Genomic DNA, 54,453 nt, shown 5'->3' with positions numbered 1-54,453 from the left:
TTCCAGCGGTATCGAGCGGCTTCAGTTCGGCATTCTCGGGCAGCACGTTCAATGAGGTGAAACCGTCTTCCGAACCGTAGAGGCCAGGCGGATTGTCGAAATCCGCCGTCGGTTCGGCTCCGGCCCTGGGGATCAGAGGTCGCGCCGAGCCAGTCTCGGAGACGAGCACACCCTTGGCCGTCAGCATGCGGTAGGGCGGAAGGGTCTCGGAGACATGCGCGCTGCTGCGCGCCTCAGACGTCACACCGCCTGAGCGCGATATCTGCAGGAGGTGACGCAGCATATCGACGAAAGTGCCCGAGATCGGCAGATCGGACCAGGTCGCTTCCGCGGTGACGTGGAAGAGGACGATCTGGCCGGATGCCAGCTGCTTCATCGTCACCAGCGGCGTGCCGTCGGCGAGGCTTGCCCAGGTACGTTCGGCAAGGTCGGGTGTCGGCTCGGCAAGCACCTGCCGTCTGACGACCACATCGGCGGGACGCGGTATGCCCGCGAAAGGCCCGATGCTCGGAAATTCGGCCAGTGACTGCGGTTCGCTCCAGGACAAGGTGCCGCCCAGCGCCCGTTCTCCCTGGCGCAGGATGACGGGAATGAGCGGATCGTCGGCAGGTGCCGCCGCCATGCGCGGGCCGGCGAAACGCAGGAGCATGCCACCGTTCGATATCCAGCGTGTCAGAGGTTCGTAGGTCTCCTCCGGCAGGCGGCCGATATCTGCCATGATGATGATCGAAGGATTGCTGGCGAGAAGCTTCGGTATGGCCACGGCCAGATCGGAGTCGGTGGGCTGGATGATATCCGCATAGGGCTGCAGCGCCCGCTGGATGTAGTAGAGCGGCGAGAGCAGCGGCTGGAATTCATCGGCTCCGGTACCGGACAGCAGGACGACCCGGCGGCGCTTGAACGCATCGTCGAGAAGGTGGACCGCGCCTGCCGTCGCGCCGTCGTCGACGTTGATGCGGGCGAAATCGTTGCGCATCTCGAAGGGAGCGGTGATCGAACTCGTGGCGACGCTCTGGCCGGGACGGAAATCCACACTGCCGTTGGCAATCGAGCGGCCCTGGGCATCGACGGCGTTCAGCGCCACGGATGCGGGGCGCGAACTGTCGAGCCGCGTGACTTTGACGGTCATGGCATCGGCCGCATTGCTGGCCGCGGTGACGGCAACCGTCTTCGTGGCATCGCCCTCGATCAGGCGCAGATCAGCGGGCTGGAGCTCGGCGAGCCTGCGCACCGTCGGATCATCGGCTTTGGCGGCGGCACCGTCGGTGAGGAAGGCGAGGGTGCCGGGCTTGACGCCGTTGAGCGCCGCGCGCAGCGCCTGGAAGGCGCGCTCGCGATCGGGGACCAGCGGCCGCGGCTCGGCAGCCCGCAGCTTGTCGCGGGCACTCGCTGCCGTGCCGGGCACCGCATCATTGGTCGGATCGGCGGTGAAGGCGATCGCTACCGGCGTGCCGGCGGATTCGGCATCGTCCACCAGCGCGTTAGCGGTCTGGACGCGCCGCTCCCAATCGGGCGATGCCGCCCAGCTGTTGTCGACGAAGAGGACGAGCGGGCCGCCCGATGCCAGAGAATTGGTGCGCGGGTTGAAGACCGGATCAGCAATCGCAAGGATAATGATGGCGGCGAGCAGCATGCGCAGCAGCGTCAGCCACCAGGGGCTTTGCGCCGGCGTTTCCTCGCGTTTCAGCACCGACGCAAGGATTTTCAGCGGTGGAAAGACTTCCGTTTTCGGACGTGGTGGTGTCAGCCGCAACAGCCACCAGATGACCGGCAGGGCGATCAGGGCGCCGAGAATGGCGGGATAGGCGAAAGCGAAGGGAAGGGCGTTCATAGCAGCCCTCCAAGCGTTGCCTTGGCCGGCATGCCGGACAGGTACATGTGGACCGCAACCAGCGCCTCCGAGGCAAGATGATCGGTGCGGTGGGTCGTAAAGGTCCAGCCGAGATGCCGCAGCGACTGACCGAGGCTCTCCCTGCGGGCGAGGTAGGCGTTGCGATAGGTCTCACGGATGTGTTCGGCGCGGCCGGAGATGAGCTTGGCGCCGGTCTCCGGGTCGATGAATTCGGTGCGGCCGCTATAGGGAAAGATCTCTTCAGCGGGATCTGCTATCTCGACCACATGGCCGTGCAGGCCGCGGCGGGCAAGCGGGCCGAGCCGCTCCATGATATCAGGAGCGTCGTCGAGGAAATCGCCGATGAGCACGAGGTCGCTCCAACCGCGGATCATTCCGGTTTCCGGCAGTCCGCCGGTCAGCGGCGCGTGCATGAGCGCGGCTGCGAGGCGTTCGGCGGCATTGCGGGTGGAGGCGGGTTCCATGATACCGGGGCAGCCGATGCGTTCGCCGGAGCGGGCGAGGATTTCGGCAAGCGCCAGCATGACAACAAGCGCTCGGCTTTCCTTGGAGACGCTGCCGTAGCTCGACTTGTACATCATCGAGGGCGACATGTCGCACCAGAGCCAGATGGTGTGCGCTGCCTCCCATTCGCGCTCGCGCACATAGGTATGATCGTCGCGGGCGGAGCGGCGCCAATCGATGCGCGACAGGCTTTCACCTTCGGCATAGGGACGAAACTGCCAGAAATTCTCGCCGATGCCGCGCTTGCGGCGGCCGTGCCAGCCGGCAATCACCGTATTGGCGATGCGCTTGGCTTCCACCAGGCAGTCCGGCATCAGGGCGGCCCGCTGCCTGGCGCGGGAAAGGGCATCGCTGCCTGACGTCGGGTTAACGGTCTGTCCGATAGATGCCACGCGTCCGGCTTCCTTATCCCTTTGCCTGCCTGACCAGTCCGGCGATGACGTCGCGCACCGACATGCCTTCGGCGCGGGCGGCAAAGGTCAGCGCCATGCGGTGCTGGAGAATGGGTTCGGCAAGCGCGAAGATATCATCGAGGGACGGGGCGAGGCGGCCCTCGTAGAGCGCGCGGGCGCGCGCGCAGAGCATCATCGCCTGGCCGGCGCGCGGGCCCGGACCCCAGGCGACGTTCTTGTCGGTCGAGGCATTCCCCTGGCCGGGGCGGGCGGATCGCACCAGCGAAAGGATGGCGTCGACGACCGTCTCGCTCACCGGCATCTGACGCACCAGGGTCTGGATTTCGATCAGCCGCTGCGCATCGATGATGGCTTCCGGCCGGGTTTCGCCGAGGCCTGTGGTCTCGAGCAGGATCTGTCGCTCGGCGGCGAGCTCGGGATAGTTGACGTCGACCTGCAGCAGGAAGCGGTCGAGCTGGGCCTCGGGCAGGGGATAGGTGCCTTCCTGCTCCAGCGGATTCTGGGTGGCGAGCACGTGGAAGGGAGCCGGCAGATCATAGCGCTGGCCGGCGATGGTGATGTGATATTCCTGCATCGCCTGCAGAAGCGCCGACTGGGTGCGCGGCGAGGCGCGGTTGATTTCGTCGGCCATCAGGAGCTGGGCGAAGACCGGGCCTTTGATGAAACGGAAGGAACGGCGGCCGCTGTCGTCCTGATCCATCACCTCGGAGCCGAGAATATCCGAAGGCATCAGGTCGGGCGTGAACTGGATGCGGTTGGCGGCAAGGCCCAGCACCTCGCCGAGCGTGGTCACCAGCCTGGTCTTGGCAAGGCCGGGAACGCCGACGAGCAGGGCATGGCCGCCTGACAGCACAGCGAGGACGGTGTTCTCGACGACGCTCTCTTGACCGAAGATCACTTTCGAGACTTCCCCGCGGATGGCGGCGATATCGGAGAGCGCCCTTTCAGCGGCGGCGACGATCGCCTTTTCATCGAGGCTGGCTTCGGTCTTCATCATACCCACGTGCATCTCCAACGGCTGAAATCATTCGGCAGCGAATCGGCGGACTTATACATCTGCCTCATACTCGATAGAGTTATGGAGATGCGACGGGCTGACAAGTTCGTTACGAATGACTATCTCGTGACTTCACTTCGTTAAGGATAAACCGGGACGGAAGAATGGCAGCCGAAGAAATCAGCGGACAGGCGGATGCGGCGGGGCTTGCCGCGCTGATCTCGCGCGCCTCTGCTGAAAACAGCGGTAAAAAACGCGGGTTACCACCGGTCGAGCGGTGGAATCCGCCTTTCTGCGGTGATATCGACATGGAGATCAGGGCCGACGGCACCTGGTTCTACATGGGTACGCCGATCGGCCGGCCGGCGCTGGTGCGGCTGTTTTCGACGGTCCTGCGCAAAGAGGAGGACGAAAAGACTTACCTCGTAACTCCTGTGGAAAAGGTCGGGATCAGGGTCATCGACGCGCCGTTCATCGCTGTGGAGATGAGCGTGACTGTGCGCGAGGGCCGCCAGGTGCTCACATTCCGCACCAATGTCGGTGATGTGATCGAGGCGGGAGGAGAGCATCGGCTGCGCTTTTCCATTGCGGGCGAGAATGCCGAACTGAAACCCTACCTGCATGTGCGCGGGCGGCTGGAGGCGCTGGTGTCACGCGCGGTGATGTATGAACTGGTCGCGCTCGGCGAGACGGTCGAAGTGGAAGGGCAGACGATGTTTGCAATCTGCTCCGCCGGCGAGGTCTTCCCCGTCATGCCGGCCGATGAATTGGATGCGCTTTGCCGATGAACGATGCGATCACCCAACGTTATCCGCTGTTTTCAGCAGCCGAATTCCGCCGCCGTGCGTTCAATCAGAATGGCGGGCCGGTGGACCATGCCTGGCGCGATCATGGCGACCATGTTCTCAATCCGGATATCGTGGAGGAGGTGGCGACCTTCAAGCTGCGCGACGCCGCCGTGCTCGTGCCTGTTATCGACGACGGCGAGGAAGCGCGTGTGATCTTCACCAAGCGCACGGCGACGCTGCGCAAACATTCCGGCCAGATCGCCTTTCCCGGCGGCTCGATCGATCCGGCCGATATCTCGCCCGAAATGGCGGCGATCCGCGAGACGGAGGAGGAGATCGGCTTGGCCGGTTCTTTCGTCGAAACGGTCGGTAGGTTGCCGAACTATCTCGCCTCGACCGGTTTCCGCATTACTCCCGTGCTCGGCGTCGTCGAGCGGGGTTTCGCGCTGAGGCTCAACCCGGCCGAGGTGGACGACGTGTTCGAGGTTCCGCTTTCCTTCCTGATGAACCCGGCCAATCACCGCCGCGATAGGCGCGTGATCGACGGCATCGACCGGCATTTCTACCGCATGCCCTATGAAACCCGGATGATTTGGGGCATCACCGCCGGCATCGTCCGTACACTCTATGAAAGGCTTTATGCATGACCGGCGTTGCCGACCAGGCATGGTTCCGCGATCCGGCTCTCGCCCGGGTCCTTGCGCTTCTCAATGCCGATAAGGGGGAAGGTCGAGTGGTCGGCGGTGCGGTGCGCAACAGCCTGATGGGCCTGCCGGTCAGCGATATCGACATCGCCACGACGCTGAGGCCTGAAATCGTCATGGAGCGGGCGGCGGCGGCTGGCGTCAAGGCGGTGCCGACAGGACTGCAGCACGGCACGGTGACGCTCGTCATCGATGGCAAGCCTTTCGAGGTGACGACCCTGCGCACCGACGTCGAGACCGACGGGCGCCACGCCAAGGTTGCCTTCAGCACCGACTGGAAGGCCGATGCCGAACGCCGGGACCTGACAATCAACGCGCTCTACGCAGATGCCGAGGGCGAAGTGGTCGATCTCGTCGGCGGACTGGCCGATATCGAAACGCGCAACATCCGCTTTATCGGCGATGCGGCAAGGCGTATTGCCGAGGACCATCTGCGCATTCTGCGCTTCTTCCGTTTTTTTGCCTATTACGGCTCCGGGCGGCCCGATGCGGAGGGTCTGAAGGCCTGTGCGGCGGCGCGTTCGAAACTGAAGACGCTATCGGCTGAACGCGTCTGGTCGGAGCTCAGAAAACTGCTCGGTGCTGCCGATCCCGGCCGGGCACTTCTCTGGATGCGGCAGGTGGCGGTGTTGACGGAAATTCTGCCGGAATCGGAACGCTGGGGGATCGATGCCATCCCTTCGCTTGTCGCCACCGAGAGGGCGCTCGGCTGGGCGCCTGATCCGCTGCTGCGCCTGATGGCGATCGTACCGCCCGATGCGGCGCGGCTGGAGGCGCTTGCGGCCCGGCTGAAACTCTCCAATGCGGAAGCGGCCACTCTCAAGGCCTGGGCGATGGCGGCGCCGGTCAACGATGAAATTTCGCCGGCTGCTCTCGAAAGGCTGCTTTACCGAAACGGCCTCGACGGCATCGTGACCCGGTTGAAGCTTGCTCTTGCTGTTGCGCGTGGCAAGGCTGAGGGCGATCTAGCCGAGATGGCGCGTTCAGCGCGGCTCGGCAAGCTCATGGACCAGGCCGCGAACTGGATGAAGCCGCAGTTTCCTCTGAATGGCGGCGACGTGCTCGCGGCGGGCGTCGCCTCCGGCCCTCGCGTCGGCGAACTGCTTGCGGTGCTGGAAAACCAGTGGGTGGAAGAAAATTTTACGTCCGACCGAACGGCCCTGCTCGCCCGGCTGAAGGAAAATGCGCAATAGCCGACATCGCGCCGCATCGGATGGATGCGGCGCAGCTTCAATGATTGTTGCCAGGGCTCGCTCACCGGCCGTCAGGCGGCGGTGGCTTCGTCACGGATGCGTGCCTTGATGTTATCAACCATGTTTTCGCGTATGATCGTTTCGCCGTGAGCAGTCTTCAAGTGCTCAACGGCGCGGCGAACCACTTCTGCGTCATTATCCGCCCGGGTGTGCCAGGCGCAGCCGGGAACGAGCGTGCCGCATTCGAACAGTCGCATGGTTTTCTCCTCTGTCTGGAGCGCAACGGCCATCGCGCTTTCACGCGATTGATGAAATGTACGTGCGAAGAGAAGGTTCCGGCCGGCAGGAGGTGGCGACCGGACAAGGTGGTTCAGTCGGGCATCGCCCAGGCTTTGTAGGTCTCCGAGAGATGGCCGGGCGTGTTGCTGTTGGCTGCGTCCTTCTGCAGATCCTCCGGCGACTTTCCGCCGGCCAGTTGCAACTTGACCTGCTCGATGAAGCAGCACAGTGGCAGATCGGAGCCACTCTTGGCCCGCAGTTTCTCGGCAATGCGGACAAGGAACTCGGGTGTGTCGATGGCACGGAATGTTTCCTGGGCATCCGTGGACGCAGGCGAGCCGCTTTCTGTCGTCATGACAATCCTCCTCCGATTGTTACGCACGTACATATAAAGTTAGGACTCACTGAATTTTTATGAAGGTCCCTCAGCTCGAATAATCGATGAGATTTTACAGTCTCACGGCCATCGCACGACAGGCGGCAGCGACGAGAGAATGGATTCGACGTTGCCGCCGGTCTTCAGGCCGAAGATGGTGCCGCGATCATACAGCAGATTGAATTCGACGTAACGGCCTCGGCGGATCAACTGTTCGTCACGATCGGCTTCCGTCCATAGCTTGTTGAAGTTGGAGCGAACGATTTTCGGATAGACCATGGCGAAAGCCCTGCCGACATCCCGCGTGAAGGCGAAATCGGCGTCCCAGCCGCCGGCTTCCTCGCTCGAATGCAGCCAGTCATAGAAGATGCCGCCGATGCCGCGGGGCTCATTGCGGTGCTTGAGGAAGAAGTAGTCGTCGCACCAAGCCTTGTAGGCGCCGTAATCGGCGACGGCGTGGTTGCGGCAGGCGATCTTCATGGCCTTATGGAAGAGCTGGCTGTCCTCGTCCTCCTGGGTGCGGCGGCGCGACAGCACCGGCGTCAGGTCGGCCCCTCCGCCGAACCATCGGCTTGTCGTGACCACCATGCGGGTGTTCATATGGACAGCCGGAACGTTGGGGTTGACGGGATGGGCGATCAGAGAGATGCCCGAGGCCCAGAAACGCGGATCGTCCTTGGCGCCTGGAATCTGGGCCCGGAACTCCGGAGAGAATTCGCCATGGACCGTAGATGTATGGACACCGACCTTTTCAAAGACGCGGCCTTCCATCATCGACATGCGACCACCGCCGCCGGCGCCGTTTTCACGCGACCAGTCTTTGGCGACGAAACGGCCTGGTTCCTGATCGGATAGGGGGCCTTGCAATTCGTCTTCGAGAGCTTCGAAGGAGGCGCAGATCGTATCGCGCAGCGCTTCAAACCACCTGCGCGCGGTCTCCTTCTTTTCCACTATATCGTCAGGCAAGCCGATCGGCAGTTCGGGTCTTTCCATGTCGCGCCTCCGCGGTCGGCATCCTGTGTGGGCACGACTCGCTCGATTCCTCGTTGCCCTCCCATCTAGCAGGCGGCGGCGCCCGCCGCCAAGTCGAGGCGGGTTCTGGCGCCGCATTCAAGATTCGACTCGCAAATCAACTATTTCGATACTACCTTTTCCAAAGAGGTAGGTTTGATGGCAAAAATTCCAGGACCTCCGTCATTCGACGGCCTGAAGCGCAGAATGGCGAGACACCGGGCGGAAAATCCCCCCCGTAAGAAAGATCATTTCGTGCGGGAGACATATTGCCTCGGCCTGATTGATGCCCGCGCCAAGGCGCGTGAATGGTTCGACGAATATCCGAAAGCCGCCTATTGGACGGAAGTGGAAAGCTGGCGCCAGCTGGACGGTGACCGGATCGAATTCACCATGCGCCGCCTGCCTTCGGCGGACTGACCGTTACTCCGCGACGGCGCGCACTCGGCTTTCGATCAGAAGGCCGCTTTCATCCAGGATCGGATGCGCCACCGAGACGATGTGGGCGTTGATCCTCTTCAGGTCGCGCAGCATATCGAGATGCAGCGAGCTTGTCTGCAGACTGTCGGCGCGTCCGTCGCGCAGGCGTTCCAGATGGTGTTCGGCCGACTGTTTCTCCATGCGCCGGACCTCCACCTTTGTCTCCATCATCTGACGCGCAAGATTGAAATCGCGAGTGACGAAGATCGTCTGGGCAACACGAAGATTGTCGATCGTCAGGTCGAACAGCTTGCGTAGTTCCTGATGACCATCGTCGGAAAATCTGAGCCCGAGGGAGATCTTCTTCCTCACCTGTTCCAGCAGGCCCTTTTCGATGATGTCGCCCATGTGTTCGAGGTTGATGGCATAGTCAATGACGACGATCGAGCGGCGGGCATTTTCGTCGCTGAGCCCCTCGCGGCCGAGCTTCGACAGATAGACCTTCACCGCCTGCTGCAGCTTGTCAACGCGCTCTTCGAGGGTCGCGATTTCGGAAAGCTTGGAAGAGTCATTGCCTTCGAAGGCCTCGGAGACCCGGATCAGCATGCGCTCGATGAGGTCGCCGATGCCGAGCACTTCGCGGGTGGCGCTGGTTAGAGCAATGACGGGCGTCGAAAGCTCATGCGCGTCCAGATATTTCGGCGCGGTGTCCGGCTCGGCCTGGTCCGGGACCAGCCGGGTCATCAGGGTGGCAAGCGGTCGGGAGAAGGGCCAGGCGAGTGCGGCGAGCAGAAGGTTGAAGAGCAGATGCGCGTCGACGGGCAGCTTGGACGGGCCGAAGGGCAACATCTGAATGAGCTCCGCACCGTAGCCGGCAAGCGGCAGGGCGATGACGCAGCCGAGCGTGCGGACGGCGAGATTGCCGAGAGTGACGCGTCGCGCCGAAACCGGCCCGGACATCGTCGCGACGACGGGCGGTATCGCGCCGCCGAGATTGGCGCCGAGCACGAGCACGATGACCAGTTCGGCAGAGATCAGACCGGCCGAGGCAAGCGACAGGATGAGCACCACCACCGCCAGGCTTGACGATGAGACGAAGGCGAGCGCTGCCGAGAAAAGGAGAGCCACGGGCAAAGCGCCATCGAGCAGGCTGATGAAAGCGGCGAGAGCGGGGGAGGCGCGCATCGGCTCCGTCGCAAAGCTCAGGAGATGCAGCGACAACAACATCAGGCCGATGCCGATCAGCGCTGCGCCGCCGCCTTGCCGGGTGCTGGAACGGCCGCGGTAAAGCACGATGCCGCAGAGGATCAGGAGTGGGGAGAGCCATTCGATGCCGGTCGCGACGATCCATGCGGTGATCGCGGTGCCGACATTGGCGCCGAGCAAGACGATCTGGGCCATGCGCGGTCTTATCAGATCACGTTCGACGAAAGAGGCGGTCATCAGCGCCGTCGCCGTGGAGCTCTGCAGCGCGATGGTCGCGACCAGTCCCGACAGGAATGAGCGAAGGCCGCCGCGCGTCCCGGTCGCCAGCCCGGTTCTCAGCCGGGCGCCGAAGGCCCTGGATACGCCGTCCTTAACCTGCGCGAGGCCGAACAGCAGCAGCGCCACGGCTCCGAACAGGTTGATCATGATGATCGTAGAATCCATCTTCTTGTTTTAGTCTGCTTTCATCGGTTTGGAGGGGTCTTGGGCCTGAGGAATCATCTTCTCAAGCTATTGAAATTGTGCCAATCCTCCGATATTTTTGATTGCCCGGCTAATAGATATACTCCGGTTTGAAGGATTCACAATGTTCGATTTCCGACACTTCAGCAATATATCAGACAATCTTTTCCAAGCCGGGGCTGATCAAGTCCAGCCGGTCTGCCGCATCGCCTCGCCGACGATCATGGCTGCCGAAATTGCGACATTGATCGAGCGCTGACCCTCGACCATCGGGATGAGGATACGGGCGTCAGCTCTTTCGTGCACGTGATCCGGCACACCGGCGCTTTCGCGGCCGAAAAGCAGCACATCGTCCGGCCGGAAGGCGAAGTCGGTATAGTGATCGGCAGCCTTGGTGGAGGCGAGGATCAGGCGCCGGTCTGTCGTGGCGCGCCAGGCCTCGAAGCGGTCCCAGTTGACGTGGCGGGTCAGCGCGGCGGCGGCGACATAATCCATGCCAGATCGTTTCAGGTTACGATGGGAGACGTCGAAGCCGGCGGGCTCGATCAGATCCACGGTGAAGCCGAGGCAGGCGGCAAGGCGCAGGATCGTGCCTGTATTGCCGGGAATGTCCGGCTGGTAGAGTGCCAGTCTGAGATTCGTCATTCAGGCGCCGCCCGTTCGTTTCGACGCGGGAGGCCTAATACAACTGTGATTTCAGCGCAACAGGGCGCAGTTTGGCCCAGAAACATTCTATTCGCGCCAGTTCAGGGCTGGAAATTTCGCAGTTTTCGCGTTATGCATGCACATCTTCGAACGCCAGCAGGGAGGGCCTCATGAATATTTTGCTCATTATGCGCTTTCCCGCCGCGATGCCGACCAAGGCGACATGGCGCCGCTAGAGCGGGCTTCCTTCTAAAACTTCCCTTTTGATCGATCGTGCGGCTGTTTCAGCCTCGCCCCTTGAACGTCCGGTTCCCATATGTGCTTGCATAGCGCCGGGATGGCGCGAAGCCGGGAGCCGGAATGCTGATGTTTCGGAGCAATTTCATGTTTGGCTGGTTCGAACAGCGACTCAATCCCTTTCCGAGCGAGGAGCCCGTCGCGCCGCCGAAAGGTCTCTTTGCCTTCTGCTGGCATTACAGCAAACCGGCAGCGCCGTGGCTCGGCCTGATGGCCCTACTGACGGCGTCGATTGCCGTTGGCGAAGTGGCGCTCTTCCAGTTCCTCGGCGACATCGTCGACTGGCTGACCAATGCCGACCGCGCCACCTTCCTGCAGACGGAAGGCCACAAGCTGTTCTGGATGGCGGCGCTGGTGCTGGTCGGCTTGCCGCTGGCGGCCGGGCTCGATTCCCTCATCATGCACCAGATGCTGCTCGGCAACTATCCGATGATGGCGCGCTGGCAGATGCACCGCTTCCTGCTGCGCCACAGCATGACATTCTTCGCCGATGAGTTTGCCGGGCGCGTCGCGACCAAGGTGATGCAGACCTCCCTTGCCGTGCGCGAAACTGTCATGAAGATCCTCGACGTCTTCGTCTATGTCGTCAGCTATTTCCTGACGATGATCATCGTGATTGCCGCTGCCGACTGGCGGCTGATGATCCCGATCCTCATCTGGCTCGCCATCTATATCAGCATCGTGTCGTACTTCGTGCCGCGGCTTCGTAAGATCGCGGCCCAGCAGGCGGATGCGCGTTCGATGATGACGGGCCGCGTAGTCGACAGCTATACGAACATCGCCACCGTCAAGCTGTTCTCGCATGCGGGACGTGAGGAGATCTATGCCAAACAGGGCATGGACGAGTTCCTGCAGACCGTGCACAAGCAGATGCGCAAGGTGACGCTGTTCCATATCAGCGTCTACCTGAACAACTGCGTCGCGCTCTTCGTCGTCTCGGGCCTGTCGATCTGGTTTTGGCTGAATGGGGCGATCTCGGTCGGCGCGATCGCTATCGCCATCGGTCTTGCCATGCGCGTCAACGGCATGTCGCAATGGATCATGTGGGAAGTCTCGGCGCTATTCGAGAATATCGGCACCGTCTATGACGGCATGGAGATGATGAGCAAGCAGCACGACATCATCGACAAGCCGAATGCGCCAGACATGACGGCGAAGAAGGGGGCGATCCATTACGATCGCATCCGCTTCCACTATGGCCAGGGCAAGGGTGTCATCGACAATCTGTCGCTCGACATCAAGGCAGGTGAGAAAGTCGGTCTGGTCGGTCGTTCCGGCGCCGGCAAGACGACGCTGATGAACCTGCTCTTACGCTTCTACGATCTGGAAGCCGGCCGCATCACCATCGACGGGCAGGATATATCAGGCGTCTCGCAGGAGAGCCTGCGTTCACTGATCGGCGTCGTGACACAGGATACGTCGCTGCTGCATCGCTCGATCCGCGACAACATCGCCTACGGCCGGCCGGAGGCGACTGACGCCGAGGTGATCGAAGCCGCCAAGCGAGCCAATGCCTGGGAGTTCATCGAAGGGCTCGTCGACATGCAGGGGCGCCAGGGGCTTGACGCGCAGGTCGGCGAACGCGGCGTCAAGCTCTCCGGCGGCCAGCGCCAACGCATTGCGATCGCTCGCGTCTTCCTGAAGGATGCGCCGATCCTGGTGCTCGACGAGGCGACCTCGGCGCTCGATTCGGAAGTCGAAGCGGCGATCCAGGAAAACCTCTTCGCCCTGATGGAAGGCAAGACTGTGATCGCGATCGCCCACCGGCTTTCGACGCTGACGGAGATGGACCGGTTGATCGTGCTCGACAAGGGCCGGATCGTCGAGGCCGGTTCGCACGGCGAACTGATCGAAAGCGGCGGCATCTATGCCGACCTCTGGAACCGCCAGTCCGGCGGCTTCCTCTGCGATCACGCCGAGGAGGCGGAAGAGGCAGCGGAATGATAAAAGCCCTCCCGGCGCAAGCGGGGAGGATGTGCTGGTGCAATTCTCCCATTTCTCGGAGCGCTAGCGGGGAGGAACTTGGCCTGCGGGTCCTGAATGCCGCCGAGCAGTCTTTCGACGGTGACGGCGCCCATTCTTCTGCGGTCATCTGCATCCCTGTCTGCACCATATCTGCAGAGAATCAAAGCCAGCGCATCTTTGCCAAGTCTTTCGATCAACGTTGCGAAAAACCAGAGTTGCTCCCATAATCAGCGTAAGGAGATCATCATGCCCCGCGAAACCCTATCCGAGTACGACGAGCAACTCATCAGACGCCAGCTGGAATCCGGCCGCTATCATGACCGCAACGAAGTCATTCACGCGGGTCTGGAAATGTTGCAAGAGTTTGAAGACGGTCTCGATCGCTGGATACAGGACGAGCTTCCCGGTCGTTACGCCGAGCTAAAACGCGATCCATCAAAAGCGATACCGCTGGCAGAGGCTCGCGCCCGTTTCGAGCAGAAATATCAGGATGATTTGGCGAAAGCCAAATAAAGGATGAACTACTACGTCCACCTGCACGAGCTGGCCCAAGCCGAGATCCATTTTATCTATGAGACCATTCGAGACCGAGCCGGAATCGCCTCGGCCCGTAACTATGTTGACGGGCTCTATGACCTCATCGATGGCATGGCGACGTTTCCAGCGCGAGGAACCGTGCGGCCCGGTCCAGTGCCTGGCCTGCGCATCATCGGCTATCGTCGCACCGCGTCCATTGCCTTCATTGTCGAAGGCGAACAGGTGACGGTTCTGGGCGTTTTTCGGCGTGGACAGAATGTTACTTCGCAAATGCTCAAGAAACGTCTGTAATCGTCCAAAGCAAAACAGTCACCACATTATCCCATTCAAAGACTGTCGGCCCAGTCGATCACGCGGTCCTGTTCGACGACAACGATGGTGTTGGCGGCTGCGATCGTGCGCAGTGCCACGATGCGGCGGCGTTCCTCGCTGTCGAGCCAGGCGGCGATAGCCTCGATGACGATCTCGTCGCGCGGCAGCGCCAGGTCGAGAGCCAGGGCATCCAACCTTTCTGCAAGCGGAAGCGGAATATGCGCATTGAGCATTTTCGTTTCCATGACCTTCTCTCCGGTGAAGCGCGATTCTAGCGTCAGATTGCGACGGGTTCGGGGGCAATCAATGGCGATGCCGCCGATGTTATCGTTTATTACCAAAATATTAGGTTGCGTCCGCTTTCCATTCCCTTTGCCGCTCCCCTCAATCCGCCTATATCGCTTCCATGTTTCTGCGACCCGTCTTCCGCCTGTTCGAAACCTGGATCGATCCGTTCCGTCCGCGCGTCGACTTGCAGCCGCCACGCGCGACGATCGGTTTCATCTGGTTCTACATCGGCCAGGCGAAGATGCCGTTCATCGCCATGCTCATTCTCGGCGGCACGTCGGCGGCAATCGAGGCTGCGCTCTTCTGGTTCGTCGGACGCCTCGTCGATATTCTCGCTAGTATTACGCCGGGCGCCGGCTGGAGCGGTCTTATCGCGGCCCATGGCGGCGAGCTGTTCGGCATGCTCGCTCTCATCGGGCTCGTGCGCTTCGTCGTCGCCTTCCTGATTGCCCTCGTCGATCAGCAGGTGATCACGCCGGGCTTCTACAATTTAGCACGTTGGCAATCTTATCTCCACGTCTCAAGGCAATCATTGTCGTTCTTTCAGAGCGATTTCTCCGGGCGTATCGTCACCAAGGTCTGGTCTGCCGGCCAGGCAACCGGCGATCTCGTCACGTCTCTGATGGAAAGCGTCTGGTTTGTCGGAATTTATGCGGTAACGACGCTCGTGCTCGTCGCCAGGCTGGACTTTACACTCGCCGCCGTCGTGCTGTTCTGGCTTGGCGCCTTCAGCCTGCTTGCCCGCCACTTCGTCCCGCGGATCCGCCATCACTCCCGCGAAACGGCGGAGGCCGGGTCGATGCTGAACGGCCGGATGGTCGACTCCTACAGCAATATGCAGACGCTGAAGCTGTTCGCACGCGATGAAGAGAGCGATCGCTACATGCGCCAAGGTTTCGATATCTATCAGGACACGGTGCTGCGCTTCACGCGGTTCATCACTGGCGTGCGGGCCTCCATGGCCCTGCTCTCCGGCCTGATGATCGTGACGATGGCGGGCTTGAGCGTCGATCTCTGGCTGCGCGGCTTGATCACTTCCGGCGCGGTGGCATTTTCGCTGGCGCTGGTGCTCCGGCTGAATTTCCTGCTCGGCAGGCTGATGACGCAGTTCAACGGCATCATGCGCAATCTCGGCACCATCCAGAACTCCGCGGAACTGATTTCACAACCGCTCGGGCTCGTCGATCGGCCCGATGCGAAGAGCCTGGTGATCCGCCATCCCGGCATTTGCTTCGAGAATGTCTCCTTTCGCTACGGCAAGGGTCAGCAGCCCGTCGTCGAGAATTTCTCCCTGACCATCCGCCCGGGCGAGAAGGTCGGGATCGTCGGGCGTTCGGGCGCCGGCAAATCAACACTGATGAACCTGCTGCTGCGTCTCTATGACATCCAAGATGGCCGTATCTTGGTCGATGGTCAGGATATATCGGCGGTGACACAGGAATCGCTCAGGATGCGGATCGGCGTCGTCAGCCAGGATACGTCGCTGCTGCATCGTTCCGTGCGCGACAATATACTCTTCGGACGGCCGGATGCCGGCGAGGAGCGGCTGATTGAGGCGGCCCGGCGCGCCGAAGCCTTCGACTTCATCGCCCGCCTGCAGGATCAGCAGGGCCGTAGAGGTTTCGATGCGCATGTCGGCGAACGCGGCGTCAAACTGTCGGGCGGGCAGCGGCAGCGCATTGCTATTGCACGGGTCATGCTGAAGGACGCGCCTATACTGGTTCTCGATGAAGCGACGTCGGCGCTCGATTCCGAAGTGGAGGAAGCGATCCAGTCCAACCTCCATCGCATCATGGAGGGCAAGACGGTGCTCGCCATCGCCCATCGGCTGTCGACGATCGCCGCGCTCGACCGGCTGATTGTCGTCGACCTCGGCCGGATCATCGAGGAGGGCAGCCACGACGAGCTGCTTCGCCGCGGCGGCCTCTATGCCGAGCTTTGGGCTCGTCAATCCGGCGGCTTCCTCGCGACCGACGAGGATGCAGGCTCACGGATCGAGGACGAATTCTGCCATGAGGCCAAAATGGTTTGATCCGAAATTGTTCTCGATGCGGCGGACCGATTTCAGCCGCAGGGGCGCTTTGCTGAAGACGTGATCGATCGAAATGCCGAAGGGGCCGGCGGCGATCGGCCATGTCGCAGGCTCCAACGATGCTGTGCCCAAGCCCTGGCTGCGCATGAGATACTGCACATCCGGCGCCAGAATCGACGTATTGAAATCACCGGCAAGCACGAGCGGTCCCGGCAGCGAAGGGATAATCTCGGCGAGATCTTCGACTTCCAGCCCGTGGAATTCGTCATAATACGGTTTGGTCAGGTGCGCGGCGAGGAAGTTGATCTTCTGGCCGTCGAAATCGATCGTCGAGATCGTCAGCCGGTTGCGCCACAGCAGGCCGAGGCTGCGGATGCGAGGCTCGATCAGCGGGCGCTTCGACAGGACGAGCGTATCGCATTGCTCCATGCCGACGCCGCAGCCGACGTAATAGGGGTAGGTCTTCAGCAGTCGCGGCAATTCGGACAATACCGGTTCGGCCTCGAGGATGTTGACGACATCGGCGCCCGAGCCGATCGCCATGTCGGCAATATCAGCGCCATTTGCGAAATTGTCGTTCTCTATATTGAAGGACATCAGCTTGAAGAGAGCAGGACGGCTCTCGTCTACCGCAGGCTCGACGAATTCACGCGTCATGACGATCCCGTGGACAACGAGAACCATCGATGCGCCGAGTGTCAGCAACGCGTACCAATGCCGCTTAAAGAGGAGGGCTATGCCGGAGGCCACTGCTGCGGCCGCGGCCAGATGGATCTGGAAGCTGTAAAAGAGAGAAAGCAGATAGAAATCTTTGACATAGCGCAGCGAGATAATGGCGAGGACGAGGGTTGTGAGAACGCTCACTACGCAAAAGATCGTGTCTCTCATCCGCTCGGGTCCGGCTGGCTGGCATCGTTGCGGTTGCGCCTAACACGGTCGCTTTTTTGTTGCAATGCAACATACGGGCAAGCGGGTGTTTGCCGTAAAAAATTCATCTGAAATTTCCCGCGACATTGTGCCCTCATCCCCCTGTCAAGGCTGGACATAATTTGCGATCAAGCTTAGAACGCGCCGGATTGCCGGGGAATCTATGGCCGAAATGTGTCCAGATCGATTCGCCAGCAGAGGGGGCGGGGCGGAATTCCGCGATAACTGCGCAGAGGATGGTTAAGCCGTGAGCGAACACGTAACGACAAGCGAGGCTTCAGCAGAGCCCACTCGCCGTGATTTCCTTTATCTCACCACTGGTATGGCGGGCGCTGTCGGCGCCGTTGCTGTCGCATGGCCGTTCATCGACCAGATGCGTCCGGATGCGTCGACGCTGGCGCTTGCCTCCATCGAAGTCGACGTTGCGAGCCTCGAGCCCGGCATGTCACTGACGGTCAAGTGGCGCGGCAAGCCGATCTTCATCCGCAACCGCACGCCGGAGGAAGTGAAGGCGGCTGCCGATGTTCCGCTGGCGGATCTCAAGGATCCGATCGCACGCAACGCGAACCTTCCGCCTGAAGCGCAGGCAACCGGTGTTGACCGTTCGGGCGGCAAGGACAAGGAAAACTGGATCGTCATGATCGGCACGTGCACCCATCTCGGTTGCGTTCCGCTCGGTCAGGCCGGTGAGTACAATGGTTGGTTCTGTCCCTGCCATGGCTCGGTCTACGACACGGCCGGCCGCATTCGCAAAGGCCCTGCGCCGCAGAACCTGGCGATTCCGACCTTTTCATTTGTGTCCGATACCAAAATCAAGATCGGTTGAGGGGAGACTGATTTATGAGTGGCCATTCCAGCTACGAACCATCAACCGGCTTCGAAAAATGGGTCGATGCGCGCCTGCCGCTGCCGCGCATGGTCTATGACAGCTTCGTGGCATATCCGGTTCCCAGAAACCTGAACTATGCCTATACCTTCGGCGCGATGCTTTCCGTCATGCTGATCGTGCAGATCCTGACGGGTGTCGTGCTCGCCATGCACTATGCCGCCGACACGACGATCGCTTTCAACTCCGTTGAAAAGATCATGCGCGACGTCAACCACGGCTGGCTGCTGCGTTACCTGCATGCCAACGGCGCCTCCTTCTTCTTCGTCGCCGTCTACCTGCACATTGCCCGGGGCCTCTACTATGGCTCCTACAAGGCGCCGCGCGAAATCCTCTGGATCCTCGGCGTGGTCATCTACCTGCTGATGATGGCGACGGGCTTCATGGGCTACGTCCTGCCCTGGGGGCAGATGTCTTTCTGGGGCGCGACCGTCATCACCGGCTTCTTTTCGGCCTTCCCGCTGGTCGGCGAATGGGTGCAGCAGTTCCTGCTCGGCGGCTTTGCCGTCGATCAGCCGACGCTGAACCGCTTCTTCTCGCTGCACTACCTGCTGCCTTTCATGATTGCAGGCGTCGTCGTCCTGCATATCTGGGCGCTGCATGTGACCGGCCAGACCAACCCGACTGGCGTCGAGGTCAAGACGAAGACCGACACCGTGCGTTTCACGCCCTATGCAACGATGAAGGATGCCCTCGGCGTCTCCGTCTTCCTGCTCGTTTACGCCTATTTCGTCTTCTACCTGCCGAACTTCCTCGGTCACGCCGATAACTACATCCCGGCCGATCCGTTGAAGACGCCCGCCCACATCGTTCCTGAATGGTACTTCCTGCCGTTCTACGCGATGTTGCGTTCGATCACCTTCAACATCGGCCCGATCGACTCCAAACTCGGCGGCGTGCTCGTGATGTTCGGCGCGATCATCGTGCTCTTCTTCCTGCCGTGGCTTGACACCTCGAAGGTCCGCTCGGCGGTCTACCGTCCCTGGTACAAGCTGTTCTTCTGGCTGTTCGTGCTCAACGCGATCATCCTAGGCTGGCTCGGTTCGCAGCCGGCGGAAGGCAGCTACGTCATCGTGTCGCAGATCTGCACGCTTCTCTACTTCGCCTTCTTCCTGGTCGCGATGCCAGTTCTGGGTCTGGTGGAAACGCCGCGCCGCATCCCGAACTCGATCACTGAGGCGGTGCTTGAAAAGCGCAACAAGACCACTGGCGCCGCCGCGGCGGCCAATGCGTAAGCGAGCGACGGAAGGGAATAGAACTATGAAAACGCTTGTTGCAAGCATTCTGCCGCTTGCCGTCGCCGCTCTCCTTGGCAGCGCCGCTTTCGCCGAGGAAGCGACGCCCGCGAATGGTGCAGCTCCCGCGCATCACGAGGAAGGCGCGACGCCGCACTATCCGCTAAAGGAGCCAAAGGAGCAGGAATGGAGCTTTGCCGGCCCCTTCGGCCACTACGACAAGGCTCAGCTCCAGCGCGGCCTCAAGGTCTACACGGAAGTCTGTTCTGCCTGCCATTCGATGAGCCTCGTGCCTTTCCGCACGCTCGACGAACTCGGTTATTCCGAGGCACAGGTGAAGGCATTCGCTGCCAATTACGAAGTTCAGGACGGGCCGGACTCGGCCGGCGAAATGTTCACCCGCAAGGCAGTCCCTTCGGATCATTTCCCATCGCCCTTCGCCAATGCTGAAGCCGCGGCTGCGTCCAACAACGGTGCGGCTCCGCCCGATTTTTCGCTGATCGCCAAGGCCCGTGAAGTCGAGCGCGGCTTCCCGCAATTCGTCTTCGACATCTTTACGCAGTATCAGGAAAGCGGCCCGGACTACATCTACTCGCTGCTGACCGGCTATGAAGAGCCGCCAGCCGGCTTCCAGGTGGCGCAGGGCGCGCATTATAACCCGTATTTCCATGCTGCCGCCGTTCTCGCTATGCCGAAGCCGCTTTCCGACGGCCAGGTAACCTATGACGACGGCGCGCCGGCGACCGTCGACCAATACGCCAAGGACGTTTCCGCCTTCCTGATGTGGGCCGCCGAACCGCATCTCGAGGAGCGCAAGCGCACCGGCTTCATGGTGATGGTGTTCCTGGCGATCTTTACCGTGCTGATCTACCTGACGAAGCGCTCGGTTTACGCCAACAAGGAACATTAAGCGTTCCGTGCCTGAATTCGAAAAGGCGGCTTGCGAGCCGCCTTTTTTGTTGGTTCCACCCTCGGCAATTGATAGGGTGCGGCCGATTTTATACGCTCGCAGATACGGACGTTCCATGGGCAATACAATTTCGGAGCTCGCAGCCAGCATTCGCTCCATCCCCGACTATCCCAATCCCGGCATCATCTTCCGCGACATCACCACGCTGCTCGGCAACCCTCGTGCTTTCCGCCGGGCGGTCGACGAGTTGGTGCAACCCTACGCCGGCACGAAGGTCGACAAGATCGCCGGCATGGAGGCGCGCGGCTTCATTCTCGGCGGTGCGGTGGCGCATCAGCTTTCCTCGGGCTTCGTGCCGATCCGCAAGAAGGGCAAGTTGCCGCACGACACCGTGCGCATCGCCTACAGCCTGGAATATGGCGTCGATGAAATGGAGATGCATCGTGATGCGGTCCAGCCCGGCGAGAAGGTGATCCTGGTCGACGATCTCATCGCCACCGGCGGCACGGCCGTGGGCGCGACGCAGCTTCTGCGCCAGATCGGCGCGGAGGTGATCGGCGCCTGCTTCGTCATCGACCTGCCCGACCTTGGCGGCCGCAGGAAGCTGGAAGAACTCGGCGTCGTCGTACACACGCTGGTCGAATTCTCCGGGCATTGAGCCCGTATTGCGGCGGCGTCAGTCGAATTCCAGCACACCGCTTTCAAAGCGCATGACGGGATCGCCGTTCTGATTGACGCCCTCGCAGAGGATGGTGTTGAGATGCCAGCCCGGCCGTGATGCGAGCGGTCGGCTGGAGAGCAGGGCGACGGAATAGGTCACGACGTCACCCGCAAAGACCGGCCGCAGCCATTGCAGCTTCTGAAAGCCGGGTGAGGGGCCGAGGTTCGGCGCCGTCAGGCCCTCCTCGGCGAGTGCGACGCGCTGCCTTTCCCAGAAGGCGAGGAAGGTCCGCATCCAGGCGGCCGTGGTGTGCCAGCCCGAGGCGCAAAGCCCGCCAAAGAGCGTGTCTTTCGCGGCTTCCTTGTCGACGTGAAAACGCTGCGGATCGTGGCGGGTTGCGAAGTGGATGATGTTTTCCTCGGTGAAGGTGTAGGTGCCGATCTCGGCTTTCTGACCGACGGCGTAAAGCTCGGACATTCTCATGCTGACGGCTCCGAGCTCAGGTTAGCATCCTCCGGAATGGGGCGCATGCGGATCATCACGGAATTCTCCGAGAGGCAGACGAGTTCGCCGCGCTGGTTTTCCACCGCGTGGCGGAATTTGACGATGCCCATGCCGGGGCGCGAGCGCATCGGCCGGGCTTCGAGAACGGTCGAATGGCCCTGCAGCGTATCGCCTGCAAGCACCGGCTTTCGCCATTCCATCAGATCGATGCCCGGCGCACCCTCGCAAAGTGCGTCCAGCACGTAGCTGTCTGCCATCATGCGCATGAGCATTGCAGAGGTATGCCAGCCGGAGGCGGCAAGCCCGCCGAGGATGCTGGCGCGACCGGCGGCTTCGTCGAGATGCATCGGCTGCGGGTCGAATTCGCTGGCGAACTCGATGATTTCTTCGGTGAGCACCAGTTTCGGGCCGAGGGCGAAACGGCGGCCGGGTTCAAAATCCTCGAAAGACAGCTTTTCTGCCGGCATTCTCTCCTCCGCCATATCAAGCGCCTAGAACAGGATGTTTTTAGGCCGGTCGGCCTAAAATGTGAATCCTGTTCTACATTAAAGAGTTAGAGCATGATGTCGTCCGAAAACCGCTTACACTTTTCGGCATCATGCTCTAGTGCTTACAATAGCATCTGCGCGGGCTCAATGATTCCCGGGAGATAAACCGGTATGACGGAACTGAGGTCGATACTAGACGAGGCGGCGCGCCAGGGGCTGATTTCGTCGGAAGCGGGCGGGCGGCTTCTGCCGTTTCTGACCGAGCGTGGCGTGTCTGTTGTTGAGACGCAGAAGGCAGTCGCAGCCGAGGAGCGGGCCTGGTCGGACACCGAGACGCCGCGCTTCGTGCGCGGCTTTCACGACGTGCTGATCACCATCGGTGTTATCGTCGCGCTCGTCGGCCTCTGGGGCCTAGCGCCGCTTTACGCCGTGCCGGTCGCTATCATCGTGCTTTCGGAAATCCTGGTGCGCCGCCAGCGGCTCGCCTTGCCGGCTGTCAGCCTGACAATCGCGCTGTTCTGCTGGACATTTTTGCTGATGTCCCGCGTCTTCACGCCATGGACCTCCGAAATCGAGGCGGATCTGACCCAGTTCGTCGCCGGCTTTCCGATCCTGCTCGGCGTCTATTATGCCCGTTATCGCGTGCCCCTGTCGCTGGCGCTCACTATCATGTCGACGCTTGCCTTGGTGCTCACGCTGCTTTTGCGCCTGGTGCAATGGCTAAGCGGCAATCCCACGTTTTTCGATCATCTTGGCGTGCTGGCCGCGGTCGCTTTCGTCTACGCGCTCGGCCTGTTCGCGACGGCGCTATATTTCGATCTGGGCGACCGGCTGCGACGGACGACGCGTTCGGATATCGCCTTCTGGCTGCATCTCGGCGCAGCGCCGGCGCTGCTCTACAGTGCCGTCTCCCTACTGTCGTTCGGGGAAGCCGGCCGTATCTTCGATCCGGCGAACATGTCGGCCCGGACTCCCGTGGTCGTCGCGACCGTGGCGGCGCTGATGCTGATCGGCCTGGTCATCGATCGTCGCGCCTTCGTCACGTCGGGGCTGCTGTCTCTCCGGCGTTGCGATCTTCAGCGTCGTTCGCAAGGGAAATGCGACCGTCGATACCTACATCTTCACGACGCTGATCGTTGTCGGCGCGATCGTGCTCATTATCGGAACGGGTTGGATGCCGCTTCGGCGGCTGGTGCTCAGGGCACTGCCGCCGGCAATCGCAAACAGGCTGCCGCCGGGTTAAGGCGGCAGCTATTTTATCAGGTATTGAAACGGAAGTGGATGACGTCGCCGTCCTGGACGACGTATTCTTTGCCTTCGTCGCGCGCCTTGCCGGCATCCTTGGCGCCAACTTCGCCGTTGTACTTGATGTAATCGTCGTAGGCGATGGTGTTGGCACGGATGAAACCGCGTTCGAAATCCGAGTGGATGACGCCGGCGGCCTGCGGCGCCTTGGTGCCGCGCTCGATCGTCCAAGCGCGCGTTTCCTTCGGGCCGACGGTGAAATAGGTGATGAGGTCGAGCAGCTTGTAGCCGGCGCGGATCAGCCGGTCCAGGCCCGCCTCGTCAAGGCCGAGGGCAGAGAGGAATTCCTTGGCTTCCTCTTCGGCAAGCTGGGCGACCTCAGCTTCGATCGCCGCCGAGATAATGACGGTTTCGGCGCCCTGCTCCTTCGCCATGGCGGCGACGGCGGCGGTGAATTCGTTGCCGGTCGAGGCATCGCCTTCGGCGACGTTGCAGACATAGAGCACCGGATGCGAGGTGAGAAGGTTGAGCCCCTTGAGGATGGCGATCTCCTCGGCATCGAGCTTCGACAGCAGCGTGCGCACCGGCTTGCCTTCGTTGAGTAGCTTCAGCGAGGCTTCCATGATCGGCAGCATCGCCATCGACTCCTTGTCCTTGCCGGTGGCGCGCTTGCGCGTCTGCTCGGTTCGACGCTCCAGGCTCTCGAGATCGGCGAGCATCAGCTCGGTCTCGATCGTCTCGGCATCGGCGACCGGATTGATGCGGCCCTCGACATGGGTGATGTCGCTGTCTTCGAAGCAGCGCAGCACATGCACGATCGCATCGACTTCGCGGATATTGGCGAGGAACTGGTTGCCGAGGCCTTCACCCTTCGAGGCACCGCGCACCAGGCCGGCGATATCGACGAAAGAAATGCGGGTCGGGATCAGTTCCTTGGATTTGGCGATGTCGGCCAGCTTGCGCATGCGCGGATCGGGCACGGCGACTTCGCCGGTGTTCGGCTCGATGGTGCAGAAGGGGTAGTTCGCCGCCTGTGCAGCCGCCGTCTTGGTGAGCGCATTGAAGAGGGTCGATTTGCCGACGTTCGGCAGACCGACGATGCCGCATTTGAAGCCCATGGCTTGATCCATATCTATTGGTAACTTTGCCCTGCCTATGCGGGAATGGCCGGCTCGGGTCAAGGGTTTGCGGCACGAATCGAAAAAGCAAGGCCAGCCGGCTTGAAGGTAAGGCGGTTTAGCCTTACCTTTTGGCGGAAAGGATACAGCTGACATGGCAACCCTGACAGTGACGGCAAAAGGACAGGTCACCTTGAGAAAAGAAGTGCTTCGGCACCTCGGGATCAAGCCCGGCGACAAAATCGACGTTGATCTCCTGCCTGGTGGCAAGCTTGAGGTCGTTGCGGTCAAAACGCAGCCGGCCAGCGGTTCCATCGAGAATTTCTTCGGAAGTCTCGAGAACAAGGGCAATATTCATGCGACGCTCAGGGAGATCGATGAGGCCATAAAGGCGGGCTGGGCTGGCGAGGTCGGCATCGCTGATGATCGTTGATACGAACGTGCTCGTGCGGGCGGCCGTCGATGACGATCCGAAGCAAACGGAACGTGCAAGGATATTGATGCGCGAGGCTGAACGGCTGTTCGTCTCCAACCTGACGCTCTGCGAGTTCGTCTGGGTCGTCGGCCGGATTTATCGTAAAAGCGCCTCCGAGATCGCTGCGACCATCCGGCTGCTGATAACCGACAGGAAGGTCGTCTACGACAGAGCAGCTGTCGAGGCTGGATTGTCCTTCCTCGATGCCGGCGGTGATTTCGCCGATGGCGTCATTGTCTTCGAAGGCCGCAGGCTTGGCGGGGAAGTATTCGCGACCTTCGACAGGAAGGCTGCCGCCATCGTCGAAAGCGCCGGGCGAGCCTGCCTGCTGCTCTCGTCGGAGTGATATCCGTCATTGAACTGCCGTGCTGACGATGCAATATAGTCCGGCGGATGTTTCTTCCGCCTTTTCATGTCATCAACGGGTGGATTTTCCGATGACTGACAATGACGTTGCCCTGAAACCGAAGACCAAGGTGAAGCCGAAGCTGGACAAGCCGAAGCTCTACAAGGTCATTCTTGTCAACGACGATTACACGCCGCGCGAATTCGTCATTGTGATCCTGAAGGTCGTCTTCCGTATGAGCGAGGAGACGGGTTACCGAGTGATGATGACGGCGCACAAGCTCGGCTCCTGCGTGGTCGTGGTCTGCGCCAAGGACATTGCCGAGACCAAGGCCAAGGAGGGTATCGACCTTGCCAAAGAGATGGGTTTCCCGCTGATGTTCACCACAGAGCCCGAAGAATAGCCTTTCAGCTCACGGCCGGCGGATCTGATAGCCGGTCTTGTCCTGCAGGAAGCCGCAATTTTCGTAGAACCGCAGCGTCGCCGGGTTCTTCGAGCCGGTGAGCAACATCACCTTATAGCAGCCGGCCTTCCAGGCCTCATTCACCGCATGGCCGACCACGGCGCCGGCATAGCCGCGCCGGCGGTGCTCGGCGTGGGTGACGACGTTTTCGATCAGCGCATAAGAGGCGCCGCCGCGCGTCAAGTTCGGCACGATGATCAGCGTGACGGTGGCGGCGGCGTGAGGGCCGGCAAAGCCGATGAATACGGTCATGCCGGGCTGGGCGAGAATGGCGGAAAAGCGCTCCTCGGCCATGGTCCCGTCGAGAATGGGATCGGTCGGATTCAGATGCCGGTAGAGGACGGTCAGCCCCTTGAGATCGTCGGGAGCGGCACTGCGGATGGTAAAATCCCGGTCTGGCACCGGCCTCATTCCCCCTTGTTGCCGAACATCTTTTTCAGCATCTCTGCCATCGGGCCGCTGGTCGGCAGCTTCGGCTGATTGCTGTTGCGGGCCTGGCGGATATGCGACTGGCCGGCCGGCTTCTTGTCGCTATCCTTGCTTTCCTTTCGCGGCTTCTCTTCCTCGGCCTTGCCACCCAACGCCAGGGCGATCTTGTTCATCAGCTGTGAATCCTCGTTTCGCACCAGCATGTCGGCATTGTCGGCCAGCGTTTCGAGAAGCGGCTCCAGCCACGCCCTGTCGGCCTTGGCGAAATCGCCGAGCACGTGGTTCTGCACCATCTCCTTGACGCCGGGATGGCCGATGCCGAGGCGCAGCCGCCGGTATTCCTTGCCGCAATGGGCGTCCAGCGACCTGATGCCGTTGTGGCCGCCATGGCCACCGCCGGTTTTCAGCCGCGCCTTGCCAGGGGGCAGGTCGAGTTCGTCATAGATCGCGACGAGCTCGGTGGGCTGGAGCTTATAAAAGCGCATCGCCTCGCCGACGGCCTCGCCGGAGAGGTTCATGTAGGTCTGCGGCTTGATCAGCAGGACCTTGTCGCCGCCAAGTTCTCCCTCGGCGATCTCGGCCTTGAACTTCTTTGACCAGGGAGAAAAGCTGTGGCGCCGATGAATGGCGTCGACGGCCATGAAGCCGATATTGTGGCGGTTACCGGCGTATTTGCTGCCGGGATTGCCGAGACCTGCAATGATCAGCATGGCCTGTCATCCTCGCTTGGGCGTTTCTCGACGTTCACCACCCGGAAACGACAGTAAAGTCAAGCGGAAACGGCGAGCTCGGCGGCAGCATCATTCCGAAAGGTTCATGCCGTATTTCAGGAAGATCTGCTTCTGGTTGCCATCAGCAATCAGTTTGTCGAGGGCAGCCTGCATCTTGGCGAGCAGATCGTCGGGAAAACTCTTCTCGCAGGCGATGCCCATGGGCTGGGAGGAGAGCACGGTTACGATCTCCACCGGCTGATCGGCCTTCAGCTTTTCGAAATAGAGTTCGGAGATCGGCATCATGTCGATGCGACCGCTGAGCAGCTTGCGCAGCGTGGCGTTGAAGTCACTGGCGACGTCCAGCTTGGTGAAACCCTTCTCCTTCAGGATCGTCTCGGTGTAGTCCTCGCGCTGGGTGCCGATCGTATATTTCTTTGCTTCTTCGAGATTGCTGGCGGTGACGCCCGAACCCTTGCGGGTGATCAGGATGTTGCGGTCGATGAGCAGCGGCTCGACCCATTTGAACAGCGGATCGCGCGCGCTATTGTGGGCGGTGGCGAAAACACATGTCATCGGCGCAGTGCGGGCAAGGCCGAAAGCACGCGCCCAAGGCATGACTTCGATCGTATAGTCGACGCCGATCGCGGCCATCACCTTTTCGACCTGCTCGACCGTCGCGCCTTTGATCTCTTTGCCTTCGCGATAGTTGAAGGGGGCGTAATCCTCGGTCGTGAAAGCAACCGTCTGTGCGTGGGCGGCGCAAGGCAGCGCCAGCCATGCGAGAAGCAGGAGCTTTTTCATCGTCTCGTCTCCTTCGTTCTTCGTTTACGAGGCGCGTGCGACGGCTGATTGCGGGGCCATCAGTTCCTCGATGAGTGCGGCTGCGTGCTGTGGACGATGGAAGAGATAGCCCTGGCCATAGTCCAGACCCATCTGGTGAAGCGTGCGGCATTCCTCTTCCGTCTCGATGCCCTCGGCGATGACGGTGCAGTTCATCTTGTGGGACAAGGTGGTGATGCCTTCGATCAGCATGCGGCTCTTCTGGCGGACGTCGTCATCGCTGTCGTTGATCGCGCGGGTGAAGGACTGGTCGATCTTGATGATATCGACAGGGAAACGGTTGAGGTAGCTGAGCGACGAGTAGCCGGTGCCGAAATCGTCGAGCGCGATGCGGCAGCCGAAGCGGCGAAGCTCGGTGACGATCATGCGAATCTGCGGGTTGTCGTGCATCAGCACGGCTTCCGTGATCTCGACCACGATGCGCTCGGGGCGGATGCCGTGGCGACCGACGATCGCGGCTAGACGGGCCGGCAGTGCCGGCTCGAACTGCAGCGGCGAGAAGTTGATGGCCAGGTAGGTATCCTGCATCCCCGATATGCGAGAGATTTTCGCGAGATTGGAAATCGCCTTTTCCATGATGACGTTGCCGACGCGGACGATCTTGCCCGTCTCCTCGGCGACGCTGATAATTTCGGCTGGCGGCATCAGACCTTTCTGCGGATGGTTAAGGCGCATCAGCGCCTCGAAACCGGCAATGCCGCGGCGGTTGAGATTGACGATCGGCTGCAGGAAGGCTTCAAACCAATTGTCGACGAGGCCGGCTTCGATATTGCCCTCGATTTCGGCGCGGCTGCGGGCGCGGTCGAGCATGGCTTTGTCGAAGAGCTGTGCGCCGTTCTTGCCGTCCCGTTTCTTCGCATACATCGCCATGTCGGATTTCTGCAGCAGCTCGGCCGCGGTCGCGGCGTGATGTGGGTAGATGGCGATGCCGATGGACGCGCTCAGATGCATGTCCGGGGCAAATGGCGTTTCGAAGATTGAGGCGATCTGCTCGCACATCGCCTTTGCGCGCGTTTCGGCGTCCTTCGCAGGCAGCAGGATAGCGAACTCGTCGCCGCCGAGACGGGCCGCCTCGTCGGAGGGGGCAAGATGGGTCTTCAGGCGCTCGACGAGTTCGATCAGCGCCGTGTCGCCGGCAGCGTGCCCCATATTGTCGTTGATCCACTTGAAGCGGTCGAGATCGACGAAGAGGCAGGCGAGTTCCTGGCCGGCGGCGTCTGCGGCAGCGATCTTGTTATCAAGCACCGCCTCGAAGCCTTGGCGGTTGAGAAGCCCGGTCAGATGGTCGGTGATTGCCTGGCGATGGTTGCGGTCCTCCGAAGCCTTGAGCTCGGTCACATCCGTCATGACGGACAGCGAGAGGCGATCGTGAGCGCCGGCGGCCGCTTCCGATTCCATGATGAGGACGTCCATGGTGCGGCCGTCGCGGCAGACAAATTTGACGGTGACCGTCATGCCGTTTTCAGCGTAGCGGCGCTTGACGAATTTATTGCGGCTGTTCGGCGTGACCAGATCTGCAAAATTGCGGCCAATGACGTCCGCGCGACTATAACCGGTGGCGAGCAGCCAATAGTCGCTGACGGCAGTGATGCGGTCTTCCTCATCGAGCGAGAAGAGCATGGCGGGCGTCAGATTGTAGATGTCGGTGGCGCGGCGATGGGCGAGCTTCAGCTCCTTCTCCTCGCTTTCCAGCTTGGTTTGCATCTCGTTGAAGCTGTGGGCAAGCCGTCCCATCTCGTCGTTCGACTGCCAGTCGACATGATGGCGCGAGCCGAGCTGCCGGGTGGCCTCGATTGCCGCCGTCAGACGCATCAGCGGCTGGATGACGAAGAACCGGTTGCCGATCAACGCTGTGCCGAAAACGGTCAGAACCGCGAAGATGAAGATCGAAATGAAGACGACCTCTTCCTGCTTCAGACCGGAAAACAGCCCGAGGGCGGGATAATAGACGCTGATGCTGCCGAGGTTCTTCGGACCGTCGACGGTGTTGTAGATGATGGCACGCGACACCTGCACGAGCTTGCCGTCAAAGGAACGCGGAATGGTGGATTGGCTGACGTCGAGCTGACCCGACTGATCCCGCACCTCGACCTTGACGATGGCGCCCTGGGAAACGACCGTCGCGCTGATCTGGGTGACGCTTTCCTCATCGAGGTCCCAGAGCGGTTTTGCCAGGGCTTGAGCATTGGCGACAAGAAGAACAGAGATATGGTCGCGTATTTCTTTATCGGCGCGTTCCGAGGAAAGAAAAAGGAAAAGAACAAAAAGCGGAGCGACAAAAACAAGCAGCGCTCCGCAAACAATCCCAAAAAACCTGTTCTCAACGGAATTGTTCATGGTTCCGTCTACTCCCCCAGGCCGGCATATTTGCTGTCGCGCGTTCAGGCCGGCTTCTTCGCAGCTGACGGCCCATGCTTTCATGAATATGTTAAATGTTGCTGAAACGGAGGCTTGGCAGGCAATGAAAAGCCCGCCTTCCCCGTGAACTGGTTCTCGAAAGCTGGATGACGACTTTCGGGAGCCACTTCACCGGGGAAGGCGGGCCATATGCTTTGCAACTGGTCGAAGCGATCAGGCTTCGGCTTCGCCTTCAGCTTCCGCGGCGCTCTCATCGACGCCGGCAGCCGGAGCGACGATGGTCGCGATCGTGAAGTCGCGGTCGATGACCGGGCTGACGCCCTTCGGCAGCGTGACTTCCGAAATATGGATGCTGTCGCCGATCTTCTTGCCGCTGAGGTCGATGTTGAAGAATTCCGGGATCGCATCGGCCGGGCAGTGAACTTCAACTGCGTGGCGGACGATGTTCAGAACGCCGCCGACCTTGAGGCCCGGAGACTTCGCTTCATTGATGAAGTGAACCGGGATTTCGACGGTCACCTGGGTGTTGCCGGAGACGCGCAGGAAATCGACATGCAGCGTGAAGTCGCGGACCGGATCGAGCTGGTAGTCCTTCGGCAGAACCTTGTACTTCTTGCCGTCGACTTCGATGGTCGCCACGGTGGTCATGAAGCCACCGGCGTGAATGCGCTTCGTCACCTCATTGGTGTTGAGAGCGATGGCAATGGGGGCCTGCTTGTCACCATAGATGACAGCGGGAATCAAACCGTTGCGGCGAAGTTCACGGGCGGACCCCTTACCAACCCGTTCGCGCGCCTCGGCCTTGAGCTCGTAAGTTTCCTGGCTCATGGCTATTCCTTTCGAGGTTATTTGGAGAGTTCGGCGGCAGGCAAAAGCCTAGTTCCGTCAAACCGGAGGCGGGTTTTCCCATCCTCATCCGCGTTGCCTCCAAGGGTGTCTACGCGGACCGGTGGCCTATAGTATAAGTCGCCCGGAAACGCAAGTTGCCGATTGCGCCGGTTTTTCGGCGATGGAGGGGCTTTCGCCGGGGCGCTTCATCATCGGAGAGAGCGAACTCGCCCAGATTGCATCCGCACCCATCCCAATGCGAGAACCTTGTTGAAATCACTCGCGATCTGCACCTGGTCAAACGCAAAATTGCCAGTGCTTATCGCCACTTGGCTTGACATTGCCGCGCTTCGCATCTTTGGATGGCCGCAATCAAAAAGTGGCTGAGGAGAAAACCAGACCATGCGTCTCAAACTTGTCACGGCAACGAGTATGCTTGCCCTTTGCCTTTTCACCGGGGCCGAGGGCGCGGAGATCAACCAGGAGGGCGCCAACGCGGTCAAGGAGACCCTGACGAAGCTGCTTCCGCAGGATTTGGCAAAAAGCGGCTTCATCACCGTCAATCCGGCCGGCGCACGCTATGAGGTCATCTACGATCTGGCGAAGCTGCTTGCCAAGGCGGATCCGGCGACGTTTACGATCACAGGGTTGACACCGTTCTCGATGTTCGCCACGCCGCTCGACAGTGGCCTCTGGAACATCGAAGGCGACAACAGGCTCAACGTCTCGGGCCATTTCAAGGGTCCAGACCAGAAGCCGACGGATTTCACCTATTCTATCGCGTCGCTTGTTTATTCCGGCGTCTTCGACCCGGCGATCAGCTATCTGCGCTCCGGCACCTTCGCGGCCAAAGACATCAAGGTGGCCAGTAAGACCGAAACGGAGGAGGTCCATGCCAGCATCGCCAGCATGGATCAGAAGCTGAGTTCGACCGACAGCGCAGGCGGCCATGGACGTATCGATTTCGCCGGCAGCGGCTCGATGTCCGATTTCGTCGAGCAGGTTTCCGGCCTGAAAATGCCGCCCATCGAACTTCGTGCCGGCTCGATCAATGTCGAGGCCAAGGTGAATGGCCTGCCGGCCAAGCAGATTCGCGAGATGGTCTTCTTCGTGCTTGACCATGTCGATGAGAAGGAATTGAGCCCGGAAAACAGCGACAAGATAAAGGGAATAGTGAAGGAAGCCTTCCCGCTTCTGACCTTGTTCAGCGAGACGATCGGGGTCAACGACCTGACCGTCAGCAGCGAGATGGGCAACGGCGGCGCCAAGGCATTCGGCTACAACCTCGCCATCGACGGGCCGAGTGACGCCATGCGTTTCGGCTTGGGCATGAATGCGCAGGAGATCAGCCTCGACACGCCGCTGATGCCGGCAAACTATTCGGCCTTCATGCCGAGCAACTTCGATTTCCAGCTCGCGCTTCCGAATCTGGATTTCGCAAGCTTCGGCGACGCCCTCATGGCGATGGATTTCAAAGATTCGGCGTCCGAGAAGACCGGCGAGGAGATGGCGAAGAAGCTCTTCCGCGATGGCCGGCTTGCCGTCGAGTTTCCGAAGATCAGTGCCAAATCGCAGGTCTATGACGTCGATATAACCGGCAGGATCGAAGGTCGCGTCGATACCGAGAAGGACTATTCGATGGAAGCGACGATCCTTGCCCGCGATCTCGACAAGACGATCGCGGCGGTTCAGGAGCTTGCCAAGACGGACCCCGACCTCAACCAGGTCTCCTTCGGCATCATGATGGTGAAGGGCTTTGCCAAGACCGATCCGGATGGCCGTTCGCGCTGGGACGTCAGCATCAGCCGCGACGGTTCCGTGGCGGTCAATGGCCAGCAGATCAAGGGACCGGATGGTCCGGATCAGGACCAGGATCAGGGGCTGGAGCCGGACGAGCAGCAGGAACCGGATCAAGGTCAGGACGGAGTCCCTGCGCCGCCGCAGCAGCCTTGAACGTTCTCGATTGGAATTGAACAAGAAAGAGGCCGGCTTGTGCCGGCCTTCAGGCTGCTGACAAACCACTGCAAAAGCCGTGACGCCATCCTCGGCCTTGTACCGGGGATCTGCGCCGGCCGATTAAATATCTGAAAATAATGCTTTCCTGCTAAGGAATTGCAGAGGTCAGATGCTCGGCACAAGGCTCGGCATGACGGAGGAGGCTTTTTAATCGAAGAGGCTGGAGACGGACTCTTCCTGGCTCGTGCGGCTGATGGCTTCGCCGATCAGCGGGGCCGCCGTCACGACGCGGATATTGTGCGCTGAAAGCACCGCCGTCGTCGGCTGGATCGAATCGGTGATGACGAGTTCACGCAGCTTCGAGGAGGTGACGCGGGTGACCGCGCCGCCCGAGAGAACGCCGTGCGTGATATAGGCGGTGACGCTGGAGGCACCCTGGGCGAGCAGTGCGTCGGCCGCATTGCAGAGAGTGCCGCCGGAATCGACGATGTCGTCGATCAGCAGGCAGTCCTTGCCGGTGACGTCGCCGATGATGTTCATGACTTCGGATTCACCTGGCCGATCGCGACGCTTGTCGACGATGGCCAGAAGACAGTCCAGCCGTTTGGCGAGCGCGCGGGCGCGCACCACGCCGCCGACGTCGGGCGAGACGACCATGACATTGCTGAGGTCATAATGGCTCTTGATGTCGCGCGTCAGCACGGGCAGGGCGAAGAGGTTGTCCGTCGGTATATCGAAGAAGCCTTGGATCTGACCGGCATGGAGATCGAGCGTCATGACGCGATCGGCCCCGGCTTCGGTAATCAGGTTGGCAACCAGCTTGGCGGAGATCGGCGTGCGGCCGGATGCGCGGCGGTCCTGACGGGCATAGCCGAAATAGGGAAGAACTGCGGTGATGCGGCGTGCCGACGAACGACGCATGGCGTCGATCATGATCAGCAGTTCCATCAGGTGGTCGTTGGCGGGAAAGGCGGTGGGCTGCACGAGAAAAACGTCCTCGCCGCGCACGTTTTCCTGGATTTCCACGAAGATTTCCTGGTCGGCAAACCTTCGGACACTGGCTCTTCCCAAAGGAACATTGAGATAGTTGCAGATCGCTTCGGCGAGTTGCCGGTTCGAATTGCCTGCGAAAACCTTCATTTTGGTCCGCCTGTTATGCGCTGATAGCCGCGCTTTTTAGTCAGCTTCCCAGTGAATGCAAGGGCAAAGGCGCCACAGACTTTCATATTTGCAAAAAGTTTGTGGCTAACCGCCCTGAGTTTGCCGCCAGGAGGTGAATTCCGCGATGGTTTTCGAGCCGATCTGCTGCATCACCGAAGCCGGGACACCCGCCCAAGGGTCGGCGGCGGCCGTCGGTACGCTTTCCTGCCCCTGGATGCGGTGCAGGCGGGCGCCGCCACCGTCGAGAATGTCCCAGACGTAGACCACGGTGACCTTGCCGTCGTCACTGAAGGCAGAGAGATAACCTTTGAGAATGTAATCGCTGCTCGTGTCGTTCGAGCTCTTGATGGAAAGGCCATGGGCGCGCGCCTCGGCGCCGAGCTGGCGCGAGAGCGGAGTCACGGCTTGCACCGGCGCCCCGATGATCGGCAGGAAGCGCACGGTATAGCCGCGCGCGGATGATGTCCCGGGGGTGAGGGCGGCGGTCTGCTGCGGTAGCTGCGCGTCAAGCCGCTGGCCGGGCTGTGTTGGCGATCCGGCGCCGGCGGCAGCCGGCGGCAGCGCCTGTCCCTTGATCGGAGCGGAGGCGGCGGGCGAGGAGCCGTTCCTCGACAGCGCGTCTGCCTGCTCCTGCATCGTCGTCGGGGGCGCGCCGCTGCCGGGTCGATAGGTTCTTTGCGACTGATCATAGGCCGGATGATAGCCACTCGGCTGTGTGCTCCCGGCAAAAACCGGCTGGCGGGTGCCGGCCAGACGTTCTGCCTCGCCCTGCGTCACCGGACTTGACGGCGGAGTTCCGGAGGATTCGCCAATTCCGACTTGCGGCGTCAGCGCGTCGGTGGTGTTGCAGGCGGTCAGCAGAGCCATGACGAACAGGAGCGTGGGCACAGTCGCAGCTCGCGTCATCCCGTGATCCGTCCTTCCCACAATCGTATCAGCCCGCCCGGATTTATGCGGGCGGGGATGGTCCTCTGTCAATTCCGGATTCTCACCGGTCAGTCCCGGTCTTCAAAGGCCGATGAAATCGAGCGAATGACGGGAAAGTGTGCGCGGCGCATCCGCCGTCGTCAGGTAGGTCTGTCCGAGCGTCATTGCCGTGCCGGTATCGGAATCGGCAATGATCATGTGCACGAAGAGCGACATGTTCGGCTCGATCGGCTGCGGATTGCCGACATGGAACATCTGGTGCTCCATCCAGGAGGGCGAGAAGCGGGCGCCGAGCGAATAACCGCAAGCATTCAGCCGGTGCCGGGCAAGGCCGCGCTCGTCCATGATCCTGGCATGGATGTCGAAGACGTCGCCGAAGGTGTGGCCGGGCTTCAGCACGGTCTCGATCGCCTCAATGGTTTCGCGGCACGCATTGTAGAGCTCGCGATGGCGTTGCATCGGCTCGCCGATGACGATCGTGCGCATCATGGCGGCATGATAATGCGCATAGGTGCCGGCCCATTCCAGCGTCAGCTGGTCGTTGGCGTCGAGCTTGCGGCGGCCGGCCTTGTAGCGGCAGAGCAGGGCGTCGGCAGCGGAGCCGATGATGAACTCGTTGGCGGGATAATCGCCGCCGCCGGAAAAGACCGCACCCTGCATGGCGGCGAGGATATCGGCCTCGTCGGCGCCCGGTTTCGTCAGCCGGATTGCGGCGTCGAGCGCGTCGTCCGCGAGAGCGGCAGCGCGCTCGACATAGGCGACCTCCGTCGGGCTCTTGACGAGACGAAGACGGCTGACGAGATAGGAGGCGTCGACGATCTGGCCGAAAGTGGTCAACTGCGCGTCGAGCAGGCGGGCGATGCGGCCGGTCATGCCGTGCGTATCATATTCCACGCCGATGCGTGCGCCGAGCAGATCCATCTCGACCAGGAGGTTCTTCAGGTCGAGCGTCGGATCGGCATTGACCCTGTCGACCCAGATGTGGATGTCTTCGAGGATCGAGGTGTGTTTGGCCTGGCGGAGATCGGCCGAGCGGGTGATCAGCGCCATCGTGCCGTCGCTCTTGACGACCAGCGTCTGGAAAAAGCAGTAGCCGAAGGTGTCATAGCCGGTCAGCCAATACATGCTTTCCTGGGCGAAGAGCAGCAGGGCATCGAGCTTTTCTTCCTTCATCTTCTCAGTGAGGCGTGCCAGCCGGCTTGCGAACTCGGCCTTTTCGAAATGCAGTGCCATTCTGCTCAAGTCTCCCTGATTGATATCGCTGAAATCTGGCGGCCGTAGTCCGGCTCGTTGCGATGTGTCGTCCTGCGATAGGAAAAGAAGCGCTCGCTATCCGGATAGGTGCAGAGCCCGAGGTTTTCGGCCTGCACACCAGCCCGCGTCAGCCTGTCGATCGTCAGCGCCGGTAGATCGAACATGGCGCGGCCCGGCGTTGCGGACGGCTTGAAAAAGCGTTCGTAGGCCGGATTTTCGGCGACGAAGCGATCGACGAATTCCGGCCCGACCTCGTAACTCGCCTGACTGATCGAGGGGCCGAGGCAGGCCAGTATGCTGGCGCGATCGGCCCCCAGGGCTTCCATGGCCGCAATGGTGTTTTCGAGAACACCGGTCAGCGCGCCCTTCCAGCCGGCATGGGCGGCGCCGATGACGCGATTTTCGGGGTCGGCAAAGAGGACCGGACCGCAATCGGCGGCCAGCACGCCAAGCGCAATGCCGGGAACTGCCGTCACCATCGCGTCCGCGTCGGGGCGGGCGCCGTCGTAATCGGCGCCAATCGTCACGACGTCGGGCGAATGCACCTGATGAACAGTTGCCAGCCGCTCGAGCGGCAGGTCGAACCAGGCGGCGACGCGGCGGCGGTTTTCCATGACGTTCCCGCGCTCGTCGTTGGAGCCGAGGCCGACATTGAGACCGCGATAGATCCCTTCGGAAACACCGCCAGCCCGGGTGAAATAACCGTGGCGGATGGTGCCGCCCGTCGCTTCGTTCAGCAGCGGGCTTTGGATCGGTGCGGGAGAGGCCGCGTCCTGCATCTGTAATTCCGGGTTTTCGAGGGGTTTGTTTTGTCCCGAGCGCATCGCATCTGCGGCGCGCTTCAAGTTCCTGTTTCGCGCGGATGTTGGCTCAGCCGCGTGCGCCCTGTCAATCCACCGGGCGAAAGGGCATGAGATCGACGGCAGGATGGGAGACCGCCATCACCTTGAAGAGTTCGCCCATCCGGCCCTCACCGGCGCCGGCAAGCCTGTCGACCGCCGATTGAATGACCTGCTGGGTCTGCGGCTCGCGGTCACGCCCGAGGGCTGCGGCGCGTTCGAGAATGCCGAGGCCGGTCAGAAAGTCACCCTGGTGCAGGGCGCCGTTCAGATGGAGGCCGGCCGTCAGTGCCGTCTCGGCGAGCTGCTGGAAATCGACATGGCTCGTCAGGTCAGCTTCGCCGGGATGGGCGAGCGGCGGGTCGAATTCATGCATGCGCACCGCCTGCAGCGTATCGCCGAAGCCGGTGACGAGATGGCCGTAGTCGACGACCAGCGCCGTGCCGCCGAAGGCGCGCAGCCGCTCGCAGATCGCCATCATCACGGCCTGGCGGGCGGGTGAGATCTCGAAGAGCGTGCCGAGCGGCAGGTTCTGCACCGGTTCCGGCAATAGGGCAGGATCGAGGCCCGCGACACCTGCGGCAAAGGTCAGTTCGCCATCGGCGTCAAGGCCGACCATGCGCTCGCGGAAACCCGTTTGCGTGCGGACGAACTGCCGGATCGGGATTGCGTCGAACAATTCGTTGGCGGCAATCAGCGTGAAGCCGGGCGGGACCTCATCGAAGCCACCGTGCCACGCGATCCTTTCGCCATAAGCTTCGAGTGTCTGGCTCTGGACGTCGCGCAGGCGCTCGCTGGTTTCGACGAGATGCACGCTCATCGTGTCAAACAGCGGCGGGGCGATGCGGGCGATGACACGCAGCATATCCGCCATCATCGTGCCGCGGCCAGGCCCGATCTCGACAAGGTGCACATCTGCCGGCGTGCCGTGGCGCTGCCAGGCATGGACGACGAAGACGCCGATCATCTCGCCGAAGATCTGGCTGACTTCGGGCGCGGTGACAAAATCGCCGGACCGGCCGAAGGGTTCTCGGGTGCGGTAATAGCCGTGCTCGGGATCGGCGAGGCAGAGCGAGAAATAGTCGGTGACGCTGATCGGGCCGTTGGTCTGGATGATCGCCTTGATCTTTTCGCCTAGAGCGGTGGTCATGTCGCGCGTCCTGCCGGTTTAGAGCTGCGGCGCGGCCTGGCGGCGGGCCCGCAGGATCGCCCAGAGGCCGAGCAGGATCATCGGGGAGGAGAGGACCATACCCATGGTCAGCCAGTTCGTGCCGAGGAGGTAACCGAGCTGGGCGTCCGGCTCTCGGAAGAACTCGACGAAGATGCGCGACAGTGCATAACCGCAGACGAAGACGCCCGTGATGAAGCCTGGGCTTTTCAGCGTACGCATGCCGTAGACGAGGGCGGCAAGCACCAGGAGCAGAACAATGCCCTCAAGGCCGGCCTCGTAGAGCTGGCTCGGATGGCGGGCGAAGGGGCCGCCGGTCGGGAAAACCACGGCCCAGGGGACGTCGGTCAGTCGGCCCCAGAGCTCACCGTTGATGAAATTGGCGATGCGGCCGAAGAACAGGCCGAAGGGAACGACGGCGGCGACGATATCGAACAGGCTCCAGATCGGAATGGCATTGCGGCGAGCAAAGATGATCATGGCAATCGTCGTGCCGGTCAGGCCGCCGTGGAAGGACATGCCGCCGTTCCAGATTTCGACTGCGCGGATGGGATCGCGCAGGACAGCGGAGAGGTCATAGAAGAAGATATAGCCGAGACGGCCACCGAGCACGACGCCGAGGGCGGCCCAGACGATGAAATCGTCGAGCTGCGTCTTCGTCATCGGCGATCTATTGCCCGGCCAGAGACTGTCGTTGGCGGCGAGGCGGCGCGCATAGGCCCAGCCAAGCAGGATGCCGGCGACGTATGCCAGGCCGTACCAGTGAATCGCCAACGGACCGATCGAAAAAGCGATCGGATCGATGTCCGGGAAAGGCATGATCGCGAGGAGATTGGCTGCTGTCGGCAAGGTTTTCCCATCCGTTGAGGTCGGCGGAACATGCCGCCGCGATCCCGGACGGTCAAGTGCATTGTTCGTGATCGCGCCTCGGCTGCCCGCTTCCGGATAAGGCTATCCCGCGCAAAGCGCTTGCATCGCGGGTGGCGAAGCCCTACCTCAATCTTCGAGGCCCCGAAGGGCTGAATTCACCTTATACGAAGGGAGAAAAACGCCATGACGACCGGAACGAACCGCATCATGGACGAGTTCGCCAAGCTGATGACCGATGCGGCAGGTGCCGCGCAGGGCGTCCGCAAGGAGATCGAGACGGCTTTCAACGCCCAGGCCGAGCGTTGGCTGAACAGCATGGACGTCGTCAAGCGCGAGGAATTCGAGGCCGTGCGAGAGATGGCGATCAAGGCGCGCGATGAAAACGAGGCGCTTGCCGCCCGTATCGCGGCGTTGGAGGCCAAGCTCGCCAGCGAGGGCCACTAAATCCAGCTAGGTGCAGATGCGGCGTTGCCTTCATGCCACACGCCGCATCTGTCACAAAAAATTCCAGGTGAGTTTTCCACCTGTGGACACTGCCAAAAAAGCCAATACGCAGAGTCGCTTATTCTCCCTTCTGAATTGAGTTTCGAAGTGCTTTCCACAGCAGGCCTGCCCTATTTTCCCTTCTGGGGGCTGGCAGGTGGCAAGGGTCATTATACACTGATTTTAAATGATGATTCGAAGCGACTTGGTAAGCTCCGGGCAGGTTATCTGCGTTAAGTCTGGCAGCGGTTCAACGATCATCCGATGGTGGTTTCCGGTATTGCGTGTGTCTTTCTTGTGTTCGTATCCCAAGCTAAGCCGCATTCGTTCCGGTCAAGAAGGTGCTGCATGAACCTGATGGAATTGGAAGTCGAGCGTCAGTCGAACCCGGTCGATATGATCGAGTACGTGGCCTCCAACAACGACTGGTCGTTCGAGCGGTCCGGCGAGGACGAGATCGCGATGACGGTCGAGGGACGCTGGGCGGACTATCATGTTTCCTTTTCCTGGATGGAGGAATTCGAGGCGCTGCATCTTGGCTGCGCTTTCGATATCAAAGTCCCCGACATCAGGGTCAACGAGGTGGTCAAACTGCTCTCGGCGATCAACGGGCAGGTCCTGATGGGTCATTTCGATCTCTGGCGTCAGGAAGATGTCGTCATCTTCAGGCAGTCGCTGCTGCTTGCAGGCGGCGCGGAGCCGACCAATCGCCAGGTAGAGGTGCTGCTTTCCAGTGCGCTCGACACATGCGAAGCCTATTTCCAGGCATTCCAGTTCGTTGTCTGGTCCGGCATGGACGCGGCTAAGGCGATGGAAGCCGTGCTGTTCGAAACGGTAGGCGAGGCATAAGATGCCGGCGAAGGCGTTCTCCCCGGCAAATCCCGTCGTATTGATCGGCGCCGGAAACATGGGCGGAGCCATGCTCTCCGGCTGGCTGAAGAGCGGCGTTCCGGGCTCCGCCGTCATTGTTGTGGATCCAGGCCCTTCATCGGCGATGCTGGCGACGATCAAGGAAGCCGGCGCGACGCATCTGACCGCGATCCCCACGGAATTGAAGGCGAGCGTTTTGTTTCTCGCAGTCAAGCCGCAGGTGATGGAGACGGTGTTGCCTGATGTGAAGAGCGCCGTCGGGCCGGCGACGGTCGTCGTCTCGGTGGCAGCCGGCAAGACGCTCGGTTTTCTCGAAAAACATCTCGGCAAAGCCGCCATGGTGCGAGCCATGCCGAACACGCCGGCTATGGTCGGCCGCGGTGTGACCGGGGCCTTTGCCAATTCAGGAGTCAGCGATCCGCAACGCAAACGCGTCCATGCCCTTCTCAGCGTCTCCGGCCCGGTCGAATGGGTGCCTGCGGAGGCCGATATCGATGCCGTGACGGCGCTTTCCGGCAGCGGTCCGGCTTATGTATTCTATCTCGTCGAATGTATGGCGGAGGCAGGCCGAAAGCTCGGCCTGCAGGCGGACCTCGCCATGCGTCTTGCGCGGGAAACGGTCGCGGGGGCTGGTGAACTCTTGCACCAGTCCCCCGACGATGCTTCGCGGCTGCGGCAGAATGTGACGTCTCCCGGCGGCACGACGGCGGCGGCGCTCGCCGTGCTGATGGCGGAGAACGGCATGCAGCCCCTGTTCGATAAGGCGCTTGCGGCAGCGCGCAAGCGGGCCGAGGAACTGGCCGGCTGACGGAGATCCACATGGCGGAAGAGATCAGCTACGCCGATTTCGAGCGTGTCGACATCCGTGTCGGTACGATCATCGAAGCCAGCCCTTTTCCGGAGGCGCGCAAGCCGGCTTTCAAGCTGCTCATCGATTTTGGCCCTCAGATCGGTATCAAGAAATCCTCGGCGCAGATCACCGTGCATTATACGCCGGAAACCCTGATCGGCCGGCAGGTGTTCGGCGTCGTCAATTTCCCGCCCCGGCAGATCGGTCCGTTCCGTTCGGAAGTGCTGACGCTGGGATTCGAGGACGAGAATGGCGCGATCGTGCTTGCGGCGGTCGAACAGCCGGTGCCGAACGGCAGGAAGATGATGTGAGAATGGGCTCACACCATTTTTCCGGGTGCCTGATGTGTCTGCATCGGATGCTCAACGAGGCCTGATCTCCTGCAGATACGGATTGCTTCGCCGTTCGTCACCGATGCGGCTGCCGGGCCCATGGCCGCAGATAAAGCCGACGTCGTCGCCAAGCGGCAGGACCTTGTCGCGGATCGAATCCAACAGCTGCTGATGATTGCCGCCCGGCAGGTCGGTGCGGCCGATCGAGCCATTGAAGAGCACGTCGCCGAGATGGGCGAAATTCTGTGCGCGGTTGAAATAGATCACGTGGCCGGGGGCATGGCCGGGCGTGTGATAGACCTCGAATTCGTGGGCGCCGAAGGAGACCTTGTCGCCGTTCTTCAGCCAGCGGTCCGGCAGAACATTGCGCAATCCTGATATGCCGTACGTCGCGGCCTGGGTCTCGATGCGCTGCAGCAGCGGCAGGTCATCCTGATGCGGGCCGACTATGTCGACGCCGAGGGCTTCCTTCAACTCCCCGGCGCCGCCGGCATGGTCGAGATGACCGTGCGTCAGCCAGATTTCCTTGATGGTCAGGCCGCTTTTCTCAATCGCCTGAAGGATGAGCGGCACGTCGCCGCCCGGATCGACGACAACGCCTTCCTGGGTATCGGGATCGAAGAAGACCGTGCAGTTCTGCTGAAAGGGTGTCACCGGAATGATGCCGGCCTGGAGCATGCCCATAAGTGCCTCGCTTGGGTGTCTTGGGTGCTCAGGGTATAGTCCGAAACGGCGGCGAGGGCAGCCCAAATCTTCTGCTTTGACGCGTGTTTCACGGCAGCAAGACCGACTGCAACACAAGTTTATAGGTCTCTTCCGCCGTTCGACGCGTCGACGAAATCAAATTTTATTCGAACTTTTCAATTGATTGGGAGGGCGTATCTGTAGGGGGCGTTTTGCCCCGGCGGGGCGCGTCGGAACATCGTGGAACACCGCGCGTTGTCCGGCCATCGAAACCAAGGAGACGCTCACATGACCTTGAAGAGAAACATCCTGTTGGCTGGAGCCGTGCTCCTGGCGAGCGGCGGTCTGGCGCAGGCGGAGATGGTGGCGACCACGGTCAACGATCTCAACGTCCGCGCAGGTCCAGGCCCGCAATATCCGGCAGTCGGCCTTGCCACCCGCGGTTCGACCGCGGTGCTCGACGGCTGCATCGAAGGTAGCCGCTGGTGCCGTGTCGACGTCAACGGCATGCGCGGCTGGGTCTATGCGGATTATCTGCAGATGGACTACGGCGGCAACCAGGTTATCGTCGAGCAGCATCGCGCCGAGATCGGCGTTCCCGTGGTGACCTACGAGTCGACCGCCAGCGTTGTCCCGGCCGACCCGCAACCGGCGCCGGGCGATGAATTGATCGGGCCGGTTGGAGCCGTCGAAACGATCGCTCCGCCGGAGACGGTGCGGACCTATATCGAGACCAATCCGACCGAGACGGTGCGGCTTGGCGGCGATGTGGTCGTCGGCGCGGAAGTGCCTGCCGACGTGACTTTCCAGACCATTCCGGATTACGAATATCGCTACACAAGGATCAACGACCGGCCCGTCCTCGTCGATCCAGGTACGCGCCGGATTGTCTACGTCTATCAATAAGATCATCGGCAACTATGAAAGGAGGCGGTCGGCAGGCCGCCTCGTTCGCGCAATCCTCCTCCCGCCTTTGAAGCCACTCCAAATCTCCGCCGGGGCTTCACTCGCCATGCCTGTTGATTGTTGTCCCCATTACGTTTTATCCAAGACGTCGGGGGAGTTGCTTATTGCGTCAGAAGTTCCGGGCGGGCCTTGGTTACCCAAGAAATATCAGGGAAATTGCGAAATAAGCTCGGGCTCCCACGAAGTTCGGTGAAGCTGGCAGCCGCGTAAATTTAGGTCAATAATACTGACCTATGTATGCGGAAGTTTCCCGCAACGCGCGCAACGAGAAAGGAAATGTGGAGTGTCACGACAGACCGGTCCCAAAGCAGGCAAGCCGGAGCCGTTGGCCACGCCAATGGAGGATACAGGCGGTATCGATTTCGAGATGATCGAACTATTCTTCTTCGCCTATCGCGACTTCGTTTCTGATCCTGACGCCATCCTCGAAAAGAGCGGCTTCGGACGGGCGCATCACCGCGTCGTGCATTTCGTCAACCGCAATCCCGGCATGACGGTTGCTGATCTTCTCGACACACTGAAGATCACCAAGCAGAGTCTTGCAAGGGTGCTGAAACAGCTGATCGATTCGGGCTATATTCGCCAGGTGGCCGGTCCTGAGGATCGGCGGCAGCGCAAGCTTTATCCGACGAAATCGGGGCGCGAGCTGGCGCTTGCCCTTGCAGAGCCGCAATCGCGCCGCATTGAGCGGGCATTCGAAGGAGCCTCTGCGCAGGTGCGGGAGGGCGTGAAGGCCTTCCTTGGAGGCATGCGGGATAGAAAGAAGGCGGATTGAATGGCGGTCAAGACAGGTATTTCCGACGATGCGGCGCATCTGCTGGTGGTCGACGATGACTCCCGTATCCGCGCGCTGCTCAATCGTTATCTCGCGGAGAACGGCTTTCGCGTCACTGTCGCGGCCGACGGCGCCGAGGCGCAGCGCAAACTTGCCGGTCTCGATTTCGATCTCATCATCATGGATGTGATGATGCCGGGCGAATCCGGCATCGACGTCACCCGCGGGCTTCGCGCCATCAAGAACGTGCCGATTATCATGCTGACGGCGCTGGCGGAATCAGGCAATCGCATCGAAGGCCTTGAGGCCGGCGCCGACGATTATCTCTCCAAACCCTTCGATCCGCGCGAGTTGGTCCTGCGCATCAACAATATCCTGCGCCGCAATGCCAACGGTGAGGGGCTGAAGATCGAACAGGTCATGTTTGGGCCCTACACTTTCTCCCTGACCCGCAAGGAGCTGAAGAAAGCCAGCGAGGTGATCCGGCTTACCGATCGCGAACAGGAAATCATGCTGCTCTTTGCGCGGCGCGCCGGTGACACCATCCCCCGTCACGAATTGATCGGCAATGACACAGAGGTCGGCGAGCGGACGATCGACGTGCAGATCAACCGGCTCAGGCGCAAGATCGAGGAGGATCCGGCCAATCCCGTCTGGCTGCAGACGGTGCGCGGTATCGGATACAGGCTGAGCATCGACTAGATTTGAGAAGTGGAGCATGATGCGGAGGACGGTTCACACTTTCCGTATCGCGCTCTGAACGGCCGGGACCGACGATGGTGACAATGGACAGTTTGCGGCGGGAAGACCGCGCTCCGGCGGCGGGCTGGCGCTGGATCGTCCGCTGGCTGCGGCGCCGATTGCCCACCGGGCTCTACGCGCGCTCGCTGCTGATCATCATCATCCCGATGGTGCTGCTGCAATCCGTCGTCGCCGCCGTCTTCATGGAGCGTCACTGGCAAATGGTGACCGAGCGCCTGTCGCTCGCCGTCACCCGCGACATCGCCGCCATCATCGAGATCGTCGAGACCTATCCGCAGAATTCCGACTATAGCGAGATCATCCGCATCGCGCGCGATCAGCTTAACCTGCAGATTTCGATTGAGCCGGACGGCGATCTGCCGCCGCCGCGCGTCAAGCCCTTCTTCTCGATCCTTGACGGCATCCTCAGCGATGAGATCACCGACGAGATTCACCGGCCTTTCTGGATCGACACGGTTGGCAACTCGAACCTCGTCGAAATCCGGATCAAGCTCGAGAACAAGATCCTGCGGGTGCTGGCCAAACGCAGTCAGACCTATGCCTCCAACACCCACATCTTCATCGTCTGGATGGTCGGCACATCGCTGGTGCTGATCGGCATTTCGATTCTCTTCCTGCGCGGGCAGATCCGGCCGATCCTGATGCTGGCGCGGGCTGCCGAAAGCTTCGGCAAAGGGCAGAAGCCCGACAATTTCTATCCGCGAGGCGCCGACGAGGTCAGGCGCGCCGGCCTTGCCTTCATTCTGATGCGTGAACGCATCGAGCGGCAGATCGAGCAGCGTACGGCGATGCTTTCCGGCGTCAGCCATGATCTGCGCACCATTCTCACCCGCTTCAAGCTGCAACTGGCGCTCGCCGGCGACAATCCCGACCTGCATGGCCTGAACGACGACGTCAATGATATGCAGACGATGCTGGAGGCCTACATGGCCTTCGCCCGCGGCGAGGTCGAAGAGGATGTCGGCGAACTGAAGCTCAGCGAGATCTTCGCCAAGCTGGAATCCGATTTCGTCCTGCATCGTAAGCAGTTCAGCTATTCGATCGAAGGCGACGACGACATTTCCGTCAGGCCGAATGCGTTCACGCGTCTCGTCACCAACCTTGCCTCTAACGCGCGCCGTTATGCCAATAGGCTCGACATCGAGGCCAAGCACAATGCCAAGTGGCTGACTGTTATCTTCGACGATGACGGGCCGGGCATTCCGGAAAAGAATCGCGAGGACGTGTTCAAGCCGTTCTTCCGGCTGGACGCAGCCCGCAACCTGGATGCATCCGGCACCGGCCTCGGTCTTGCGATTGCCCGCGATATTGCTCGCAGCCATGGCGGCAACGTCACGCTGGGCGACAGCCCGCTCGGGGGCTTACGGGCAACGATCCGTATTCCGGCCTAATTGTCCGTTGCCGTCAGCTTCACGGCCTTGCGCGAATCGAACTCATCCAGGCGCTCCACGATCCAACGCCAGAGAGTGACGACCTGCATGAGGAGGTCGCGGCCAAGCGGCGTCAATTCATATTCAACGCGCGGTGGAATCTCGGGATAGAGGGTGCGAATAATGAGGCCGTCGCTTTCGAGGGTACGCAGCGTCTGCGTCAGCACTTTCTGGCTGATGCCCTCGATCCGCTCCATGAGGCGCGAGAAGCGTAAGGGCGCGCCGGCATCCGATGGTGCGTGCAGGATGCGCAGTGGCCATTTCGCCGCCGCCCGTTCTATCAAGGCGCGCGCCCGTGCATCCTGCTCATCGGTCATGTTGCAGCAGAAATCGAATATGTCGCCGGCCACTTCAGTTACCTCGAGGTGTGTATAGATCATTCTGGTACCTTCTTTCGATAGGGAACAATAGGACCTACATGCTCGGGGAACCAATCAAGGAGAAGTTTCCGATGTCGAAGGTGTGGTTAATTACAGGCAGTTCGCGTGGTCTCGGCCGGGCGCTGGCGGAGGCGGTTCTGGCCGCCGGCGATAATCTGGTGGCGACGGCGCGCGATCCTGCCCGGCTTGCGGATCTTTCCGGACAATATGGCAATCAGGTGCTGACGCTGGCGCTCGACGTGACCGACGAGGAAGCGGCAGCTGCCGCGGTGGAAGCTGGCGTGAAGCGGTTCGGCCGTATCGATGTGCTTGTCAACAATGCCGGCTACGGCAATGTCAGTCCGATCGAGGATACCAGCCTCGCCGATTTCCGAGCCCAGGTCGAGACCAACCTCTTCGGTACTGTTATCATGACCAAGGCGGTGATCGCCCTGATGCGCGAACAGCGTGTGGGCCATATCATCCAGTTCTCATCCGTCGGCGGCCGTATCGGACCGGCCGGACGTGGCGCCTATTCGGCAGCCAAATTTGCAGTCGAGGGCTTTTCGGAGGTGTTGTCGAAGGAAGTCGCGCCATTCGGCATCAAGGTGACAGTGGTCGAACCCGGCGGTTTCAGAACTGATTTTGCCGGTGCCTCGACGGTGCTGGCCGAGGGGCGCGCGGACTATGCGGAAACGGTCGGCGCCACGGTGCGCTTCCAACGTGAATATGACGGCCGTCAACCTGGCGATCCTGCCAAAGCGGCCGCCGTCGTCATTCACATTGCCGGTCTCGATCAGCCGCCGCTCCGGTTGCTGCTCGGCAGCGATGCTGTGCGCAATGTCGAGAAGGCGGATGCGGCACGCATCGAGGCCGATCGGGCATGGCGCGCGGTCAGCGTCTCGACCGATTTCGAGCCGGATGCCGAGATGCGGGCGATGCCCTGGGAGAAGAAGGCGGGCTGAACGAGGCAAAAACAAAAGCGCCGCTTGAGAGCGGCGCTTCGCGATGACGTGTTGGCAGATCAGCCGGCGGTGCAGAAGTGACTGCGGCCATCATTGCCGATATAGGTGCCGCTGCGCGGATCGAAGGAGCGGTAGCGGTAGGAGCAATAACGCTCCCATTGCGGTGACCAGGGCTCTACCGACGCGCGCGCAGGCGCATAATATCTAGGCTGTTCAACATATTGCGGCTGCTCGACATAGACGCGGCGCGGAGCGCGATAGACCGGAGCCGGCTCGTAATATTCTGGCTCGTACGGCGGGTCGATGTAGCGGGGTTCGTCATAAACAGGGCCATTATTGGCGTTGGCGATAGCCGAGCCGACAATCAAACCGGTGGCGAGACCGACAGCGCCACCGACGAGGGCATCGTTGTTGTGATGATGGCGCCAGTGGTGGTCACCGGCCGAGGCCTCGCCGATGACGGAGAGAGAAAGCGCGGCAGCCGTTGCCGTCAGCAGAAGAGTTTTGGCGAGCCTGTTCATAAGCATCAAGTCCTAATCTCGGAAACCGAACGCCGGTTCCTTCTCGATGGTGTCAGTCCTAAAGATTTCTGGCTGAACGAAGGCTGAACGACAAAACCCGGCATTGCTGCCGGGCTTCAACTCGAATTCGACAGCCTTGTTAAGGGCTCAGCCGGCAATCTGCAGATTGACGGCCTTGGGGCCCTTGCCGCGGCGATCCGGCTCCGTGTCGAAGCTTACCTTCTGGTTTTCCGTCAAACCGGCCAGCCCGGAGGCCTGTACGGCAGAAATGTGAACGAAGATATCGGCGCCGCCCCGGTCCGGCTTGATGAAGCCGAAGCCCTTGTCGGTATTGAAGAATTTTACAGTGCCAGTCTCGGCCATGCGTCAGGTCCTTTTCTCTCTGCCCGCCATCCACACGGGCAGCATCATAGCATTGCCTCCTTGCGGGAGGCGTTGGCAGGCAAGTCTTGAAATTTGAGAAAAAGGTCCCCTCTACCTCGGCCTGCTCCAAGCAGGACTTTCGCCTGCTTTGTTTGGAACCGGCTGACCGGAATATTAGCGTTCCCGGCGCGCAAATACTTAAGGACTTCCCATGCTCGCAAAATGCCCGAACGCGCTGAGAGTGCTGCGTTTAAGGGATTTTGGCAAGCAAAAGTTTTTTAACGTGTCCTTCCGGGCACACTGCTGCCCACGTCTGGTTTGCACAAAAACGCAAAATTTCCGTCGCGAATGGGAGATGATTAACGATTTATAGTCGCCCGCAATGTAAGTTTCGGGCAGATTTTGCCAAAAATACAACGTAAACGGGCTAGCGAGTTCCCTAAAAATTTTTTGAATCCGGCGTCCATCCATATTTGGACGCATGTTCAGGCGGCTGACAACCGGCGGCGAGCAAAGCCGGGCACGATCTCGACTACAAGCATAGCGATAAACATTAGCGCACAACCTGTATATCCGGTGGCCGGCATCGACTCACCGAGAATCAGGGCTGCGAGCGATGCGCCGAAGAGCGCTTCGGACGAAAGGAAGATCGCCGCCTGCGACGGAGTCGTGTAGCGCTGGGCAATCACCTGCAGCACGAAGGCCAAGCCGGACGAGAAGATGCCGACATAAAGGATCTCAGGTCCTGCGGCCCAAATCGCCGAAAGGCTGATCGGTTCGACCGCTGCGGCAACGGCCAACGCGCAGGCCGTGGTGACGGCAAATTGCGTGGCGGCCAGCGCGAGCGGCCTTCCGCTCTCGGAGACGGTCATGCCGGCAAGGGTGATCTGGATCGCCCAGAAGGCGGCGCAGGCCACGGTCAGGAGATCGCCTGAGGTGAGCGCCGAGAGATGACCGCCGGACAGGAGATAGATGCCGGCGAGCGCCATCAGCGCGCCCGGCCAGATGATCCAATGCGGGGCACGGCGCAGGAAGAACACGGCAATGAGCGGCACGAAGACGACATAGAGGCCGGTGATGAAGCTGGAATTCGTCACCGTCGTCGTCTGCAGGCCGACCTGCTGGGTGGCGGCGCCGCTGAAAAGGGCAAGGCCGGTGAGGATATAGAGCTTGGCATGGCGCGCGCTGGTTTTCACCTCTGCCTTGCGCGCTTCCAGAAGAACGAAAGGCAAGACGGCCAATGTGGCGACGGCAAAACGTAAGGCGATGAACCAGAAGGGGCCGATCGCCTTCATCGCCGTCGACTGCGCGACGAAGCCGCCGCCCCAGATGGCGGCTGCAAGCAACAGGAGGAGGTTCGCCTGAATGCGCGTCATGTCGTCCTCGATGAGGAAGGGAGATCTGTTCGAGCGGTTAGCAGTTGCCTTTCCTCTAGGCAAGGGCGAAGACTTGGCGCTGATGGCGGAGGTGGAGGCATGCAACGCGAAAAACAGACGCCGGCGAGCGGTATGGCGGTATCCGGAATGGCAGGCTATTCCGGTACGCCGCTGGCCAGGAAGCTCGGGCTTGCGCATGGGCAGGCTGCCGCTCTTCTCGGTGTTCCCGAAACGATCGACGACATCAATGGTTTCGGCGGTTTTGCTTCGGTCATCCGCCTGCTTCCCGAGACTCTTTTGCGGGCGCTCGATTATGTCCATCTATTTGTGACTGACCGCGTAGTGTTGGAAGCGGCGGCACCGACGCTGTTCCGGGTCCTGAAGCCCGACGGCATGATCTGGATCTCCTGGCCGAAGAAGAGCTCACGCGTGCCCACCGATATCACCGAGGATGTGCTGCGGGAGATCCTGCTGCCAACGGGCCTGGTCGATGTGAAGGTCTGCACAGTCGACGAGATCTGGTCCGGGCTGAAATTCGTCATTCGCAAGGAATTGCGCGGCGCGCTGTGACCGCTCAACCGTTGTTGGCCTGAGCGCGCGAGACCCTGAGCAGCGCGCCGTCGTCCTCGTCCGTCAGCATCAGCAGCGCGCCGTCGGGCGCTACAATGACGTCGCGAATGCGGCCGTAGTCGCCCTCGAACAAGCGCTCCTCGGCGATGAAGGCGCCGCTCTCGTCGCGCTGCATGCGCGAGAGCAGCTGGAATTTCAGCGCCGCGACGAGGAAGTCGCCGTCCCATTCCGGGAACATGGCGCCGCGATAGACAGCGAGCGCGCCGGGCGCGATCGAAGGATCCCAATAGTGCAGCGGCTGCTCCAGCCCTTTTTTGGCGGTGCCTTCGCCGATCTCGGCGCCTGAATAGTCACGGCCGTAGGTGATGATCGGCCAACCATAATTCTTGCCCGCTTCGATCTGATTGATCTCGTCGCCGCCGCGTGCGCCATGTTCGACGGTGTAGAGCTTGCCGTCCTTCGCATCGAAGGTGATGCCTTGCGGGTTGCGGTGGCCCTTCGACCAGATCTCCGGCAGCGCGTTGCCGCCGTCCTTGAACGGATTGTCGGCGGGAATGCTGCCGTCGGCATTGATGTGGACGATCGAGCCGGCATCGTCCTGCCAATCCTGCGAGCGGTCGCGGTCGCCGCGGTCGCCGACGCTGATGAACAGCGTGCCATCGCGGGCGATTGCGATGCGCGCGCCATATTGGATGTTGCCTGACGTGAAGCGCCGCATGGTGAAGATGGGCGTGACCGCCTGAAGCCTCTTTTCGTCGGGAGACAGCGTTGCGCTGAAAGCCTCGGTGCCGGAGCCCTGCCTGTTGGCGATGGCGGCGGTGAAATAGAGTTTTCTGCTCTTGGCAAAATCCGGGGCAAGCGCCACGTCCATAAGACCGCCCTGGCCGCGGGCATTGACCTTGGGCACGTTGCCGATCGGCTCGGAAAGCTTGCCATTGCGGATGATACGTATGCGGCCCGGCCGCTCGGTGACGAGATAGGCGCCGTCGGGCAATACTTCGACCGCCCAGGGGTGTTCGAGACCATCGGCCAGTTTTTCGACGCGAACCGTAGGACCCTGCGTGTTGACGCTATTGGCCGCATTGGCCGATGTGGCGCCAAACAGAATCAGCGTCGCGGCGAAATGGAAGGCGGATATTCTCGTCATTTGCTTCCCCTCGTCTCTCCATCCGGAACGTGGAGTGGGCAGGGCAGAGCTTCAAGCCTCAGTCTGTCTGTAATAACGGCTTTGTGTTTGCCGGGTGAACGGAGCCGGTCGCGTTACCATTGACCAGTTCGGCTTCGAGGATGTAGCGCAGCGGCCCGCGTTCGGTCGCATCGAAGGGCCAGCAGGTGGCTAGTACGAGGCGTCGGCCATCGGAGGCGGGGTCGATGCCGCTCGCGTCCCAGGGGGCAATGCGGCCTTGGCCGGCCTTGAAGGTCAATAGCTTACCGTCGCGGCGGGTAACTTCGATCGTATCGCCCGGCCTTATATACTGCAGCCAGCGAAAATGGGTGTCGCGATGGGCGGCGATGACGGAGGTGCCCTCGTCACCCGGCTGCGGTGTATTGGCGAGCCAGGCCGGGCCGAAGGCGAGGGCCTCGCCGGATGCGCCGGAAAGCACGATCGCGTCCTTGCCGAGGCGCGGCGCACGCACCCTGGCCATCGTGGTGAAATCGGCCCAGGGCCAGGGTTTCGTCTCCTTGCCGCTCAGTTCGGCGGCAAAAGCACGCTTCAGCAGGATTTGCGAGATTTCCGCCTTCGCCTTCAGCAGGAAGCCGTCGCCGATCAGCGCCAAGCCGTAAAAGGCAAGACCGGCAATGGCGAAGGCGATCGTCTTTTCGATCGGCGAAAGGCGCCAGAGGAAGAAACCCTTTCTCCTCCGTGCCTTCGGCATGTCGTGGGCCGTGGCGGCGGCCATGGCGAGTTCCAGATAGGTCGGAAGCGGCTCGAATTCGACCGCTTCCTGATTGTTTCTAGAAACCATTGCGCTTGGCTCCGGCCATGATGAGACCCTTCGGGCGGCGGCGCCAGATGGCGAGCCCGCTCGCCGCCACCAGGGCCAGCAGCAGCATGGTCAGCCCGCGCATGATCTGCTCGTCGGCGCGCGTCGCCGTCTGCGGCAGGTTCACGGTCGAACTCTTCAGTGCGATCAGCGTGGCGGCTTTCGCCGTTGGTGCAGCAGCCATCAGGTTCGCGATCTCGGGCGACGCGGCGAAAGCCTGTGTTGCGGCTGCGGCCTGTTGCGGTTCGGCGCTTCCATCAGGCGCAGCCGCGCCGTGGCGCTCTGCGCCGCCGGGTGGGACAGAATTTTCGCCGAAAACCTTCCTGAAGTCCCAGCCCTCGGGCAGGTTGAGCGGCAGCTTCGCCGAGCCGAGCGGCTCGTTTGCCGGACGCGACGGCGTGACGTCCACGGCGACCAGGCTGGTGACGCGCGAGACGAGGTGGTGGGCAAGCGCCACCGTTTCGATGTCCTTGTCGAGCGCGGCGGGATCCTGGCGCTCATAGGCGCGGGCCTCGAAATCGTCGATCTTGCGTCGCGCCCAGAGCTTGGAAATGCCGTTGCCGTCTGCGGCATTGGCGATATCCATCTCGACGCGCCAGGGCTGGTTGGCTGTCTTGCCGACGATCTGCAGCTTTCCGGCAGCCTTGTCCTGCGGCAGTTCCGCTGTCAGAACCACAGGCTCGCCGCTATAGAGGTCGGGCATCGGGTTCGGCGTGATATCCTCGGCTTCGATGCCTTCGAAGGTCGCGGCGATATCGGTCATGGCGGGGTTCTGCAGCTTGGCGAAGAGTTCGCTCATGCGGCTTGCCACCTGATCGGTCGAGCCGATCTGGGTGAAGGTGCCGCGGCCGACCTCGGCGGCTTTGGTCATGAAATAAGTGTTCGGCGCCGAGCCGATGCCGACGGTGAAGACGCGGGCATCGCCGCGGCTCGCGGTGATTTCCTGGAAGAGCTGCTGTTCGTTGCCGATCGCGCCATCCGTCAGGAATACGACCTGGCGCAGCGCTCCGCTTGCGATCGGGCCTTGGTTGCGCAGCGCGTCCTCGAGCGCCGGCAGCATTTCCGTGCCGCCATCGGCGTTCAGGCTCCTGATATAAGCGATGGCCTTTTCGCGGTTATCGGGGGTGGCGGCGACGAGGCCGTTGAAATAGTCGGTCATCGTATCGTCGAAACGGATGACGTTGAAGCGGTCCTCGGGGTTGAGCCTGGAGATGGCAAGCGCCAGGCTCTGTCCTGCCTGTTCGATCGACTGGCCGGACATCGAGCCGGAATTGTCGATGACGAAGACCACCTCGCGTTTTGACGGTACTGGAGCATCCGGCGCGGTGGGCGGAGTGATGAAGGCAAGCAGGTAGGTCTTGCCATCAATCGCTTCACGGAACAGGCCGGCGCTTGGCGTCTTGCCGGGAGCGGCTTTCCAGGTGAGCTCGAAATCCTTGTCGGCAGGAACCGCGTCTCCTTTTAGGCTGATCGTTCTCGCCTGGTCGCCGTCCTGTCCGATATCGACGTCGTGGAATGAGGATTTGACTTCACCGAGCGGGAAGCCGGCCTCAAGGTTGATGGTCAGCGAGACGGGGTTGATCCTGGCATTCTCGCGAGGGTCGAGCACCGGAGCTTCGATCTTCTCCCGATTTTCCACCGGGTCGCTCGGCGTTGCGAAGCCGGCGCCGTTGTTGAACTCGACAGTTTGGACGATCGGCGCCGGATTATAGCGCGGCGCGACGACCATCGGGAAACGCAGCGAGAATTCACCGCCGGACTGATGGACCGTTTGCTGATATTCGATCTGCACGACGATCTCTTCACCGGGGCCGATATTGGCAACCTGATTGGTGAAGATGTTCGGCCGCTGCTGTTCGAGCAGCGCCGTCTTCTTGCCCTCGGCCTTGGCCTGCTCATAGATCTCGCGGGCTTCCCGGCGCGGCTTGATCTGGCCTTCGATGAAGCGTTCGCCGATCTGCATCTTCAGCGCGTCAACGGCCGAATTGTCGGGCAGCGGGAAGACGTAGGTGCCCTCGACCCAGCCCTGGCTCGGGTTCTGGAAGCGCTGGGTCACCTTCACCCTGGCGATCGGGCCGGAGACACCGATTGCAACGTCGGTCTTCAGCCGCGGCGCTTCGACATAAAAGCCCGGTTCCTTCGAAGGAAAGAGCAGCGAACCGCTATTGACGTCGTTCGGCCGCACAAAGGCCGCGAGCTGACCGGATGCCTGCCGCGTCTCGGCGCGGGCGGCGGAGGCAAGTCCCAGCATCGCGGCGATGCAGGCGACAAAAACGGTGA

The 54,453-nt window shown here is 61.3% G+C and carries 58 protein-coding genes and 1 pseudogene (1 of these 59 only partly in view); 27 read left to right on the top strand and 32 right to left on the bottom strand.

The features are described 5' to 3' along the window. The 3 genes in view from AC13QO_RS01990 to AC13QO_RS01980 are tightly spaced (at most 13 nt apart) and all read right to left on the bottom strand, a layout consistent with a single transcriptional unit that may run on beyond the window. Positions 1-1,831, bottom strand: partial view of a DUF4159 domain-containing protein gene (locus AC13QO_RS01990; RefSeq protein ID WP_488539779.1) — the 5' portion only. The gene continues 983 nt to the left of window position 1, outside the view; the window shows 1,831 of its 2,814 coding nt (coding positions 1-1,831); its start codon is at positions 1,829-1,831; the stop codon falls past the left edge of the window. After that, positions 1,828-2,748 carry a DUF58 domain-containing protein gene (locus AC13QO_RS01985; RefSeq protein WP_488539778.1) on the bottom strand — a complete coding sequence of 307 codons (921 nt, stop codon included), beginning with the start codon at positions 2,746-2,748 and terminating at the stop codon, positions 1,828-1,830. Before AC13QO_RS01985 ends, AC13QO_RS01990 begins: the two co-directional genes overlap by 4 nt. Positions 2,749-2,761: 13 nt before the next feature. Further along, entirely contained in the window at positions 2,762-3,772 is a 1,011-nt protein-coding gene (locus tag AC13QO_RS01980; protein ID WP_183704720.1) for an AAA family ATPase, read from the bottom strand. Positions 3,773-3,930: 158 nt separating this feature from the next. On the opposite strand from AC13QO_RS01980, the gene AC13QO_RS01975 reads away from it, so the two are divergent. From AC13QO_RS01975 to AC13QO_RS01965, 3 genes are read left to right on the top strand one after another with little or no spacing between them, the layout of a single operon-like run. Further along, positions 3,931-4,554, top strand: coding sequence for a DUF1285 domain-containing protein (locus AC13QO_RS01975; protein WP_488539777.1), 624 nt, complete (start codon positions 3,931-3,933; stop codon positions 4,552-4,554). Then, on the top strand, positions 4,551-5,201 hold the full coding sequence (locus AC13QO_RS01970) for a CoA pyrophosphatase (RefSeq protein ID WP_097596961.1): 651 nt from the start codon (positions 4,551-4,553) through the stop codon (positions 5,199-5,201). Before AC13QO_RS01975 ends, AC13QO_RS01970 begins: the two co-directional genes overlap by 4 nt. Next, the gene (locus AC13QO_RS01965) at positions 5,198-6,451 is read left to right on the top strand and encodes a CCA tRNA nucleotidyltransferase (protein WP_488539776.1); all 1,254 of its coding nucleotides are present in this window, start codon (positions 5,198-5,200) and stop codon (positions 6,449-6,451) included. The genes AC13QO_RS01970 and AC13QO_RS01965 overlap by 4 nt, the downstream gene beginning before the upstream one ends. Positions 6,452-6,522: 71 nt before the next feature. Here the strand turns inward: AC13QO_RS01965 and AC13QO_RS01960 are convergent, their stop codons facing one another. From AC13QO_RS01960 to hemF, 3 genes are all read right to left on the bottom strand, one after another. After that, positions 6,523-6,708 (bottom strand): DUF1059 domain-containing protein, encoded by a 186-nt coding sequence (locus tag AC13QO_RS01960; protein WP_064806262.1) that lies wholly within the window; start codon positions 6,706-6,708, stop codon positions 6,523-6,525. Positions 6,709-6,821: 113 nt separating this feature from the next. Next, on the bottom strand, positions 6,822-7,085 hold the full coding sequence (locus AC13QO_RS01955) for a hypothetical protein (protein WP_085778925.1): 264 nt from the start codon (positions 7,083-7,085) through the stop codon (positions 6,822-6,824). A gap of 102 nt (positions 7,086-7,187) precedes the next feature. Continuing rightward, positions 7,188-8,099 carry an oxygen-dependent coproporphyrinogen oxidase gene (hemF, locus tag AC13QO_RS01950; RefSeq protein ID WP_488539775.1) on the bottom strand — a complete coding sequence of 304 codons (912 nt, stop codon included), beginning with the start codon at positions 8,097-8,099 and terminating at the stop codon, positions 7,188-7,190. A 177-nt stretch (positions 8,100-8,276) separates the two neighbouring features. On the opposite strand from hemF, the gene AC13QO_RS01945 reads away from it, so the two are divergent. Continuing rightward, positions 8,277-8,537, top strand: a complete 261-nt coding sequence (locus AC13QO_RS01945) for a hypothetical protein (RefSeq protein WP_085778923.1) — start codon at positions 8,277-8,279, stop codon at positions 8,535-8,537. Positions 8,538-8,540: 3 nt separating this feature from the next. On the opposite strand, the gene AC13QO_RS01940 is transcribed toward AC13QO_RS01945, so the two are convergent. After that, complete coding sequence (locus AC13QO_RS01940) at positions 8,541-10,187, bottom strand: Na/Pi cotransporter family protein (RefSeq protein WP_488539774.1); 1,647 nt, start codon at positions 10,185-10,187, stop codon at positions 8,541-8,543. A gap of 201 nt (positions 10,188-10,388) precedes the next feature. Then, complete coding sequence (locus tag AC13QO_RS01935; RefSeq protein ID WP_085778921.1) at positions 10,389-10,850, bottom strand: tRNA (cytidine(34)-2'-O)-methyltransferase; 462 nt, start codon at positions 10,848-10,850, stop codon at positions 10,389-10,391. A 384-nt stretch (positions 10,851-11,234) separates the two neighbouring features. Here AC13QO_RS01935 and AC13QO_RS01930 point away from each other — a divergent pair, with 384 nt between their 5' ends. The 3 genes from AC13QO_RS01930 to AC13QO_RS01920 all read left to right on the top strand — a co-directional run bounded on the left by AC13QO_RS01930 (position 11,235) and on the right by AC13QO_RS01920 (position 13,940). Further along, positions 11,235-13,091: an ABC transporter ATP-binding protein gene (locus tag AC13QO_RS01930; protein WP_488539773.1), complete on the top strand. Its 1,857-nt coding sequence runs from the start codon at positions 11,235-11,237 to the stop codon at positions 13,089-13,091. A 267-nt stretch (positions 13,092-13,358) separates the two neighbouring features. Next, a complete protein-coding gene (locus AC13QO_RS01925; protein ID WP_488539772.1) occupies positions 13,359-13,625 on the top strand; it encodes a ribbon-helix-helix domain-containing protein in 267 nt (88 codons plus the stop codon). 3 nt (positions 13,626-13,628) lie between these two features. Continuing rightward, a complete protein-coding gene (locus AC13QO_RS01920) occupies positions 13,629-13,940 on the top strand; it encodes a type II toxin-antitoxin system RelE/ParE family toxin (RefSeq protein WP_488539771.1) in 312 nt (103 codons plus the stop codon). A gap of 35 nt (positions 13,941-13,975) precedes the next feature. On the opposite strand, the gene AC13QO_RS01915 is transcribed toward AC13QO_RS01920, so the two are convergent. Further along, positions 13,976-14,206, bottom strand: a complete 231-nt coding sequence (locus AC13QO_RS01915; protein ID WP_085778920.1) for a CopG family transcriptional regulator — start codon at positions 14,204-14,206, stop codon at positions 13,976-13,978. Between the two features lie 161 nt (positions 14,207-14,367). On the opposite strand from AC13QO_RS01915, the gene AC13QO_RS01910 reads away from it, so the two are divergent. Beyond that, complete coding sequence (locus tag AC13QO_RS01910; protein WP_488539770.1) at positions 14,368-16,281, top strand: ABC transporter ATP-binding protein; 1,914 nt, start codon at positions 14,368-14,370, stop codon at positions 16,279-16,281. On the opposite strand, the gene AC13QO_RS01905 is transcribed toward AC13QO_RS01910, so the two are convergent. After that, positions 16,237-17,169, bottom strand: coding sequence for an endonuclease/exonuclease/phosphatase family protein (locus AC13QO_RS01905; protein ID WP_488539769.1), 933 nt, complete (start codon positions 17,167-17,169; stop codon positions 16,237-16,239). The two genes, AC13QO_RS01910 and AC13QO_RS01905, sit on opposite strands and share 45 nt — an antisense overlap. A gap of 286 nt (positions 17,170-17,455) precedes the next feature. On the opposite strand from AC13QO_RS01905, the gene petA reads away from it, so the two are divergent. The 4 genes from petA (at position 17,456) to AC13QO_RS01885 (ending at position 20,897) form a co-directional block, all read left to right on the top strand. Next, a complete protein-coding gene (petA, locus tag AC13QO_RS01900; protein WP_011426278.1) occupies positions 17,456-18,034 on the top strand; it encodes a ubiquinol-cytochrome c reductase iron-sulfur subunit in 579 nt (192 codons plus the stop codon). 14 nt (positions 18,035-18,048) lie between these two features. Continuing rightward, positions 18,049-19,329, top strand: coding sequence for a cytochrome b (locus tag AC13QO_RS01895; RefSeq protein WP_085778917.1), 1,281 nt, complete (start codon positions 18,049-18,051; stop codon positions 19,327-19,329). A gap of 25 nt (positions 19,330-19,354) precedes the next feature. Beyond that, positions 19,355-20,239, top strand: a complete 885-nt coding sequence (locus AC13QO_RS01890; protein WP_020921913.1) for a cytochrome c1 — start codon at positions 19,355-19,357, stop codon at positions 20,237-20,239. A 115-nt stretch (positions 20,240-20,354) separates the two neighbouring features. Next, on the top strand, positions 20,355-20,897 hold the full coding sequence (locus tag AC13QO_RS01885; RefSeq protein WP_488539768.1) for an adenine phosphoribosyltransferase: 543 nt from the start codon (positions 20,355-20,357) through the stop codon (positions 20,895-20,897). A gap of 18 nt (positions 20,898-20,915) precedes the next feature. Here AC13QO_RS01885 and AC13QO_RS01880 read toward each other — a convergent pair whose 3' ends face one another. Both AC13QO_RS01880 and AC13QO_RS01875 read right to left on the bottom strand, forming a co-directional pair. Next, positions 20,916-21,383 (bottom strand): MaoC family dehydratase, encoded by a 468-nt coding sequence (locus tag AC13QO_RS01880; RefSeq protein ID WP_488539767.1) that lies wholly within the window; start codon positions 21,381-21,383, stop codon positions 20,916-20,918. Then, positions 21,380-21,871 (bottom strand): MaoC family dehydratase, encoded by a 492-nt coding sequence (locus AC13QO_RS01875; RefSeq protein WP_488539766.1) that lies wholly within the window; start codon positions 21,869-21,871, stop codon positions 21,380-21,382. The genes AC13QO_RS01880 and AC13QO_RS01875 overlap by 4 nt, the downstream gene beginning before the upstream one ends. A 192-nt stretch (positions 21,872-22,063) precedes the next feature. On the opposite strand from AC13QO_RS01875, the pseudogene AC13QO_RS01870 reads away from it, so the two are divergent. After that, a pseudogene (locus AC13QO_RS01870) lies at positions 22,064-23,135 on the top strand (hypothetical protein). Between the two features lie 16 nt (positions 23,136-23,151). On the opposite strand, the gene ychF reads toward AC13QO_RS01870, so the two are convergent. Continuing rightward, the gene (gene ychF, locus AC13QO_RS01865) at positions 23,152-24,255 is read right to left on the bottom strand and encodes a redox-regulated ATPase YchF (RefSeq protein WP_020921909.1); all 1,104 of its coding nucleotides are present in this window, start codon (positions 24,253-24,255) and stop codon (positions 23,152-23,154) included. A 154-nt stretch (positions 24,256-24,409) separates the two neighbouring features. Between ychF and AC13QO_RS01860 the strand changes: the two genes are divergently transcribed. From AC13QO_RS01860 to clpS, 3 genes are all read left to right on the top strand, one after another. Further along, entirely contained in the window at positions 24,410-24,688 is a 279-nt protein-coding gene (locus AC13QO_RS01860; protein WP_085778913.1) for an AbrB/MazE/SpoVT family DNA-binding domain-containing protein, read from the top strand. Next, a complete protein-coding gene (locus AC13QO_RS01855; protein WP_085778912.1) occupies positions 24,678-25,076 on the top strand; it encodes a type II toxin-antitoxin system VapC family toxin in 399 nt (132 codons plus the stop codon). Before AC13QO_RS01860 ends, AC13QO_RS01855 begins: the two co-directional genes overlap by 11 nt. Before the next feature lie 91 nt (positions 25,077-25,167). Then, a complete protein-coding gene (gene clpS, locus AC13QO_RS01850; protein WP_085780144.1) occupies positions 25,168-25,479 on the top strand; it encodes an ATP-dependent Clp protease adapter ClpS in 312 nt (103 codons plus the stop codon). 9 nt (positions 25,480-25,488) lie between these two features. Here the strand turns inward: clpS and AC13QO_RS01845 are convergent, their stop codons facing one another. The 5 genes from AC13QO_RS01845 to AC13QO_RS01825 all read right to left on the bottom strand — a co-directional run bounded on the left by AC13QO_RS01845 (position 25,489) and on the right by AC13QO_RS01825 (position 30,707). Continuing rightward, a complete protein-coding gene (locus tag AC13QO_RS01845) occupies positions 25,489-25,950 on the bottom strand; it encodes a GNAT family N-acetyltransferase (RefSeq protein WP_488539765.1) in 462 nt (153 codons plus the stop codon). Then, on the bottom strand, positions 25,947-26,678 hold the full coding sequence (gene pth / locus AC13QO_RS01840) for an aminoacyl-tRNA hydrolase (RefSeq protein WP_488539764.1): 732 nt from the start codon (positions 26,676-26,678) through the stop codon (positions 25,947-25,949). Before pth ends, AC13QO_RS01845 begins: the two co-directional genes overlap by 4 nt. Before the next feature lie 90 nt (positions 26,679-26,768). After that, positions 26,769-27,482, bottom strand: coding sequence for a substrate-binding periplasmic protein (locus AC13QO_RS01835; protein WP_085778909.1), 714 nt, complete (start codon positions 27,480-27,482; stop codon positions 26,769-26,771). A gap of 24 nt (positions 27,483-27,506) precedes the next feature. Further along, positions 27,507-29,858 carry an EAL domain-containing protein gene (locus AC13QO_RS01830; RefSeq protein ID WP_488539763.1) on the bottom strand — a complete coding sequence of 784 codons (2,352 nt, stop codon included), beginning with the start codon at positions 29,856-29,858 and terminating at the stop codon, positions 27,507-27,509. Positions 29,859-30,092: 234 nt separating this feature from the next. Continuing rightward, entirely contained in the window at positions 30,093-30,707 is a 615-nt protein-coding gene (locus tag AC13QO_RS01825; RefSeq protein WP_488539762.1) for a 50S ribosomal protein L25/general stress protein Ctc, read from the bottom strand. 402 nt (positions 30,708-31,109) lie between these two features. Between AC13QO_RS01825 and AC13QO_RS01820 the strand changes: the two genes are divergently transcribed. Beyond that, positions 31,110-32,660: a hypothetical protein gene (locus AC13QO_RS01820; RefSeq protein ID WP_488539761.1), complete on the top strand. Its 1,551-nt coding sequence runs from the start codon at positions 31,110-31,112 to the stop codon at positions 32,658-32,660. 210 nt (positions 32,661-32,870) lie between these two features. Here the strand turns inward: AC13QO_RS01820 and AC13QO_RS01815 are convergent, their stop codons facing one another. The 6 genes from AC13QO_RS01815 to lgt form a co-directional block, all read right to left on the bottom strand. After that, a complete protein-coding gene (locus AC13QO_RS01815) occupies positions 32,871-33,803 on the bottom strand; it encodes a ribose-phosphate pyrophosphokinase (protein WP_488539760.1) in 933 nt (310 codons plus the stop codon). 105 nt (positions 33,804-33,908) lie between these two features. Continuing rightward, positions 33,909-34,730: a hypothetical protein gene (locus tag AC13QO_RS01810; RefSeq protein ID WP_488539759.1), complete on the bottom strand. Its 822-nt coding sequence runs from the start codon at positions 34,728-34,730 to the stop codon at positions 33,909-33,911. A gap of 102 nt (positions 34,731-34,832) precedes the next feature. Next, positions 34,833-35,984 carry a M24 family metallopeptidase gene (locus tag AC13QO_RS01805; protein WP_097596943.1) on the bottom strand — a complete coding sequence of 384 codons (1,152 nt, stop codon included), beginning with the start codon at positions 35,982-35,984 and terminating at the stop codon, positions 34,833-34,835. 5 nt (positions 35,985-35,989) lie between these two features. Next, on the bottom strand, positions 35,990-36,784 hold the full coding sequence (pgeF, locus tag AC13QO_RS01800; RefSeq protein ID WP_488539758.1) for a peptidoglycan editing factor PgeF: 795 nt from the start codon (positions 36,782-36,784) through the stop codon (positions 35,990-35,992). 109 nt (positions 36,785-36,893) lie between these two features. Continuing rightward, positions 36,894-37,994, bottom strand: coding sequence for a class I SAM-dependent methyltransferase (locus tag AC13QO_RS01795; RefSeq protein ID WP_488539757.1), 1,101 nt, complete (start codon positions 37,992-37,994; stop codon positions 36,894-36,896). Between the two features lie 18 nt (positions 37,995-38,012). Continuing rightward, positions 38,013-38,861, bottom strand: a complete 849-nt coding sequence (gene lgt / locus AC13QO_RS01790; RefSeq protein ID WP_285191440.1) for a prolipoprotein diacylglyceryl transferase — start codon at positions 38,859-38,861, stop codon at positions 38,013-38,015. Between the two features lie 204 nt (positions 38,862-39,065). On the opposite strand from lgt, the gene AC13QO_RS01785 reads away from it, so the two are divergent. The 4 genes from AC13QO_RS01785 (at position 39,066) to AC13QO_RS01770 (ending at position 41,396) form a co-directional block, all read left to right on the top strand. Next, the gene (locus AC13QO_RS01785) at positions 39,066-39,326 is read left to right on the top strand and encodes an accessory factor UbiK family protein (RefSeq protein ID WP_085778900.1); all 261 of its coding nucleotides are present in this window, start codon (positions 39,066-39,068) and stop codon (positions 39,324-39,326) included. A 387-nt stretch (positions 39,327-39,713) separates the two neighbouring features. Then, a complete protein-coding gene (locus tag AC13QO_RS01780) occupies positions 39,714-40,214 on the top strand; it encodes a type III secretion system chaperone family protein (RefSeq protein ID WP_004680153.1) in 501 nt (166 codons plus the stop codon). 1 nt (position 40,215) lies between these two features. Further along, the gene (gene proC, locus AC13QO_RS01775) at positions 40,216-41,043 is read left to right on the top strand and encodes a pyrroline-5-carboxylate reductase (protein WP_085778899.1); all 828 of its coding nucleotides are present in this window, start codon (positions 40,216-40,218) and stop codon (positions 41,041-41,043) included. 11 nt (positions 41,044-41,054) lie between these two features. Then, positions 41,055-41,396, top strand: a complete 342-nt coding sequence (locus tag AC13QO_RS01770; RefSeq protein WP_085778898.1) for a tRNA-binding protein — start codon at positions 41,055-41,057, stop codon at positions 41,394-41,396. A gap of 51 nt (positions 41,397-41,447) precedes the next feature. Here AC13QO_RS01770 and AC13QO_RS01765 read toward each other — a convergent pair whose 3' ends face one another. Beyond that, a complete protein-coding gene (locus AC13QO_RS01765) occupies positions 41,448-42,101 on the bottom strand; it encodes an MBL fold metallo-hydrolase (protein WP_097596936.1) in 654 nt (217 codons plus the stop codon). Positions 42,102-42,389: 288 nt separating this feature from the next. Here AC13QO_RS01765 and AC13QO_RS01760 point away from each other — a divergent pair, with 288 nt between their 5' ends. The 4 genes from AC13QO_RS01760 (at position 42,390) to AC13QO_RS01745 (ending at position 45,995) form a co-directional block, all read left to right on the top strand. Beyond that, the gene (locus AC13QO_RS01760; protein WP_488539756.1) at positions 42,390-43,007 is read left to right on the top strand and encodes a DUF1236 domain-containing protein; all 618 of its coding nucleotides are present in this window, start codon (positions 42,390-42,392) and stop codon (positions 43,005-43,007) included. A 343-nt stretch (positions 43,008-43,350) separates the two neighbouring features. Further along, positions 43,351-43,842, top strand: a complete 492-nt coding sequence (locus AC13QO_RS01755; protein ID WP_085778896.1) for a MarR family winged helix-turn-helix transcriptional regulator — start codon at positions 43,351-43,353, stop codon at positions 43,840-43,842. Then, on the top strand, positions 43,843-44,544 hold the full coding sequence (locus AC13QO_RS01750; protein ID WP_011426251.1) for a response regulator: 702 nt from the start codon (positions 43,843-43,845) through the stop codon (positions 44,542-44,544). A 74-nt stretch (positions 44,545-44,618) separates the two neighbouring features. After that, entirely contained in the window at positions 44,619-45,995 is a 1,377-nt protein-coding gene (locus AC13QO_RS01745) for an ATP-binding protein (protein WP_085778895.1), read from the top strand. Here the strand turns inward: AC13QO_RS01745 and AC13QO_RS01740 are convergent. After that, positions 45,992-46,414: a winged helix-turn-helix transcriptional regulator gene (locus AC13QO_RS01740; protein ID WP_488539755.1), complete on the bottom strand. Its 423-nt coding sequence runs from the start codon at positions 46,412-46,414 to the stop codon at positions 45,992-45,994. The two genes, AC13QO_RS01745 and AC13QO_RS01740, sit on opposite strands and share 4 nt — an antisense overlap. Positions 46,415-46,485: 71 nt before the next feature. Between AC13QO_RS01740 and AC13QO_RS01735 the strand changes: the two genes are divergently transcribed. Then, complete coding sequence (locus tag AC13QO_RS01735) at positions 46,486-47,358, top strand: oxidoreductase (protein WP_488539754.1); 873 nt, start codon at positions 46,486-46,488, stop codon at positions 47,356-47,358. A 59-nt stretch (positions 47,359-47,417) separates the two neighbouring features. Here AC13QO_RS01735 and AC13QO_RS01730 read toward each other — a convergent pair whose 3' ends face one another. The 3 genes from AC13QO_RS01730 to AC13QO_RS01720 all read right to left on the bottom strand — a co-directional run bounded on the left by AC13QO_RS01730 (position 47,418) and on the right by AC13QO_RS01720 (position 49,618). Next, positions 47,418-47,879 (bottom strand): BA14K family protein, encoded by a 462-nt coding sequence (locus AC13QO_RS01730; protein WP_085780142.1) that lies wholly within the window; start codon positions 47,877-47,879, stop codon positions 47,418-47,420. A gap of 147 nt (positions 47,880-48,026) precedes the next feature. Then, complete coding sequence (locus tag AC13QO_RS01725; RefSeq protein ID WP_003561293.1) at positions 48,027-48,242, bottom strand: cold-shock protein; 216 nt, start codon at positions 48,240-48,242, stop codon at positions 48,027-48,029. A gap of 485 nt (positions 48,243-48,727) precedes the next feature. Further along, complete coding sequence (locus AC13QO_RS01720) at positions 48,728-49,618, bottom strand: DMT family transporter (protein ID WP_085778893.1); 891 nt, start codon at positions 49,616-49,618, stop codon at positions 48,728-48,730. Between the two features lie 99 nt (positions 49,619-49,717). Between AC13QO_RS01720 and AC13QO_RS01715 the strand changes: the two genes are divergently transcribed. Then, a complete protein-coding gene (locus AC13QO_RS01715) occupies positions 49,718-50,188 on the top strand; it encodes a DUF3052 domain-containing protein (RefSeq protein ID WP_488539753.1) in 471 nt (156 codons plus the stop codon). A gap of 4 nt (positions 50,189-50,192) precedes the next feature. Here the strand turns inward: AC13QO_RS01715 and AC13QO_RS01710 are convergent, their stop codons facing one another. From AC13QO_RS01710 to AC13QO_RS01700, 3 genes are all read right to left on the bottom strand, one after another. Then, positions 50,193-51,335: a PQQ-dependent sugar dehydrogenase gene (locus tag AC13QO_RS01710; protein WP_488539752.1), complete on the bottom strand. Its 1,143-nt coding sequence runs from the start codon at positions 51,333-51,335 to the stop codon at positions 50,193-50,195. A 58-nt stretch (positions 51,336-51,393) separates the two neighbouring features. Further along, positions 51,394-52,155: a class GN sortase gene (locus AC13QO_RS01705; protein ID WP_488539751.1), complete on the bottom strand. Its 762-nt coding sequence runs from the start codon at positions 52,153-52,155 to the stop codon at positions 51,394-51,396. Continuing rightward, positions 52,145-54,453: marine proteobacterial sortase target protein (locus AC13QO_RS01700; RefSeq protein WP_488539750.1), on the bottom strand; the 2,309-nt coding region annotated here is incomplete at its 5' end. The genes AC13QO_RS01705 and AC13QO_RS01700, both read right to left, overlap by 11 nt.

Source organism: Rhizobium sp. CNPSo 3670 (assembly GCF_057784555.1).
The sequence above is the reverse complement of the archived record's forward strand: the minus strand, read 5'-3'. Positions and strand labels throughout refer to the sequence as shown.

Coding starts and splice junctions, on each gene's coding strand:
- AC13QO_RS01975 (WP_488539777.1), top strand. CDS start 3,931: ATGGCAGCCGAAGAAATCAGCGGACAGGCGGATGCGGCGGGGCTTGCC.
- AC13QO_RS01970 (WP_097596961.1), top strand. CDS start 4,551: ATGAACGATGCGATCACCCAACGTTATCCGCTGTTTTCAGCAGCCGAA.
- AC13QO_RS01965 (WP_488539776.1), top strand. CDS start 5,198: ATGACCGGCGTTGCCGACCAGGCATGGTTCCGCGATCCGGCTCTCGCC.
- AC13QO_RS01960 (WP_064806262.1), bottom strand. CDS start 6,708: ATGCGACTGTTCGAATGCGGCACGCTCGTTCCCGGCTGCGCCTGGCAC.
- AC13QO_RS01955 (WP_085778925.1), bottom strand. CDS start 7,085: ATGACGACAGAAAGCGGCTCGCCTGCGTCCACGGATGCCCAGGAAACA.
- hemF (WP_488539775.1), bottom strand. CDS start 8,099: ATGGAAAGACCCGAACTGCCGATCGGCTTGCCTGACGATATAGTGGAA.
- AC13QO_RS01945 (WP_085778923.1), top strand. CDS start 8,277: ATGGCAAAAATTCCAGGACCTCCGTCATTCGACGGCCTGAAGCGCAGA.
- AC13QO_RS01940 (WP_488539774.1), bottom strand. CDS start 10,187: ATGGATTCTACGATCATCATGATCAACCTGTTCGGAGCCGTGGCGCTG.
- AC13QO_RS01935 (WP_085778921.1), bottom strand. CDS start 10,850: ATGACGAATCTCAGACTGGCACTCTACCAGCCGGACATTCCCGGCAAT.
- AC13QO_RS01930 (WP_488539773.1), top strand. CDS start 11,235: ATGTTTGGCTGGTTCGAACAGCGACTCAATCCCTTTCCGAGCGAGGAG.
- AC13QO_RS01925 (WP_488539772.1), top strand. CDS start 13,359: ATGCCCCGCGAAACCCTATCCGAGTACGACGAGCAACTCATCAGACGC.
- AC13QO_RS01920 (WP_488539771.1), top strand. CDS start 13,629: ATGAACTACTACGTCCACCTGCACGAGCTGGCCCAAGCCGAGATCCAT.
- AC13QO_RS01915 (WP_085778920.1), bottom strand. CDS start 14,206: ATGGAAACGAAAATGCTCAATGCGCATATTCCGCTTCCGCTTGCAGAA.
- AC13QO_RS01910 (WP_488539770.1), top strand. CDS start 14,368: ATGTTTCTGCGACCCGTCTTCCGCCTGTTCGAAACCTGGATCGATCCG.
- AC13QO_RS01905 (WP_488539769.1), bottom strand. CDS start 17,169: ATGAGAGACACGATCTTTTGCGTAGTGAGCGTTCTCACAACCCTCGTC.
- AC13QO_RS01895 (WP_085778917.1), top strand. CDS start 18,049: ATGAGTGGCCATTCCAGCTACGAACCATCAACCGGCTTCGAAAAATGG.
- AC13QO_RS01890 (WP_020921913.1), top strand. CDS start 19,355: ATGAAAACGCTTGTTGCAAGCATTCTGCCGCTTGCCGTCGCCGCTCTC.
- AC13QO_RS01885 (WP_488539768.1), top strand. CDS start 20,355: ATGGGCAATACAATTTCGGAGCTCGCAGCCAGCATTCGCTCCATCCCC.
- AC13QO_RS01880 (WP_488539767.1), bottom strand. CDS start 21,383: ATGAGAATGTCCGAGCTTTACGCCGTCGGTCAGAAAGCCGAGATCGGC.
- AC13QO_RS01875 (WP_488539766.1), bottom strand. CDS start 21,871: ATGCCGGCAGAAAAGCTGTCTTTCGAGGATTTTGAACCCGGCCGCCGT.
- ychF (WP_020921909.1), bottom strand. CDS start 24,255: ATGGGCTTCAAATGCGGCATCGTCGGTCTGCCGAACGTCGGCAAATCG.
- AC13QO_RS01860 (WP_085778913.1), top strand. CDS start 24,410: ATGGCAACCCTGACAGTGACGGCAAAAGGACAGGTCACCTTGAGAAAA.
- AC13QO_RS01855 (WP_085778912.1), top strand. CDS start 24,678: ATGATCGTTGATACGAACGTGCTCGTGCGGGCGGCCGTCGATGACGAT.
- clpS (WP_085780144.1), top strand. CDS start 25,168: ATGACTGACAATGACGTTGCCCTGAAACCGAAGACCAAGGTGAAGCCG.
- AC13QO_RS01845 (WP_488539765.1), bottom strand. CDS start 25,950: ATGAGGCCGGTGCCAGACCGGGATTTTACCATCCGCAGTGCCGCTCCC.
- pth (WP_488539764.1), bottom strand. CDS start 26,678: ATGCTGATCATTGCAGGTCTCGGCAATCCCGGCAGCAAATACGCCGGT.
- AC13QO_RS01835 (WP_085778909.1), bottom strand. CDS start 27,482: ATGAAAAAGCTCCTGCTTCTCGCATGGCTGGCGCTGCCTTGCGCCGCC.
- AC13QO_RS01830 (WP_488539763.1), bottom strand. CDS start 29,858: ATGAACAATTCCGTTGAGAACAGGTTTTTTGGGATTGTTTGCGGAGCG.
- AC13QO_RS01825 (WP_488539762.1), bottom strand. CDS start 30,707: ATGAGCCAGGAAACTTACGAGCTCAAGGCCGAGGCGCGCGAACGGGTT.
- AC13QO_RS01820 (WP_488539761.1), top strand. CDS start 31,110: ATGCGTCTCAAACTTGTCACGGCAACGAGTATGCTTGCCCTTTGCCTT.
- AC13QO_RS01815 (WP_488539760.1), bottom strand. CDS start 33,803: ATGAAGGTTTTCGCAGGCAATTCGAACCGGCAACTCGCCGAAGCGATC.
- AC13QO_RS01810 (WP_488539759.1), bottom strand. CDS start 34,730: ATGACGCGAGCTGCGACTGTGCCCACGCTCCTGTTCGTCATGGCTCTG.
- AC13QO_RS01805 (WP_097596943.1), bottom strand. CDS start 35,984: ATGGCACTGCATTTCGAAAAGGCCGAGTTCGCAAGCCGGCTGGCACGC.
- pgeF (WP_488539758.1), bottom strand. CDS start 36,784: ATGCAGGACGCGGCCTCTCCCGCACCGATCCAAAGCCCGCTGCTGAAC.
- AC13QO_RS01795 (WP_488539757.1), bottom strand. CDS start 37,994: ATGACCACCGCTCTAGGCGAAAAGATCAAGGCGATCATCCAGACCAAC.
- AC13QO_RS01785 (WP_085778900.1), top strand. CDS start 39,066: ATGACGACCGGAACGAACCGCATCATGGACGAGTTCGCCAAGCTGATG.
- AC13QO_RS01780 (WP_004680153.1), top strand. CDS start 39,714: ATGAACCTGATGGAATTGGAAGTCGAGCGTCAGTCGAACCCGGTCGAT.
- proC (WP_085778899.1), top strand. CDS start 40,216: ATGCCGGCGAAGGCGTTCTCCCCGGCAAATCCCGTCGTATTGATCGGC.
- AC13QO_RS01770 (WP_085778898.1), top strand. CDS start 41,055: ATGGCGGAAGAGATCAGCTACGCCGATTTCGAGCGTGTCGACATCCGT.
- AC13QO_RS01765 (WP_097596936.1), bottom strand. CDS start 42,101: ATGGGCATGCTCCAGGCCGGCATCATTCCGGTGACACCCTTTCAGCAG.
- AC13QO_RS01760 (WP_488539756.1), top strand. CDS start 42,390: ATGACCTTGAAGAGAAACATCCTGTTGGCTGGAGCCGTGCTCCTGGCG.
- AC13QO_RS01750 (WP_011426251.1), top strand. CDS start 43,843: ATGGCGGTCAAGACAGGTATTTCCGACGATGCGGCGCATCTGCTGGTG.
- AC13QO_RS01745 (WP_085778895.1), top strand. CDS start 44,619: ATGGTGACAATGGACAGTTTGCGGCGGGAAGACCGCGCTCCGGCGGCG.
- AC13QO_RS01740 (WP_488539755.1), bottom strand. CDS start 46,414: ATGATCTATACACACCTCGAGGTAACTGAAGTGGCCGGCGACATATTC.
- AC13QO_RS01735 (WP_488539754.1), top strand. CDS start 46,486: ATGTCGAAGGTGTGGTTAATTACAGGCAGTTCGCGTGGTCTCGGCCGG.
- AC13QO_RS01730 (WP_085780142.1), bottom strand. CDS start 47,879: ATGAACAGGCTCGCCAAAACTCTTCTGCTGACGGCAACGGCTGCCGCG.
- AC13QO_RS01725 (WP_003561293.1), bottom strand. CDS start 48,242: ATGGCCGAGACTGGCACTGTAAAATTCTTCAATACCGACAAGGGCTTC.
- AC13QO_RS01720 (WP_085778893.1), bottom strand. CDS start 49,618: ATGACGCGCATTCAGGCGAACCTCCTCCTGTTGCTTGCAGCCGCCATC.
- AC13QO_RS01715 (WP_488539753.1), top strand. CDS start 49,718: ATGCAACGCGAAAAACAGACGCCGGCGAGCGGTATGGCGGTATCCGGA.
- AC13QO_RS01710 (WP_488539752.1), bottom strand. CDS start 51,335: ATGACGAGAATATCCGCCTTCCATTTCGCCGCGACGCTGATTCTGTTT.
- AC13QO_RS01705 (WP_488539751.1), bottom strand. CDS start 52,155: ATGGTTTCTAGAAACAATCAGGAAGCGGTCGAATTCGAGCCGCTTCCG.